52 protein-coding genes and 1 pseudogene (1 of these 53 only partly in view) are annotated in these 56,838 nt (G+C 71.9%); 30 read left to right on the top strand and 23 right to left on the bottom strand.

Annotated elements, in window-relative coordinates; translation table 11 throughout:
• The 3 genes in view from ACRX5S_RS09335 to ACRX5S_RS09325 are tightly spaced (each overlapping or abutting the next) and all read left to right on the top strand, a layout consistent with a single transcriptional unit that may run on beyond the window.
• Positions 1-1,594: the 3' portion of a VWA domain-containing protein gene (locus tag ACRX5S_RS09335; RefSeq protein WP_436772346.1), read on the top strand. It extends 791 nt beyond the left edge of the window; the window shows 1,594 of its 2,385 coding nt (coding positions 792-2,385); its start codon lies beyond the left edge, outside the window; its stop codon occupies positions 1,592-1,594.
• The gene (locus ACRX5S_RS09330; RefSeq protein WP_436772345.1) at positions 1,591-2,292 is read left to right on the top strand and encodes a DUF4255 domain-containing protein; all 702 of its coding nucleotides are present in this window, start codon (positions 1,591-1,593) and stop codon (positions 2,290-2,292) included. The genes ACRX5S_RS09335 and ACRX5S_RS09330 overlap by 4 nt, the downstream gene beginning before the upstream one ends.
• Positions 2,289-4,412, top strand: coding sequence for an ATP-binding protein (locus tag ACRX5S_RS09325; protein ID WP_436772344.1), 2,124 nt, complete (start codon positions 2,289-2,291; stop codon positions 4,410-4,412). The genes ACRX5S_RS09330 and ACRX5S_RS09325 overlap by 4 nt, the downstream gene beginning before the upstream one ends.
• Here the strand turns inward: ACRX5S_RS09325 and ACRX5S_RS09320 are convergent.
• The 4 genes from ACRX5S_RS09320 to ACRX5S_RS09305 all read right to left on the bottom strand — a co-directional run bounded on the left by ACRX5S_RS09320 (position 4,388) and on the right by ACRX5S_RS09305 (position 9,404).
• Positions 4,388-4,582, bottom strand: a complete 195-nt coding sequence (locus ACRX5S_RS09320) for a DUF397 domain-containing protein (RefSeq protein WP_436772343.1) — start codon at positions 4,580-4,582, stop codon at positions 4,388-4,390. The two genes, ACRX5S_RS09325 and ACRX5S_RS09320, sit on opposite strands and share 25 nt — an antisense overlap.
• Positions 4,579-4,950, bottom strand: coding sequence for a Scr1 family TA system antitoxin-like transcriptional regulator (locus tag ACRX5S_RS09315; RefSeq protein WP_436772342.1), 372 nt, complete (start codon positions 4,948-4,950; stop codon positions 4,579-4,581). Before ACRX5S_RS09315 ends, ACRX5S_RS09320 begins: the two co-directional genes overlap by 4 nt.
• 94 nt (positions 4,951-5,044) lie before the next feature.
• Positions 5,045-5,587 carry an SUKH-4 family immunity protein gene (locus ACRX5S_RS09310; protein ID WP_436772341.1) on the bottom strand — a complete coding sequence of 181 codons (543 nt, stop codon included), beginning with the start codon at positions 5,585-5,587 and terminating at the stop codon, positions 5,045-5,047.
• 67 nt (positions 5,588-5,654) lie between these two features.
• Positions 5,655-9,404 (bottom strand): hypothetical protein, encoded by a 3,750-nt coding sequence (locus ACRX5S_RS09305; protein ID WP_436772340.1) that lies wholly within the window; start codon positions 9,402-9,404, stop codon positions 5,655-5,657.
• A gap of 297 nt (positions 9,405-9,701) precedes the next feature.
• Between ACRX5S_RS09305 and ACRX5S_RS09300 the strand changes: the two genes are divergently transcribed.
• The 13 genes from ACRX5S_RS09300 (at position 9,702) to ACRX5S_RS09240 (ending at position 22,490) form a co-directional block, all read left to right on the top strand.
• Positions 9,702-11,255, top strand: a complete 1,554-nt coding sequence (locus tag ACRX5S_RS09300; protein ID WP_436772339.1) for a phage tail sheath family protein — start codon at positions 9,702-9,704, stop codon at positions 11,253-11,255.
• Positions 11,256-11,302: 47 nt separating this feature from the next.
• Positions 11,303-11,746, top strand: a complete 444-nt coding sequence (locus ACRX5S_RS09295) for a phage tail protein (protein ID WP_436772338.1) — start codon at positions 11,303-11,305, stop codon at positions 11,744-11,746.
• Positions 11,746-12,225, top strand: a complete 480-nt coding sequence (locus ACRX5S_RS09290; protein WP_436772337.1) for a hypothetical protein — start codon at positions 11,746-11,748, stop codon at positions 12,223-12,225. Before ACRX5S_RS09295 ends, ACRX5S_RS09290 begins: the two co-directional genes overlap by 1 nt.
• Positions 12,222-12,365 (top strand): DUF6760 family protein, encoded by a 144-nt coding sequence (locus ACRX5S_RS09285; RefSeq protein WP_436772336.1) that lies wholly within the window; start codon positions 12,222-12,224, stop codon positions 12,363-12,365. Before ACRX5S_RS09290 ends, ACRX5S_RS09285 begins: the two co-directional genes overlap by 4 nt.
• A 63-nt stretch (positions 12,366-12,428) precedes the next feature.
• Positions 12,429-14,411 carry a hypothetical protein gene (locus ACRX5S_RS09280; protein WP_436772335.1) on the top strand — a complete coding sequence of 661 codons (1,983 nt, stop codon included), beginning with the start codon at positions 12,429-12,431 and terminating at the stop codon, positions 14,409-14,411.
• Between the two features lie 187 nt (positions 14,412-14,598).
• Positions 14,599-15,030 carry a phage tail protein gene (locus ACRX5S_RS09275; protein ID WP_436772334.1) on the top strand — a complete coding sequence of 144 codons (432 nt, stop codon included), beginning with the start codon at positions 14,599-14,601 and terminating at the stop codon, positions 15,028-15,030.
• Between the two features lie 3 nt (positions 15,031-15,033).
• Positions 15,034-15,837 (top strand): CIS tube protein, encoded by an 804-nt coding sequence (locus ACRX5S_RS09270; protein ID WP_436772333.1) that lies wholly within the window; start codon positions 15,034-15,036, stop codon positions 15,835-15,837.
• Positions 15,838-15,841: 4 nt separating this feature from the next.
• Positions 15,842-17,830 (top strand): VgrG-related protein, encoded by a 1,989-nt coding sequence (locus ACRX5S_RS09265; protein ID WP_436772332.1) that lies wholly within the window; start codon positions 15,842-15,844, stop codon positions 17,828-17,830.
• Between the two features lie 145 nt (positions 17,831-17,975).
• A complete protein-coding gene (locus ACRX5S_RS09260; RefSeq protein ID WP_436772331.1) occupies positions 17,976-18,245 on the top strand; it encodes a PAAR domain-containing protein in 270 nt (89 codons plus the stop codon).
• Positions 18,246-18,248: 3 nt separating this feature from the next.
• Positions 18,249-18,656: a GPW/gp25 family protein gene (locus ACRX5S_RS09255; RefSeq protein ID WP_436772330.1), complete on the top strand. Its 408-nt coding sequence runs from the start codon at positions 18,249-18,251 to the stop codon at positions 18,654-18,656.
• A complete protein-coding gene (locus ACRX5S_RS09250) occupies positions 18,653-20,608 on the top strand; it encodes a putative baseplate assembly protein (RefSeq protein WP_436772329.1) in 1,956 nt (651 codons plus the stop codon). The genes ACRX5S_RS09255 and ACRX5S_RS09250 overlap by 4 nt, the downstream gene beginning before the upstream one ends.
• Positions 20,608-21,147, top strand: coding sequence for a phage tail protein (locus ACRX5S_RS09245; protein WP_436772328.1), 540 nt, complete (start codon positions 20,608-20,610; stop codon positions 21,145-21,147). Before ACRX5S_RS09250 ends, ACRX5S_RS09245 begins: the two co-directional genes overlap by 1 nt.
• Before the next feature lie 467 nt (positions 21,148-21,614).
• Entirely contained in the window at positions 21,615-22,490 is an 876-nt protein-coding gene (locus ACRX5S_RS09240) for an NADase-type glycan-binding domain-containing protein (protein ID WP_436772747.1), read from the top strand.
• Positions 22,491-22,636: 146 nt separating this feature from the next.
• Here ACRX5S_RS09240 and ACRX5S_RS09235 read toward each other — a convergent pair whose 3' ends face one another.
• Positions 22,637-23,458 (bottom strand): AfsR/SARP family transcriptional regulator, encoded by an 822-nt coding sequence (locus ACRX5S_RS09235; RefSeq protein WP_436772327.1) that lies wholly within the window; start codon positions 23,456-23,458, stop codon positions 22,637-22,639.
• A 262-nt stretch (positions 23,459-23,720) separates the two neighbouring features.
• Here ACRX5S_RS09235 and ACRX5S_RS09230 point away from each other — a divergent pair, with 262 nt between their 5' ends.
• A complete protein-coding gene (locus ACRX5S_RS09230) occupies positions 23,721-24,821 on the top strand; it encodes an ABC transporter substrate-binding protein (RefSeq protein WP_436772326.1) in 1,101 nt (366 codons plus the stop codon).
• A 50-nt stretch (positions 24,822-24,871) separates the two neighbouring features.
• On the opposite strand, the gene ACRX5S_RS09225 is transcribed toward ACRX5S_RS09230, so the two are convergent.
• Positions 24,872-25,822, bottom strand: a complete 951-nt coding sequence (locus ACRX5S_RS09225; protein WP_436772325.1) for a hypothetical protein — start codon at positions 25,820-25,822, stop codon at positions 24,872-24,874.
• A gap of 240 nt (positions 25,823-26,062) precedes the next feature.
• Between ACRX5S_RS09225 and ACRX5S_RS09220 the strand changes: the two genes are divergently transcribed.
• Both ACRX5S_RS09220 and ACRX5S_RS09215 read left to right on the top strand, forming a co-directional pair.
• Positions 26,063-26,728 (top strand): SigE family RNA polymerase sigma factor, encoded by a 666-nt coding sequence (locus tag ACRX5S_RS09220; protein WP_436772324.1) that lies wholly within the window; start codon positions 26,063-26,065, stop codon positions 26,726-26,728.
• Complete coding sequence (locus ACRX5S_RS09215; RefSeq protein ID WP_436772323.1) at positions 26,715-27,659, top strand: DUF4232 domain-containing protein; 945 nt, start codon at positions 26,715-26,717, stop codon at positions 27,657-27,659. The genes ACRX5S_RS09220 and ACRX5S_RS09215 overlap by 14 nt, the downstream gene beginning before the upstream one ends.
• 56 nt (positions 27,660-27,715) lie before the next feature.
• Here the strand turns inward: ACRX5S_RS09215 and ACRX5S_RS09210 are convergent, their stop codons facing one another.
• On the bottom strand, positions 27,716-28,921 hold the full coding sequence (locus ACRX5S_RS09210; RefSeq protein ID WP_436772322.1) for an MFS transporter: 1,206 nt from the start codon (positions 28,919-28,921) through the stop codon (positions 27,716-27,718).
• 192 nt (positions 28,922-29,113) lie between these two features.
• On the opposite strand from ACRX5S_RS09210, the gene ACRX5S_RS09205 reads away from it, so the two are divergent.
• On the top strand, positions 29,114-29,863 hold the full coding sequence (locus tag ACRX5S_RS09205; RefSeq protein WP_436772321.1) for an SDR family oxidoreductase: 750 nt from the start codon (positions 29,114-29,116) through the stop codon (positions 29,861-29,863).
• A gap of 57 nt (positions 29,864-29,920) precedes the next feature.
• Here ACRX5S_RS09205 and ACRX5S_RS09200 read toward each other — a convergent pair whose 3' ends face one another.
• Entirely contained in the window at positions 29,921-30,931 is a 1,011-nt protein-coding gene (locus ACRX5S_RS09200; RefSeq protein ID WP_436772320.1) for an alpha/beta fold hydrolase, read from the bottom strand.
• 161 nt (positions 30,932-31,092) lie between these two features.
• Here ACRX5S_RS09200 and ACRX5S_RS09195 point away from each other — a divergent pair, with 161 nt between their 5' ends.
• The 3 genes from ACRX5S_RS09195 to ACRX5S_RS09185 all read left to right on the top strand — a co-directional run bounded on the left by ACRX5S_RS09195 (position 31,093) and on the right by ACRX5S_RS09185 (position 35,425).
• On the top strand, positions 31,093-31,716 hold the full coding sequence (locus ACRX5S_RS09195; RefSeq protein ID WP_436772319.1) for a helix-turn-helix domain-containing protein: 624 nt from the start codon (positions 31,093-31,095) through the stop codon (positions 31,714-31,716).
• A gap of 1,083 nt (positions 31,717-32,799) precedes the next feature.
• A complete protein-coding gene (locus ACRX5S_RS09190; RefSeq protein ID WP_436772318.1) occupies positions 32,800-33,852 on the top strand; it encodes a selina-4(15),7(11)-diene synthase in 1,053 nt (350 codons plus the stop codon).
• Between the two features lie 133 nt (positions 33,853-33,985).
• On the top strand, positions 33,986-35,425 hold the full coding sequence (locus ACRX5S_RS09185; RefSeq protein WP_436772317.1) for a cytochrome P450: 1,440 nt from the start codon (positions 33,986-33,988) through the stop codon (positions 35,423-35,425).
• Between the two features lie 81 nt (positions 35,426-35,506).
• On the opposite strand, the gene ACRX5S_RS09180 is transcribed toward ACRX5S_RS09185, so the two are convergent.
• From ACRX5S_RS09180 to ACRX5S_RS09155, 6 genes are all read right to left on the bottom strand, one after another.
• The gene (locus ACRX5S_RS09180; protein ID WP_436772316.1) at positions 35,507-37,108 is read right to left on the bottom strand and encodes a cytochrome P450; all 1,602 of its coding nucleotides are present in this window, start codon (positions 37,106-37,108) and stop codon (positions 35,507-35,509) included.
• Positions 37,105-37,752: a GTP-binding protein gene (locus ACRX5S_RS09175; protein WP_436772315.1), complete on the bottom strand. Its 648-nt coding sequence runs from the start codon at positions 37,750-37,752 to the stop codon at positions 37,105-37,107. The genes ACRX5S_RS09180 and ACRX5S_RS09175 overlap by 4 nt, the downstream gene beginning before the upstream one ends.
• Complete coding sequence (locus ACRX5S_RS09170) at positions 37,733-38,095, bottom strand: DUF742 domain-containing protein (RefSeq protein ID WP_436772314.1); 363 nt, start codon at positions 38,093-38,095, stop codon at positions 37,733-37,735. Before ACRX5S_RS09170 ends, ACRX5S_RS09175 begins: the two co-directional genes overlap by 20 nt.
• Positions 38,092-38,502 (bottom strand): roadblock/LC7 domain-containing protein, encoded by a 411-nt coding sequence (locus ACRX5S_RS09165; protein ID WP_436772313.1) that lies wholly within the window; start codon positions 38,500-38,502, stop codon positions 38,092-38,094. The genes ACRX5S_RS09170 and ACRX5S_RS09165 overlap by 4 nt, the downstream gene beginning before the upstream one ends.
• Positions 38,502-40,136, bottom strand: a complete 1,635-nt coding sequence (locus tag ACRX5S_RS09160; protein WP_436772746.1) for an ATP-binding protein — start codon at positions 40,134-40,136, stop codon at positions 38,502-38,504. Before ACRX5S_RS09160 ends, ACRX5S_RS09165 begins: the two co-directional genes overlap by 1 nt.
• 448 nt (positions 40,137-40,584) lie before the next feature.
• The gene (locus ACRX5S_RS09155; RefSeq protein ID WP_436772312.1) at positions 40,585-41,316 is read right to left on the bottom strand and encodes an NIPSNAP family protein; all 732 of its coding nucleotides are present in this window, start codon (positions 41,314-41,316) and stop codon (positions 40,585-40,587) included.
• Positions 41,317-41,349: 33 nt separating this feature from the next.
• Here ACRX5S_RS09155 and ACRX5S_RS09150 point away from each other — a divergent pair.
• From ACRX5S_RS09150 to ACRX5S_RS09140, 3 genes and pseudogenes are all read left to right on the top strand, one after another.
• Positions 41,350-41,493, top strand: a pseudogene (locus ACRX5S_RS09150) (HTH domain-containing protein); the annotation flags it as partial.
• 284 nt (positions 41,494-41,777) lie between these two features.
• On the top strand, positions 41,778-41,954 hold the full coding sequence (locus ACRX5S_RS09145) for a WYL domain-containing protein (RefSeq protein ID WP_436772745.1): 177 nt from the start codon (positions 41,778-41,780) through the stop codon (positions 41,952-41,954).
• A gap of 4 nt (positions 41,955-41,958) precedes the next feature.
• The gene (locus ACRX5S_RS09140) at positions 41,959-42,606 is read left to right on the top strand and encodes an SMI1/KNR4 family protein (RefSeq protein ID WP_436772744.1); all 648 of its coding nucleotides are present in this window, start codon (positions 41,959-41,961) and stop codon (positions 42,604-42,606) included.
• A gap of 15 nt (positions 42,607-42,621) precedes the next feature.
• Here ACRX5S_RS09140 and yidC read toward each other — a convergent pair whose 3' ends face one another.
• From yidC to ACRX5S_RS09095, 9 genes are all read right to left on the bottom strand, one after another.
• Entirely contained in the window at positions 42,622-43,383 is a 762-nt protein-coding gene (gene yidC / locus ACRX5S_RS09135) for a membrane protein insertase YidC (protein ID WP_436772311.1), read from the bottom strand.
• 140 nt (positions 43,384-43,523) lie between these two features.
• A complete protein-coding gene (locus tag ACRX5S_RS09130; protein WP_436772310.1) occupies positions 43,524-43,745 on the bottom strand; it encodes a DUF6412 domain-containing protein in 222 nt (73 codons plus the stop codon).
• A 777-nt stretch (positions 43,746-44,522) separates the two neighbouring features.
• On the bottom strand, positions 44,523-45,524 hold the full coding sequence (locus tag ACRX5S_RS09125; RefSeq protein WP_436772309.1) for an SCO2521 family protein: 1,002 nt from the start codon (positions 45,522-45,524) through the stop codon (positions 44,523-44,525).
• The gene (locus tag ACRX5S_RS09120) at positions 45,521-46,594 is read right to left on the bottom strand and encodes an SCO2522 family protein (protein WP_436772308.1); all 1,074 of its coding nucleotides are present in this window, start codon (positions 46,592-46,594) and stop codon (positions 45,521-45,523) included. Before ACRX5S_RS09120 ends, ACRX5S_RS09125 begins: the two co-directional genes overlap by 4 nt.
• The gene (locus ACRX5S_RS09115) at positions 46,591-47,505 is read right to left on the bottom strand and encodes an SCO2523 family variant P-loop protein (RefSeq protein WP_436772307.1); all 915 of its coding nucleotides are present in this window, start codon (positions 47,503-47,505) and stop codon (positions 46,591-46,593) included. Before ACRX5S_RS09115 ends, ACRX5S_RS09120 begins: the two co-directional genes overlap by 4 nt.
• Positions 47,506-47,510: 5 nt before the next feature.
• Positions 47,511-49,319 carry an SCO2524 family protein gene (locus ACRX5S_RS09110; protein WP_436772306.1) on the bottom strand — a complete coding sequence of 603 codons (1,809 nt, stop codon included), beginning with the start codon at positions 49,317-49,319 and terminating at the stop codon, positions 47,511-47,513.
• 225 nt (positions 49,320-49,544) lie between these two features.
• Positions 49,545-50,276: an SCO2525 family SAM-dependent methyltransferase gene (locus ACRX5S_RS09105; RefSeq protein WP_436772305.1), complete on the bottom strand. Its 732-nt coding sequence runs from the start codon at positions 50,274-50,276 to the stop codon at positions 49,545-49,547.
• A 369-nt stretch (positions 50,277-50,645) separates the two neighbouring features.
• Positions 50,646-52,304, bottom strand: a complete 1,659-nt coding sequence (locus ACRX5S_RS09100; RefSeq protein WP_436772304.1) for a type IV secretory system conjugative DNA transfer family protein — start codon at positions 52,302-52,304, stop codon at positions 50,646-50,648.
• A gap of 1 nt (position 52,305) precedes the next feature.
• The gene (locus tag ACRX5S_RS09095; protein ID WP_436772303.1) at positions 52,306-52,461 is read right to left on the bottom strand and encodes a hypothetical protein; all 156 of its coding nucleotides are present in this window, start codon (positions 52,459-52,461) and stop codon (positions 52,306-52,308) included.
• Positions 52,462-52,854: 393 nt separating this feature from the next.
• Between ACRX5S_RS09095 and ACRX5S_RS09090 the strand changes: the two genes are divergently transcribed.
• The 4 genes from ACRX5S_RS09090 to ACRX5S_RS09075 all read left to right on the top strand — a co-directional run bounded on the left by ACRX5S_RS09090 (position 52,855) and on the right by ACRX5S_RS09075 (position 56,697).
• Positions 52,855-53,940 (top strand): helix-turn-helix domain-containing protein, encoded by a 1,086-nt coding sequence (locus ACRX5S_RS09090; RefSeq protein WP_436772302.1) that lies wholly within the window; start codon positions 52,855-52,857, stop codon positions 53,938-53,940.
• 174 nt (positions 53,941-54,114) lie between these two features.
• Positions 54,115-54,570, top strand: a complete 456-nt coding sequence (locus ACRX5S_RS09085) for an LPXTG cell wall anchor domain-containing protein (protein ID WP_436772301.1) — start codon at positions 54,115-54,117, stop codon at positions 54,568-54,570.
• A gap of 163 nt (positions 54,571-54,733) precedes the next feature.
• A complete protein-coding gene (locus ACRX5S_RS09080; protein ID WP_436772300.1) occupies positions 54,734-55,429 on the top strand; it encodes an RNA polymerase sigma factor in 696 nt (231 codons plus the stop codon).
• 704 nt (positions 55,430-56,133) lie between these two features.
• Complete coding sequence (locus ACRX5S_RS09075; protein ID WP_436772299.1) at positions 56,134-56,697, top strand: nuclear transport factor 2 family protein; 564 nt, start codon at positions 56,134-56,136, stop codon at positions 56,695-56,697.
• Positions 56,698-56,838 lie beyond the last annotated feature (141 nt).

The following is a 56,838-nucleotide window of genomic DNA, read 5'->3' as shown; positions in this document are numbered from 1 at the left end:
GGCGGAGGACTGGATCAACGCGGTCTGGCAGATCTCCCAGGGAGCGGGCGGCGGCACGCAGTTCCGCCCCGGGTCGAGCCCGATCATCGTGATCGTCGGGGACGCGTCCAGCCATGACCCCAGCAAGGGCCACACATTGGCCGACGCCACCCGGGCCGCCAAGGAGCGCGGCATCAGGGTCATCGCGGTCGATGTGGCCACCTCGATCGGCGACGGCCTGAACGGCAACGGCGACAACGGCAAGGGCTACCCGGCCGAGGGAGACGAGGAAGGCGAACTGCACGAGCCGAACCAGGCCACCAAGTTGGTCAACGCCACCAACGGGCGGCTGTTCCAGGGCATCGACCCCGACAAGGTGGCCGACACGATCGCGGACGGTCTGGCGAACCTGCCGACCACCGTGGGGTATCGCCTGGTCGACTGCCCGCCCTCGGTGTCCGTTTCGATGGCCCCGCCGACGCGCACCGTGACCAGCGGCGAGGACGCGCTGTTCAAGGAAACCGTCACGGTCTCCGGCGACGCTCCGCAGGGCGCCACGCTCACGTGCCGGGTGCAGTTCATCCTCGGGGCCGAGACCCCCGACCAGCGCGTGGTCGGTCCCGGCGACGACGGCGACGAACGGCTGCGGCAGACGATCACGATCCCGGTGCGGGACGTGACGGCACCTGTCGTGACCGTGGACGACCGCAACGCGCGTGCGCCGTTCGACCAGCCCGGCGCGCGAATCGACTACGTGGCCACGGCAGTCGACTCGGTCGGCGGGGCGCTTCCGGTGGTCTGCGCCCCTCCGTCCGGCACGGTGTTCCCGGTCGGCACGACGACGGTGGTGTGCACGGCGACGGACTCGTCCGGCAACACCGGCAGCGACAGCGCGACGTTCACCGTCACGCAGTTGCCCCCGCCGCCCGCGCCGCCGCCCCCGCCTTCGGCCGACGTCGCGGTCACCGTGACGGCCGCGCCGGTACCGGGCTACACCGGTACTCCGGTCACCGCGCGCTACACCGTGACCAATGCCGGGCCGGACACCGCGACCGGGATCGTGGTGTCGGGCGGCCCGCCGCCGGTGACCGCGCCGGGGCAGCGGGATGTACGCGCGCAGTCGGCGTGCACGAGCCGCAACCCGTGCTCGCTCGCGCCGGGCGGCCGGCTGGAGGTCGTCCAGGAGCTGGTCTACACGGGGCCGGTGCGGGAAGGGACGCTGCGCGCGGGGGTGGCGTCCGCGCTGCCGGACCCGCGTACCGCGAACAACACGGCGACGACGCTCATCACCGTTCTCCAGCCGGTGCTGACGGTCTCGCCCGCGGTGGCGGCGGTCGGCCAGGTCGTGCAGGTGCGCGGCGTCGACTTCCCGCCCGGCACGGTGCTGTCCTTCGGCTGGGACGTCGGCATCACGGCGAACGCGCAGCCGACGGTGGTGCCCACCGCCGGGTCCTTCGACGCGCAGGTGTTGATCCTGCCGAAGGACCGGGTGGGGCCACGGCAGTTGCTGGTGGGTCGGCCGGGCGGCGCGCCTCCGGCTCGGGTGCCGGTCCTGGTGGTTCCGCGCAACGAGCAACCGCCGGAGCTGGGCGGCTCTTTGGTGGCGGGCCCATGATCCACGAGGTCGATGACGTTCTGCGGGCACTGCTGCGCGCCGAGGCACTGGACCGCACTTCGGTGACGGTCGTGTTCGAGGCGCCGACCCGCGACTGGGCGGCGAAGGTCAACGCGCCGACGGTGAACCTGTATCTGTACGACATCCGGGAGGACCTGCGACGGCGCGAGCGCGGTCTCTACAACGAATACGACGACGCGGGTGTGGTGATCGCGCGGCGACGTCCCCCTCGCTACTTCAAGCTGTCGTACCTGCTGACCGCGTGGACGAAGCGGCCGGAGGACGAACACCGGTTGTTGTCGGAGCTGTTGGTCTGCCTGCTGCGGTACGAGGCACTTCCGTCGGAGCGGTTGGGCGGGGAGCTGGGGGAACTCGGGGTGCCCGTCCCCCTGTCGACGGCTCTGCCGCCGCCGGAGGACCGGTCGTTTGCGGACGTGTGGAGTGCGCTGGGCGGCGAACTGAAGCCGTCGCTGGACGTGGTGGTGAGCGTGCCGTTCACCGCGTCGCCGCGCTACGCGGCCGGACCGCCCACCGAGGACGGGCTGCAACTGCACCTCGACGGCTTCGAGCCGCCGCCGCGGCCGGACCCGGCACTTGCGGCTCGATCTGCCGAAAAGCCGGTCTACGGACGACCGGACCGCGAACTCGCACGGCGGGCGATGACGCGGCGTTCCGGGCCGAGGGACGGGGGCGCATGAACGACGCGGACTTCGAGCAGTTCGCCGGCTCCGAACTTCCGCCCGACGTTGATGACTTCGCTGGTGAACCCGGTATCGATTCCGATACCGGGCTCCACCATCTCCTCGCCCGCATCGTCCTGATCGAGGCGCACGTGCGGCGCGAGGTGGAGCGGCGCCAGGCCGACGACCCGGATCCGGACGACGCGTTCCGCGGCCTGTACTTGACGGACGAGGCGGTCCGGCGGCTGCTCGACGCGCGGCGGACGCCCGCGGTGCCGTACGCCGCGGACGCCGAACGCCTGGCCGCCATCGAGGAGTGCGCCTCGGACTCCCGGCTGCGGCGGCTCGTCCGCGACTTCGCGCTCACGCCGCTCGACGTCGAGATCCTGCTCATCAGCCTGCTGCCGGATCTGGACGAGCGCTTCGAGTCGTTCTACGGGTACCTCAACGACGACGTGACCCGGCGACGCCCGTCCATCGGCCTGGCGCTGACGCTGTGCGGCATCTCCGCGGCGGACGCCACCGCGCGGGCGCGTCTTAACGCCCCTGCTCCACTGCGGCATTGCCACCTCCTCACCGTCGAGGATCCGGAACGCCCCTTCCTCACCCGGGCGTTGCGGGTCCCGGACCGGGTGGCCTCGCACCTGCTGGGCGACGATGCCCCCGACCCGCGCCTGATCGGCCTGCTGGCCGACTGGGCGGGACCGGGTGAGGTCGGCGACCCGGCGCCGCTGGCACGCGGGTTCGCGTCCGGTGCGACGCTGGCGTACCTCCGCGAGGACCAGGGCAGCGCGGGTGCCGCGCTCGCCATCCAGTCGCTCACCGCGGCAGGTTTCGGTGCCCTGTGCCTCGACCTGGACGCCCTCGCCCGCGATCCGGACCACCGCGGGGCCATCCACGCGGCCGTACGGGAAGCCCGGCTCACCCACGCGGGCCTCGTCTGCGCGCCCGTCGACGCACTCACCCGCGAACACGCCACGGTACTGCGGCACTTGACGGACGCTCCGGACGTACCTGTCGCACTGATCGGCCGAGTCCCGTGGGATGCCACGTGGTCGGCCCGCCCGCCGCTGCTCCTCTCGGCACCCCGCGTACCCCCCACCGGCCGGGCCGCCCTGTGGCACAGCGCCTATCCATCTCCCGCCCCGCCGACCCTCGACATCGAACAAGCCCTGGCGCCCTTCCTCCTGACACCCGCTCAGGTCGCAGCGGGCGCCCGGGCGGCGGCGCAGCAGTCACTCGTCGACGGCGGAGTTCTCACCCTCGACCACGTACGCCAAGGCGCCCGCGCCCAAAACGCCGCCGGCCTGGACCGCCTCGCGCGGCGTATCTCCCCCGAGGTGACCTGGGACGACCTCGTCCTGCCACGCGGTACGAAGGACCAGCTCCACGAACTCTCCGCGCGCGCCCGACACCGCGACCGCGTGTTGGGGGACTGGAGCATGCGCCCCGGCGGTGGCCGGGGCAGGGGCGTCGCCGCCCTCTTCGCCGGGGACTCAGGGACGGGAAAAACCATGTCCGCCGAGGTCATCGCGGCCGATCTGGGCCTGGACCTCTACACGGTCGACCTGGCGACGGTCATCGACAAGTACGTAGGCGAGACCGAGAAGAACCTCGAACGCATCTTCTCCGAAGCCGCAGGCGTCAACGGCGTCCTGCTGTTCGACGAAGCCGACGCCATCTTCGGCAAGCGCTCAGAGGTCAAGGATGCCCACGACCGATACGCGAACGTGGAAAGCGCGTATCTCCTCCAGCGCATGGAGTCGTTCGACGGCCTGGCGATCCTCGCCACGAACCTGCGCGCCAACCTGGACGACGCCTTCACGCGCCGCCTTGACCTCGTGGTCGACTTCCCCGTCCCGGACGAGGACGGCCGCCGCGACCTGTGGGACCGCTGCCTAGGGCCCGTGCTCCCCCGAGCCACCGACCTCGACCTGGACTTCTGCGCCAAGTCGTTCGAGTTGGCCGGAGGCAACATCCGCGCCATCGCCGTCACGGCGGCCTACCTGGCTGCCGCGGCCAACACCCCGGTCACCATGCCCCACCTGATCCACGCCATCCAGAGGGAGTACCAGAAGCTGGGCCGCCTGACCCTCCCTCACGAATTCGGCCCCTACATCGACCTGTTGGCTGACTGATCCCTCAGTCCCTCCAACAGCCCCACAAACGCCCGGGCCTCAAGCTCCAGACGCCCCCGGCCAGGATCCTTGGAGTCCCGAACCCCGATCCGACCCCCTAGATCAGCGAGTTCCACGCACGCGTCGTCATTGAGTCCGCCGCTGTAGGGGCTCTTACGCCATTCAGTCACTCGTAGCTCCTCATCGTCTGCTCGATCAAGGCTTTGGAATCCATCCGGGACAGTGCCACCGCCCCGATCTCGTCGAACCGGAGGTCCAGAACACCGGATTCGTCACCGGCCTCGATCAAGCGACCGGCAACCTGGGCCACGGCGTACGCGACGTCCCGCCCACTGATCGTCAGCACCTGGAAGTGGCCGTCATGGCCTGGGTACCAGCCCGCGGACCTGGGGACGACGCGAACGCAGACACGCTCCGTTCCCGCGAGTTCGAGCAGGTAGGCGAGCTGCCCGGCCATCACCTCCCGACCGCCGACGACGTTCTCCAAGACCTCCTGGTCCAAGAGCAGCCAGAGATATGGCGGTTCCCGGCGCTTCAAAACCTCCTACCTCGTCACCCTGGCCCGCGTCGCACTCTCGACTTCCGACCTGCGCCCAGCGGCGATCACGATGGCTTGCGCATAGTCCGCTGGGTCAGTCCGCGTCGGGATCCATGACAAGCTCCAGGATCGTGGGCCATGGGGAGAGTTCCCCCATCACCGGCGGGTCCAGCTCGCGGAGGCGCTCGGCTGCGATCCGCAGGTGGGCCTCCATATCCCCGTCCCGCTCGAATCGGCGGCGTTCGAGTTCGATCTCGTACAAGAATTCTACGAATTTATAGAGATCTGAGTTGATGACCGGCGGAATTACCTGCGGCCGCGCAAGGATCGCCAGCTTCACCTCACCGCCAACAGCATCGAAACACGCGCTCCCGGCACCGAACGAACCCAACCTGACAAGGTTTTCATAGTGCTCGGGAACCTCCTTCCCGGAGCGCTCCAGAATATCCGAGAGCCACGGGAATGAAACCACCTCGGAATTGATCAAAACCGTGTTCAAAATTCCCGGAGGCAGGCCGATTTCCGTCATGACACGCCGAGCACTCTCCGAAACCACCCGAGCCGGCACCGCTGAAGGGTCGGCGATCCGGATACGCGTGGTGCCGAAGGTCTGCTTGAGATCTTCGGTGGTGACCATGGTGCACCTGCCCTTTCCGCACTTCTCTGTTGTCCATTGCGTTGTCCGCACCGCCCGGGGGCACGGACTACGTCACCTTGACCGACTTGAGCCAAGCGTTGGCGTCGTTCACCGCCTCATCGACCGCATCCGATCGGTCGCGCATCTCCTGCTTGAAGTCCTCGTCCTGCTTGTTGATGTCCACCATATCCGGATGTGTGAAATCCCCGCCGGGCTTGTCGTATTCGAACCCGCGTACCTCGATTCCCTTGTCCCGCAGGATCGTAAGACCCACCATCCCGGCCTCGCGCCTGGTGGTGACCCGCTTCCACTCACCGTCATTCGGCAGGCTGTCCGAATCGGCCTGTGTATACCCGGAGTGCCGGTCCTTCTCGCCCTTGGTCGTCACCTCCAACGCATCAACGATCTCCGACACCTTGAACGTCCTCGGGTGGCGGTCCTCGATCTCCTTGGGATAGTTGTGCTGCCCCTGGTAGACCTGCTGGGCAACCACAATGAACTCCACATCGACAGCCGATTCTTTGAGCAGGTCATAGTACTGCGCGATGTAGTCGGCACAGTTTGTGCACGGTGTTTTCGAGACGTGCACCTCAACCTTTACGGCCGTTTCCGTCTTCTTCGCATACTTCTCCCAATCCTTGCTGAAGATAGTGATTACATGTTCTTCCGCATGCGCCTCTTCAAAGGTGCCGGTGTTCTTGAGAACCGTCTTCCGTTTTTCGCCGCTGCTCATCTTCCGTGTGAATCTGTCGTCGGTTTCGGCGTCCGTAAAGTAGGTCAGGTAGCCCCGCGACCACGTGACCGGCCTGATGTACTCCTTTTTCTTCTCCTCCTTCTCCTCATCCGTGTCCGTATCCTTGGACTTGTCCTTCCAGCTCTTCAGCTCCTTCGGATCCCAGGGTTTCGGGGCCTCGACCGCCCGGTCGCCGACAACGAAATTCAGGTCCTCTTTGCTCTTGCTCTCAGGGTTGACCTTGGCCTGGACCGCAAATCCGTCGTGGCCGCCGACGATCTCCAGACTCTTGAGGCCTTTCGGCGCCCACTTGTCCTTTACCCGGCGCAGAACGGGTTCGACCTGATCCTTGGACACGCCCTGGGCAAGTTTTGCGCGAGCTTCCCGTGCCGCGCGATCGGCCACCTTCTTGAGGTCCTTGGCCTTCTTTTCGTCGTTTTTCCGGTTTTTGTCCTTCTGACGGTCCTTCCTCTGGCCCTGGTCCTCGTCCTTGTTGTTCTTGTCGCGGCCCCTCCTGTCCTTGCCCTTTTCCTTCCGGTCCTTCCTGTTCTTGTCCTTGCCCTTGAGCTTGGACTTCATCTTGTTCCAGATCTTCTTGCCGGCGGCGGCTATTTTGTCGATTACCTTGTCGATGGCGCGGTTCACCGGCTTCGACAGGGACTGGACGGCGCTTTTCACCTTGTTGGCGAGGCCGCCTACGCCCAGGAGGGCGGCCAGGACGCCGATGAGGACGGGGATGCTCTTGGCCAGGGCGTTCTCGACCAGGCCGGGGACGCCGCCGCCGGCGCCGTCGGCTATGGCTATTACGGCGTCCAGGACGGTGTTGACGAACTCGATGATCTGGGCGCCCTGGGTCACGATGAAGGTGACGATGTCGATGATCGCCTTCACGGCCTTGATGAAGGCGGAGGCCGGGTTGAAGAGGGATATGACCCAGGTGATTCCGGCGATCAGGACGGTGGGGATCAGGAAGGAGGAGATCTTCTCCAGAAGGGTGGCTTTGAGGTCGCCTACGTCGGCGGCTATTTCGTCCACCGCGCCGGCCGGGCCCTCCTTGGCCAGCGCCGCGGCCACCGGAACGGAGGTCTCCACCGCGCTCATCGCCTCGTCGGGGACGCCCTTGCGCATGATGCGGGATTTGAGGTTCTCCCAGGTGAGGCCGAGGAGGGAGGCGATGAGCTGGATGATGCCCTTCAGGTCGAACTTGGCGGGGATCTCGATGCCCGCGCTGGCGGAGACGCCGAGGAGCCAGGAGACGAGGCCCTTCTTGAGGTGGCTCCCGATGTTCTGCATGAACTGCTTGAGGCCGTCGCCGACCGCGGAGACGAGGTTCTTGAGGAAGCCGATCGGGTCCTTGATGATCTTCATGACCGCGCTCGCGGCCTTGGCGAGGACGCCGAGGAGCATGTCCTTGAGTTCGAGGATGGTCTTGATGGCGCCGACGACGGCGTCCTTGACCTTGTCCCAGAGCCCCTTGTTCTCCTCCTGGAGCTTCTTGATCTCCTCGTCGATCTTGTTCAGCGCGTCGGTGTACTTCTGGGCGAGGTCGGTGACGAGCTGCTGGGACTTCTCGTCCACCTGGGTTTCGAGGTCGTCGAACTTCCCGGCGAAGTCCTTGGCGGCCTCCTCGCCGAACTTCTTGAGGTCGGCCGGGAGTTTGTCGACCTCGGCCTTCAGCTCCTGACGCCCCTGGGCGATGCGGTCCTTGGCCTTGCCGAGTTCGACGCCGATGACGTCCGCGACGTCGGAGATGACGCCCTGCATCTTGGAGACGTAGAGCTTGCGTGACTCCGTGAAGATTTCGTTGGCCTCGGCCGGCATGCCGAGGAGTTTGTCCTTGGCCCATTTGAGCTTGCCGGTGAAGCCCGAATAGCGCTTGTCCTTGTACGCCTTCATCCGCTTCTTGTGATCGGCGGTGAACGCGTCGCGGGCCTCCTTCTCGCCCGCGGTGAACTTGTCGTCGACGAGCTTGTCGAGGCCGGAAAGGGTGGATTCGACATCCTTCTTCGCGGCGTCGAAGACCTTCTGGAGTTTCGCGGTGACCTGGGCGCGCTGCTGCTCGTCCTTCGACTTGGTCTCGCCCTTGCCGCCGTCGACCGCCTTTCCGGCCTGCTGCCGGGTCGCGGTCAGCTTCTCCATGGCCTGCGTGCCCGCCACCGCGGCGCCTTCCTTTGCGGCGTCGCGTTCCTTCTCCTCGGCGGTACGCGCCTGACCGGGCGCCTTCGAGGAGTGCTTCTCGCCCTCCTTCTTCGCCGCGACGGCGTCGTCGAACTGCGGTTCGTTGCCCTTCTTGAGCTGGTCCTCGGTGACCTCCGCGTCGGCCATCTCCTGGTCGGTGGCCTTCTTCTCCTCGGAGAAGTCGGTGACCTCCGCGGGCTGCTTGTCCGGGACGGCTCCCGCTGGGTCCGGCGCCCCGGGATTGGCCGGCGCCTGGTCCGGCGCCATCGGGGTGACCTTCTTCTCCTTGGCCTTGGACGTGTCCGGCGCGGCCTTGGTGGTGGTCTCGATGTCCTTGGCGGACTGCTCCTTGCCCTGGCCGACCTGGCCGTCGACCTCGCCCTTGACCTTGTCGGCCTTGTCGGAGTCGGAGAACTTGTCGGCCTCGTCGAGGTTCTTCGGGGCCTGCTTGGCAATCGCCTCGTTGACGGCCTTGACGAACGCCGCCTTGTCGAACTCCCCGGGCTTGGCCGCGTTCATCTTCTCGGCCTGGGCCGCCTTGCCCTGTGCCTCCTTGTCGTCCGGCGGAGCGACCGCCGCGTCCTGGGACGACTTGGACTCTGTCGCCGCCGGGCGGTGCGTCTCGACATGGCGCTTCTTGGCGGCAACTTGCTTCTGTGTCTTGGCGAAGCCGGGGGCGCGCGCGGGCGGCGGCTTGACGACCGACGCGTACCTCTGCGCGACCAGGCCCGCCACCGCCCTGTTCCCCGCGCCGCCGGACGCCAGGCGCTGTACGCTGCGCCGGTCCAGGCGCGGGGCCGCGCGGACCGGCTCGGCGGCCGTGTCGCCGGCGGGTTCGGGGCGGGAGGCGGCAGGCGGGTGTCCGTCCCGGGCGGGCGTCCCCCGGTCCTCGTGCGGTGCCTTCACGCACGTACCCGCTCATCGCCGGCGCACATGGCTCCACGCTGCAAGGCGGCGGCCCGGAGCGGCCAGACCGCATGGGCACACGTACGGGCACTCTTCGCTGCCCGCGCCTCCCACACGACCCGCGCGGCGGCCTGCCCGACTGCTCCGGTTCCCGGCGCGGCCTGCCTGTTCGGGCAGATCACGGTGTCCGGGCGGGCGGTCGCCACGACGTTCCCCGGGCGGCCGCCCGCCGGTGACAATCCAACTCGGCCATGGCCTCGGTGGGGGCAGCGGGAAGGCAGGGAGGGAAGACAGCACATGCCGTCGTATCTGTCACCGGGCGTGTACATCGAGGAGATGGAGTCCGGCTCGCGGCCTATCGAGGGCGTGGGCACCTCGGTCGCGGCGTTCATCGGCTTCGCGGAGCGCGGCCCGGTCAACGAACCGGTGCTGGTCACCAACTGGAGCCAATTCACCGCCGCCTTCGGCGACTTCGTCGAGGGGACGTACCTCGCGTCCGCGGTGTACGGGTTCTTCGCCAACGGCGGCGGCATCTGCTACGTCATCCGAATAGGCGCGCAGTCCGTCACCGACGGCAAGACCCCGGCCGGCGGCGCGGGTTCCGGGGACGCCTCCCCCGAGTCGGCCGCGCAGGCGCAACTCGGCGCGTACCGCGTGCGGGCGTTGCCCGGGGTGACCGGGGCCGTCACCGTCGAGGTGGGCGACGCCGAGGGCGAGAGCCCGCCGCAGGACGCCTTCCGGCTCGTGGTGCGCAGGGACGGCGAGGTCGTCGAAACGTATCCGGCCGTTACCGCGCGCAAGGGCAAGGACAACGTCGCCACCCAGGTCAACGCCCGGTCACAGGTGATCGCGCTGGACGACCCGCGCGGCTCCGGGGTGCAGCGGCCCGCCGCGCAGACCGTCGCCCTCGCGCCGCCGCCCGGCTCCGGCGAACTCGCGCCGCTGTCGGCCGAGGACTACATCGGGGACGCCGACCGCCGCACCGGCTTCGGCGGTCTGGAGGCGGTCGACGAGGTCACCATGGTGGCCGCCCCGGACCTGATGAGCGCGTACGAGAGCGGCGCGATCGACCTGGAGACGGTCACCGCCGTACAGCAAGGTCTCGTCACACACTGCGAGTTGATGGGCGACCGCATCGCGATCCTCGACCCGCCGCCCGCGCTGAGCCCGCAGCAACTCAAGGGCTGGCGCACGGACATCGGCGGCTTCGACTCGAAGTACGCGGCGCTGTACTACCCGTGGATCAAGGTCCTCGACCCCTCGACCGGACGCAACGTCACCGTCCCGCCCAGCGGCCACATGGCGGGCGTCTGGGCACGCAACGACACCACCCGCGGTGTGCACAAGGCGCCCGCGAACGAGGTGGTGCGTGGCGCCGTCGCCCTCGCCACCGGGCTGACCAAGGGCGAGCACGACCTGCTCAACCCGATCGGGGTCAACTGCATCCGGGCGTTCCCGGGCCGCGGCATCCGCGTGTGGGGCGCGCGCACCCTCTCCGGCGACGCCGCATGGCGCTACCTGAACGTGCGCAGGCTCTTCAACTACCTGGAGGAGTCGATCCTCAACGGCACGCAGTGGGTGGTGTTCGAGCCGAACGACGACGCGCTGTGGGCCCGCGTCCGGCGCACGATCTCCGCGTTCCTGGTCAACGAGTGGCGCAAGGGCGCGCTGTTCGGGCTCACCCCGGACGAGGCGTTCTACGTCAAGTGCGACCGCGAGACGAACCCGCCGGAGAGCATCGACGCCGGGCAGGTCGTCTGCGAGATCGGGGTCGCCCCGGTGAAGCCCGCCGAGTTCGTGGTCTTCCGGCTCGCCCAACTGTCCGGCGGCACCGGCGGAATCGACGAGTAGCCCCGGACGGGCCGGCCCGGACACGATAAGCGAAGGAGACGAGCAGGATGCCTCTTCCCGATCTCGACAGCTCTGTGGGCCACGCGTTCGGCCTGGAGTTCGACAGCGTCCTCATCCGGCAGATCACCGAGGTGAGCGGCCTGAAGATGGAGCAGGACGTCATCGAGCTCAAGCAGAACACGGTGGACGGCAAGTACGCGATCAAGAAGCTTCCCGGCCGCCCCAAGGCCGGCGAAGTCACCGTCAGCCGCGGCCTCACCGAGGACACCAGCTTCGAACGCTGGGTCCGGGACTCGCGGTTCGGCCGCATGAACGGCGCCCGCCGCAACGGCACCATCATCGTGTTCGACTACGAGGGTCTCCCGATCAAGCGCTACAAGCTGATCAACGCCTGGCCGAAGTCGCTGGAGATCAGCACGTTGAAGGCGGGCGACACCTCGGTCATCACCGAGAAGCTGGTGATCACGTACGAGAGCATGGAGGTCGAGTAGTGCGGCGCACCATCAGCGCCGCCGCTCGCCCCGACGCCGAGGCGGAGCCGGACGCGCACGCGGTGGCCGGCGCACCCCCCTCTGCCGCTCCGGGCGGCCAACCCCGGTCCCTGCGCACCGAGTTCGACTTCGAGCTGCCGCGCGGGTACGTCGACGACCGCGGCGTCGTGCACCGCACCGGCACGATGCGGCTGGCCACCGCGCGGGACGAGCTGGTGCCGCTGCGGGACGACCGGGTGCGGGAGAACCCGGCGTACCTGTCGGTGGTGCTGATCTCGCGGGTGCTGACCCGGCTCGGCACGATCGACGAGGTGCACCCGGGGATCGTCGAGGACCTGTTCGCCTCGGACCTCGCGTTCCTCCAGGACTTCTACCGGCGCGTCAACGCGGAGGGCCACACCCGGGCCGCGGTCACCTGCCCGTCCTGCCAGGAGGGCTTCGTGGTGGACCTCGCCGGTGGTCGCCTGGGGGAATCGTGACGTACGCGCCCGACCGGATCCACGAGGAGGTCGCGTACCTCGCCTACCACTTCCACTGGTCGTTGGACGACCTGCTGGACCTCGAACACGCCGACCGGCTCACGTACGTCGCCCAGGTCGCTCGGTTGAACTCGCAGTAGCGGAGCCCCTGTCGGGGTGTGGCGACGGAAGTCGAAGGTGAGCCGGACGTCGGGGAGGTGCGTATGGGACTGCTGTCGTGGTGGCGCGAACGCGGGCAGTCCGCGGCCGACGCGGGCGGGTCGGCAGCCGACGCGGGCGGATCAGCGACCGATGCGGGCGGATCGGCCGCCGCGCCCGTCGAGACCACGCCTCCGGTCCGCGAGACGCCCGCCTGGACACGCCTGCCCCCGCTGCAACGCACCCTCGAAACACCCGCCGTGACCATCGATCCAACCGGGTTCCAGGGGTCCTTGACGACGCGTCAGGACACCGCACTGGGCACACCGCTCGGACATCTGGTGGATCCCGAGGCGCCGTCGGGTCTGGGACACGGCATCATCTCGGCCGCCGATCGGGTCCCGAACCCCGATACCGCTTCGACCTCTTCGCCGTCCGACCCGTCGTCATCGGTGCAGCGCAATATCGCCTTCCCGGCACCGCCCGCGACTTCGGACGCCCCGACCGTCACGACGGTCCCCCTGCAACGCGCGACGCCGAGCACGATGATCGAGTCGACGCACCTGGACGCCGGACCGGCGCAGGAGGTGCCGTACGCGCCCGCTCCGGACGGCGGATTCGACCCGGCGCCGCGCGGTGGAGGGGACGCCCCTCCCCCGCCGCCGTCGGTGCAGACCGCACTCCCGGTCCAGGAGAACGCTTCTGAGCCGGCGGCCGACCCCGGCGGCGACGCGGCCCCGGCCGTGAGCCCGGAGGAACCGTCCACCTCCATACCCCCGGCCATGCCGGTGCAGCGGACCCGGCGCGGCGGCGCCACGGATTCGCACCCGAACGTCGACAGTGCCTCGATGACGTTCCGCCCGGGGCAGCATGTAGGCCGCATGCCGCTCGGCTTCGGCGAACCACTCTCCGAGCTCCCGCCCACCGCACAGCGCTCAGCCGCCGCCCGGAGCGGTCCCGACGCTCCCTTGCCCGTCCCCGCATCCACCCCCACGGACGCGGGGACGCCCGACGTCGCGCACGCCGGTGGCAGCGAGCCGGTGCAGCCGTCCGAACCGCTGCCGGTCGCACCGCTGCTGGGCGACAGCCCGGTTTCGGTGGCCTCTACCGGCGGAGAGTCCGCAGTGGATCCACCGAGCACGGACACGGCCGACGTTCAGCGAGCCGTATCCATGCCCGGACGCCCTGACGCGTCGGACTCCGCGTCCGGTACGCGCCCGTCCTCCGACGTGACGCGGTCGATGGCGGTGTCACTGCCGCCGCCGATGCTTCCGCCCGTATCCCCGCTCCCCGTGGCGCCGTTGGTCGCCCAGCGCAGCGTGCCGCTGTACTCGGGGCTGGAGATCCCCTCGGCATCGACGGGGGGTGGGACCAACATGACCGGCAACGGCAGTTCGGCGCGCCAGGACGCCCCTGCCGTGGTCCCGGTGCGCTGGGAGACGGCCCAGGCGAACAAGGCGCCACAGGTTCAGCGTTCGGCCTCGGGGCAGGGCAAGGCAAGTACACCTCAGGCCAGTTGGCCACCGGCGGCCGGCGCAGCCGTCGCACCCACACCGCCTGCCTTCACCACCGTGCAGCGCTCGCTCGGAACCGCCCCATCCCCCGGGGGCTTCACGCACGCCGGAGACGCCGCCATCGCCGCAGGCGTCGGGCGCCGAGCGGCCGACGGGTCGGTGGTGTTCGACCACCTGTCGGTGCAGCGCGAGGAGGAAGGCGAGGTCGGCGTCGATCCCGAACCGCCGGAGGTACCAGTGGTGTTCGATGCCGACGACCCATCCGGCTCCGGCAACACGCAGCCGCCGGCCGGGTCCCCGCCCGAAGGGCCGGGAACACCGGGCGACTCGGGCGCGGCACCGGGGAACCAGGACGACAGCCCCGACGGCACCCGCGGTTCCGAATCCGGCACCGGACCGCCCGGGGACGGCAAACCTCCGGTCGTCACGGACGAGTTGGTCCGCGCCCTCTACCCGCCGCTGAGCCGCATGCTGCGCGCCGACCTCCGCCTGGAGCGCGAACGCGCCGGATTCCTGATCGACACCAGACACTGACCGTCCCTGACCACCCGAGAGCCGGAGCCACACCAGCCGGAACCACCCAAGCCGAGCCACCGCAAGCCCCGGCCCCACAAGCCCCGGCCCCACAAGCTCAGACCCCGCAGGTCCAGCCCCCGCAAGTCCAGCCCCCGCAAACCGAAACCCGAGAAGCCCAGACCTCGCAAGCCCAGAGAGGGACGCCATGTCCGTCACCGATGATCCCGCGGTCAGCGTCTGCTTCGTCGTCACGATCGACGGAATCGAACTGGGGTCGTTCAACACCTGCGAAGGGCTCGGGTGCGAGGTCGTGCTCGAACAGCGCGAGGAGGGCGGGAACAACGGCCACGTCTGGCAGTTGCCCACCCGGCTGAAGTACTCCAAGGTCAAGCTGTCGCGTCCGCTCACCCGGGAGACCGAAAAGGTCGCGCGGTGGTTCGCCAGCATGACGACCGGGTTCAAGCGCCGGACCGCGCACATCGAGGCCCGCACCGGCGACGGCCGAACGGTCGCCCGCTGGGGGCTGTTGGAGGTCATCCCGGTCAAGTGGACCGGCCCGACCTTCAATCCGGAGTCGCCGAAGGTCGCCATCGAGACCATCGAAATCGTGCACCACGGCTACGTGATGGGGGGCTGAACCGTGACGTCGCCGATCGCCTTCAGCGCCGCGGGCACCGGCCCCGCGACCGGTTCCGGTACGGGTGGCGCGCGTCCCAAGCTGGAGCACGCGTTCCTCGAACTGCGCACTCCGCCGACCGGCGGCGGCCTCACCCCCGGACCCCCCTGCGGCCGGGTGGACTTCCAGTTCAACCCGAAGGAACTGACGCTCACCAAGGCCGCGGCGTGGAAGCGTACGCCCGCCAAAGGCGCCAAGAGCGCCGGACCGCCCGAATACCAGGGTCCGCAGCCCAGCAAGCTCAAGATGGAAGTGTTCTTCGACGCCAGCGACACGCAGGACACCAGCGTGGTCGAGGCAGTTGAGCAGTTGTTCGCCTGCTGCGTGCCGACCGGCGAGACGCGGCAGCAGAAGAAGGCGTCGCCGCCCTGGGTGGTGTTCCACTGGGGCGGCCTGACCGGGTTTCCCGCGTACGTGGCCCAAGTCCAGGCCAAGTACACGCTGTTCTCGACCTCGGGTGTGCCGATCCGCGCGATCTGCCAGGTCTCGTTGGAGGAGATCAGCGGCGAAACGCCGGGCCAGAACCCGACGTCGGGCGCTTTGGCCGCGCAGCGCGTGCACCGGCTGCGGTCCGGCGACACGCTCCAGGCGATCGCGTACGCGGAGTACGGCGACCCCGCCGCATGGCGCGCGATCGCCGAACTCAACGGCATGGACGACCCGATGCGGCTGGTCGCGGGGCGCGAGATCATGCTGCCCGACCCCGACCACCTCAAGCCGGCCGACGGCGACCGCGACCACGGCCACGACCTCGCGCGGAGGTGGTGAGCCGGTGCCCGGTGAGAGCGTCGCGAAATCCCTCGTGGTCGAGGTCGCGGGGAGTCCGCTGCCGCCCGACCTGGCGAACAGCCTGGTCGAGGGGTACGTCGACGACAGCCGTACGCTGCCCGACCTCTTCGTGCTGCGCTTCCGCGACCCGTCCCACGTGCTGCTCGACAAGGCCGGGATCCGCATCGGCACCGAGGTCAAGCTGCTGGCCCAGTCCGGCGGCCAGGGCGGACCCAAGCCGCTGCTGGTCGGCGAGGTCACCGCGCTCGAACTGGAGGTCGACGGCAGCGGGACGTTCACCGTGGTCCGTGGACTCGACAAGTCCCACCGGCTGTTCCGCGGGCGCCGCGTGGTCGGCTATCAGAACATGACGGTCGCGGACATCTGCACGCGCGTGGCCACCCGCGCGGGCCTCGCCGCGGGCACCATCGACGTGCCGGGACCGGTGCTTGAGCACGCGGCGCAGGCCAACGTCACCGACTGGGAGTTCCTGAGCACGCTGGCGAACGAGGCGGGCGCGGAGGCGTACGTCGTCGACGGCAAGCTCAACGTCACCCGTCCGACGGCGCCCGACAAGGCCCCGGACGCCGCGGTACGCGCCCGCCAGAACCCCCTGGTCCTGGAACTGGGTGACAACCTGGTGCGGTGCCGGGCCTCGGTCAGCGCGGCGGAGCAGGTGACGTCCGTCGAGGTGCGCGGCTGGGACGCCAAGGCGCAGCAGCCGCTGGTCGGCCGCGCCGAGGCGGGCAAGGCCGCGACGCTCGACCTGGGGATCGACGCGGCGGAGGTCGCCCAGCCCTTCGGCACCGCCGACTACGTCGTCACCGACACGGTGTACGTCGAGCAGGCGCAGGTCGACCAGGCGGCCAAGGCCCTCGCCGAACGCATCGCCGGGTCGTTCGCCGAACTGGAGGCCGTGGTACGCGGTAACCCGGAGATCCGCGCGGGCGGCGCGGTCACGCTGGCCGGGGTGGGCAAGCCGTGGGAGGGCCGCTACACCGTCACGTCCTCGCGGCACGTCTTCGACCCGGTGCGCGGCTACGAGACGTGGATCTCGGTGTCCGGACGCCAGGAGCGCTCCATCTTCGGCCTGGCGGGCGGCGGTTCCGCGAAGGCCGCGCCGCCGGACCGCGTACCGGGGCTGGTGGTCGGCCTGGTGACGGACACCCAGGACCCGGCGGGGCTCAGCCGGGTCAAGGTGCAGTTCCCCTGGCTGTCCGCCGACTACGCGAGCAACTGGGCCCGGACGGCGCAGTCCGCGGGCGGCGAGGCCGCGATGTTCCACCCGGAGGTCGGCGACGAGGTGCTCGTCGGGTTCGAACAGGGGCATCTGGAGCGGCCGTACGTGCTGGGCGCGCTGAAGAACGGGAAGAGCGGCGGCGGTTCGGCGCCGGGTTCGCCGAGAGCGTCCGGTTCCGTGGCCGGGGTTTCCGGGGCGCCCTCGCCGCCCGGCTCGGCCGGTGCACCGGGATCACCCGGCGCGGCCGGTGCGGTTCCCGGCGGCTCGGTCCCCGGCACGCCCTCGGGCGACGCCGCGGTGGACGGCACCAGCGGTGCGGTGAACCGGCGTTCGTTCGGCTCGCCGAGCGGGAACCGCATCGATCTGCTGGACGCCGCGAACGGCCCACAGGGCGTTTCGGTGGTCACCGGCGACGGCAAGCTCAAGATCGACCTGGACCGCAAGGGGACGACCATCACCGTGCACAGCGACGGCGCCGTGGAGATCAGGGCGGAACGGCAGGTCACCATCGGCGCGGGCGACGGCCTCAAGCTCGACGGCGGCAAGGGCGCGATCGAACTCGTGGGCTCCTCGGTGAAGCTGACCGCCGCGTCGGGGCTCGAACTGAACGGAGGCAACGGCCGCCTGGCGATGACGACTTCCGGATCGCTCGATGTGCAGGGCGGGCAACTCGCCCTCAAGGGCACCGACCGCACCGCCATCAGCGGCGGCGCGACCTGCACGATCAACGCCCGCCTCGTGAAGATCAATTGACCGAGGAGCCCCAGCCCGGCGCAGCCACCTCACGAACCGGGCAGCCCCACGAGCCCACGAACTCCCCCGCAAACCACGAAGTCCCCGGAAGCCACGAATTCCCCTGGAAGCCACGAAGTCCCCGCCTCACGAAAGGGTTGAGAAAATGCCACCCGCCGCCCGCGTCGGAGACCCCACCGGACACCCGGGCGTGATCGGCCCGTCCGGCGTGGACTCGGTCCAGATCGGCGGACGTCCCGCCGCCACCGTCGGTACCGGGCACTCGTGTTCGGCGATGCACCCGCCGTCCACGATCGTGCCGCCCGGCTGCGCCACGGTGCTCGTCGGTGGCCGCCCGGCCGCGCGGGTCGGCGACCGTGCGGGCTGCGGCGCGCCGATCGTGTCCGGGTGTCCGTCCGTGCAGATCGGCGGGTGACACGTGGGAAGCCAATTCATCGGTGCGGGCTGGGCGTTCCCCCCGCACACCGACGCCACCGGGCGCATCGCGCTGGTGCGCGGCGAGCGCGAGATCGAGGAGTCGATCCGACTGATCCTCGGCACCGCCCCCGGGGAGCGGCCGATGCGCCCGGAGTTCGGCTGCGCCGTGCACGACTACGTGTTCGCCCCGGCCGACGTCGGGACCGCCGGGCAACTCGCCTACGAGGTACGCCTGTCGCTCGAACGCTGGGAGCCGCGTATCGACGTCGCCGAGGTGTCGGTGCGGTTCGACGCGGTGGACGAGGGCGTCCTCTACATCGACATCCGCTACTCGATCCGCGGCACGAACGACCCGCGCAACCTGGTCTTCCCCTTCTACGTGATCCCGCAGCACGAGGAGGGCTTGTGAACCTGCCCACGCCGAACCTGGACGACCGCCGCTTCCAAGGGCTCGTCGACGACGCCAAGCGGCTCGTGCAGCGCCGCTGCCCGGACTGGACCGACCACAACGTGTCCGACCCCGGGGTCACCCTCATCGAGGCGTTCGCCGGCATGGTCGACGAACTCGTGTACCGGCTCAACCGTGTTCCGGACAAGAACTACCTGGCGTTCCTGGATCTGATAGGCGTACGCCTGCATCCGCCGACCGCCGCGCGCACCCCGGTGACGTTCCGGCTCTCCGCGCCGCAGCCGGAGACCGTGCGCGTGCGGGCCGGTGCCGAGGTGGCGACCGTACGCACCGAGACCGACGAGGCGGTGGTGTTCACCACCGTCGACGACCTCGCCGTGGTGCCGTGCTCGCTCGCGCACCTGGCGACGCGGACGGCGGCGGGCAACGAGGTGGACCGTACCGACGAGCTTGCGCTGGCCCGCGACGTGCCGTGTTTCGGCGCCTCGCCCGCACCCGGTGACGCGCTGTACGTCGGCCTCTCGTCGGCCGTGCCGTCGTGCGTGGTCGCGCTGCGTCTGGACTGCCGTGTCGAGGGCGTCGGCGTGGACCCGCGGCGGCCGCCGTTCGTCTGGGAGGCCTGGGACGGCGCCGCGTGGGCGGAGTGCGAGGTCGAGGCGGACGGCACCGGCGGCTTCAACCGGCCCGGCGAGGTCATCCTGCACCTGCCGTCGGCACACGCGGTCTCGTCGGTTGCGCGCACCGCCGCGGGCTGGTTGCGCTGCCGCCTGGTCGAGGCGGTGCCCGGCCAGCCCGAGTACACCGCTTCGCCGACCGTGCGCGAGTTGGTCGCGTTCACCATCGGCGGCTCCGTCGACGCGGTGCACGCCGAGGTGGTCGAGGACGAGGTCCTCGGCCTCTCCGAGGGCGTGCCCGGGCAGTTCTTCGAGGTCGCTCGTCCGCCGGTGGTCCCGGGGGACGAGCCTTTCGTGGTGGACGTGGGCGACGGGTCGGGCTGGGCGGCCTGGCAGCGGGTCGACGACTTCGCCCATTCGGGACCCGCCGACCGGCACTTCACGCTCACCCCGGGAAACGGCCGCGTCGAGTTCGGGCCCGCGGTGCGGCAGGCGGACGGGCGGATCCGGCACCACGGGGCGGTGCCGCCGAAGGGCAGTCCGATCCGGGTGCGCGGCTACCGCACCGGCGGCGGGCGACGCGGCAACGTGGCGGCCGGGGCGCTGCGGGTGATGCGTACGTCCATCCCCTTCGTGACGCGCGTGGCCAACCGGCGGCCCGCGCTGGGCGGCGTGGACGGCGAGACGATCGAGAACGCGAAGGTGCGCGGGCCGATGACGCTGCGCACCCTGCACCGCGCGGTCGTTCCGCACGACTACGAGGAACTGGCCCGCGAGGCCGCGCCGGACATCGCGCGGGTGAACTGCGTTCCGGCCGGGGACAACGCGGCCCAGGCGGGCGGCGTAAGGCTGTTGGTGATCCCGGCGGCACCGGACGACGGGGCCGGACGGCTGCGGTTCGAGGATCTCGTGCCGCCCGAGCCGACGCTGCGTCAGATCGCCGCGCACCTGGAGGAGCGGCGTCCGATCGGCGCCCGGCTGGTCGTGCAACCGCCGTTCTACCAGGGCGTGACGGTGGTGGCGACGGTGCAGTCCACGCCCGGGGCGGCCGGGGACCGGATGCGCGCGGAGGCGTTGGCCGCGCTGTACCGCTACTTCAACCCGCTGACCGGCGGACCGGCCGGCGACGGCTGGCCGTTCGGGCGGCCGGTGCAGGCGGGCGAGGTGTACGCGGTGCTCCAGAACGTGCCGGGGATCGACCTGGTGCAGGACGTACGCCTGTACGCCGCCGACCCGGTCACCGGCGAGCGCCGGGCCGAGGCCGTGACGCGCATCGAACTCAGCCCGCACGCGCTGGTGTTCTCGTTCGGCCACCAACTCAGGGTCAGGGGGTCCTGATGCGCGGCACCGTCGACGGGCTGCCCACCGCGCACCCGCTGCTGTACCGGCTCCCGGGGATGTACCTGGGCCAGGAGTTCGTCGAGGGCTTCCTGGCGGGATTGGACGAACTCCTCGCGCCGGTGCTGCTCACCCTCGACAACCTCCCGGCACACCTCGACCCGCGGACCGCCCCCGAGGACTTCCTCGCCTGGGTGGCCGGCTGGGTCGCGGTCGAGGCGGACGCGGACCGGCCCGTGGCGCAGCGCCGGGCCATGGTCGCTGACGCCGTCTCCCGCCACCAACGCCGGGGCACCGCTCGGACGTTGGCCGAAGCGATTCATCTGGAGACCGGAGCCGTACCGGAGTTGAGCGAGACGGGCGGGACCAAGTGGTCCACCGCGCCGGACGAGTCGCTGCCCGGCGAGTCCCGGCCCTGGGTCCGGATCGAACTGCGGGTCCCCGACCCGGCGTCCGTCGACCGCGGGCGCCTGGAACGGCTCATCGCCGCCGAGATCCCGGCGCACGTGGGCTTCACGTTGGAGATCGATCCGGCATGAGGACGTGTCCCGACTGCGGACGGGCGAATTCGTCGGACGCCCAGTTCTGTGTCCAGTGCGGCGAGTTCCTGGCCTGGGACGACACCCTGCCGCCGCCGACGCATCTGCCGGACACTCCTCCTCCGCCGACGCGGTCGGAGCCGAGGGAGACACCGCAACCGGAGCGTCCGGACGGGCCGGGCGCGGTCGGCCCGCCCGAACCACGCGACGCATCCACCTCGCGTTTGACGCCGGGGACTTCGGGTTCTCCACGTCCGCCGGACACCCCGAACCTGCCCGGCCCCGCCCCCGACGAGACCCCCGTCCCGGGTCCCCCGCCGACGCCACGACCGCCGACACCGCGCCCGCCCGAGCAGCCCTCACCGGAGCAGCGCCCGTCGACGCCGCGCCCGCCGACGCCACGGCCGCCGAGCAGCCCGGCGTACGACCCGTCCGTCCCCGGGCGTCCCATCGCACCGCCCGTCGTGATGCCCTCCGACGCCGACACCACATCCGCCGGTCGGGCCGGGGCCCCGCTGCGACGGCCCGGGGACCGTGAGGCGGAACGCTACGTCGCCCCGGCCGCCGAGCCGGGGCGGGCTGTGGACGCGGCGGTGCCCGGCGGATCCCGCTGCCGGTTCTGCGAGGCCGACAACGCACGCGAACGCACCCTGTGCGTGCGCTGCGGCCGTCCGCTGCGATCCGGCCCGCCCCCGCGCCCCACCGCACCCCCGCCCGTCCGACTGCCGTGGTGGAAGCGGGCGTTCCGGCGCACGCCGGAATCGCCGCGGCTGGCCGGGGAGCGCCCGGCCGTGCGGTCGCGGCGGCCGCGCAGGCTGATCGTCCCCATCCTGGTGCTCGCGCTGTTGGCCGGGGCGTGGTTCGGACGGCCCTTCTACGACGGCGTGTTCGACTTCGTCCGGGACAACACCACGGACCCCGAGGCCGCGCCGCCCGCGGACAAGCGTGCGTCGAGCGAGGCCCCGGGCATGCCCGCCGCCGCCGCGTTCGACGGGGTGAGCAACAAGGCGTGGGCACCCTCCGGTCCGGGACCGGGGGCCGAACTGGTCGCGACGTTCGACCCGCCGGTCCGCCTGCTCAAGGTCATCGTGCTGTCCGGCTACTCCACCAAGCCCGAGGAGTTCCTCGCGTACGGCAGGCCGGAGAAGCTCGTCTTCCGCGTTGTCGGCACGGACGGCGAGGAGCACACGGTCGAGATCCGCCTGCGCGACCAGCCGGGGCAGCAGACATTCGACCTGCGCGCCTCGGACGTCCGTGAGGTGCACATCGGGATCGTGAGCGTGTACGGCCCGGCCGACCGGCCCCCGGCGATCGCGGAAGTGGAGTTCTTCCGCGGCCGGTGACCCCGGGCCGCCACGCGATAGGGCGAGATCGCGCCCTGGTCGTGTCGGCCAATTCCCGCGGGCTATCCGACGGTGATGTGAAGACACTCCCTGATAGGACTTCCGCCGCGTTCGAAGCCCTTGCGACGGTGGTGCGTCGGTCCTTCCTACGCGGAACTGCGCTGCGCCGCCGGGTCGATGCCGAGCGAGGCCAGCATGTCCGCGTACCGCCGCCGGGCTCTCGCCCCGGCCGCGCTCTGTCCGGACCGGTCGTGGGCGCGGATCAGGGTGTCCCACGCCGAGTCACGGAACGGGTCGATCTCCAGGCAGCGTTCGGCCGTCTCCACGGCGTCGCCGAGCCGCCCCTGCCGGAGCCGGAGTTCGGCGAGGGTTGCGGTGGCCCACGCCGCGCCCTGGCCGAGGCGTTCGCGCTCGCCGACGACCCACTCGGACGCGCCCTCCTCCGGCAGCAGCGGCCCGGCGTACGCGTCCCGCGCACCGCACAGCGCGTCGGCTGCCTCGCGCCATCTGCCCAGCCGCCGGGCCAACCGCGCGTCCATGACCGCGCGTTCGAACTCGGCGACGTCGCAACTGCCGCCGTGCGGCAGCCGCAGCCGGTACGACATGCCCTGCCGCACCACGACGTGGCCCTCGCCCCGCCCCCGGTCCGGCTCCAGCAGGCCGCGCAGACTCGACACCGCCACCTGGAGGTTGTGCACCGCCGCCGGGGCCGCCAGCTTGGGCCAGAACATCTCCACCAGGCGGTCGCGGTGCAGCCACTGCCCGGTGCGTACGGACAGCAGCCGCAGGACCGCGCGCGCCTTGGGCCGGACCGAGGTCCAGTCCGGTTCGCGGCCGTCGACGGTCATCGTGAAGCCGCCGAAGCAGCGGATGTGCAGTACCGGCGGAGCGCCGTCCCCCGGCGGTTCCGCCTCCTGTCCGTGCACGCCCGCCAGGCGCGCGGATGTCAGGTTTTTGCTTTTGGTCATGCGTGTCCTCCCCGTGTACCCGCGATCACGGCCCCCGGGCCGTCGCACCTGGGGGGCAGGCTCGCGAGCGCCGACTGAACGGCACCGGATCACGGCGTCGGAGGGCACCTGTACGCAGCGTCGTGTTGCCCGAACTTCACCCTGCGCAATCATTCGGCGCCGGAGGGCGGACGCTTCGACGCGTCTCCGCAGCGTACGGCCACGCTCGCGCACACCGCGTAATCGCTTGCCCGACACGGGCGGTGGGAGTGCAATGTGCCCCATGATCACGTCGCCCGTGCGCCTCGGAGCCCTCGTCCCCCTGTCACCGCCCGGCTGGGTCGAGGCGGGGCGGCACCTGCTCGCCGGACTCGAACTCGGCGTGCGCGACGCCAACGACGCCGGGGGCATCGGCGGACGGCCGGTCGAACTGATCGTCCGCGACACGGCGGCCGACCCACGGCGGGCCGCGGACGCGATGGACGAACTCGCACGCCTCGGGGTGGCCGCGATCGCGGGCGAGTACCACAGCGTCGTCGCGCGTACGGCCGCTTCCCGCGCGGAAGCTCTCGGCCTGCCGTTCGTGTGCTCCTCGGCGGTCCTCGACACCCTCACCGAGCAACCTTCGCAGTGGGTCGCGAGGTTGGCCCCCGCACAGTCGCACGGCTGGCGGATCTACGGGGACTTCCTGCTCGACGCGGGCCACCGCCGCATCGCCGTGGCCACGCAGCCGAGCGTGTACTGGGCGTCGGGCACCGGCATTTTGCGCGACCACCTCGCACCGCACGGGGGCGGCGTCGTGGAGTTGGACACGGGCGGCTTCGCCGCCCCCGATGCTCTGTGCGACGCGCTCGCCGACTCCGGCGCCACCGCCCTGTTGCTCCTGGTCGGCCACCCCGAACCGGCGGTGCCCATCGTCGAGGCGGTACGCCGCGACCCGCGCCTCGGCGGCGTGCTGGTCGGCGCCCCGGCCGGGCAGCCGGAGTTCGCCTCGTGGGCGGGCCTGCCGGACGGCGGCGGTGCCGGCGTCCCGTTCCTGCGCTACCTGCCCGAACGCCTGGGCCCGCTCGGCCTCCGGGTCGAGGCGGCGCTGCGGGAGCGGTTGGCGGAGGCCCCGTCCTTCGTGGCGTTCGAAGGGTACGACGCCGTCGCCGTGCTGGCCGCCCTGGCCACGCACGTGCACGCCCGCGGCGCGGATCCGGCACGGCCGCCGGCCGATGTCGCGGAGATCTGGCCGCGGTTGGCCGTCGAAGGCACGCGCGGGACCGTCCGATTCTCCCGGGTCCCGGGCATCACCGTGTGGCAGTGGGCGTGGGCGCCGGTGCACGTCGCCGAGCGGGATCCGGCGCGACCCGATCGTGTGCGGGTCCGGCACGCCGGGTGACCGCGGGGGGCGGTCGTCCGGCGTGCCGGGCGTGCGGTGGTGCGGGGTTGTCAGGGGTTCGAGCCGACCGTCGGGGCGCCGGGGGTGTCGGTGCTGTCCGGGGAGGACGGGCCGATGTCCTGGACTCCGGGGTCCTGGACCCCGGGGTCCTCGTCGATGTCCGGGGCCGAGTCCCCGAAGTCGAAGACCTTGCCTTCGAGTTTGTCCAGCTTCTCCTGGTCCGCGAGTTGGTCCGCCGGGGGCGCCTTGACGCCGCAGGAGCCACCGCCGGTCTTGACCTTGAAGTCGGCCTTGTCGGGGGTGCCGGGGGTCTCGTACGTGATGCGGACCGGGATCTGGTTGCCCTTTTCCGGCACGTACACCGTGGTGACCTCGTCGGTGTCCTCGTCGGTCGCGCTCAGCGGGATGACGCTCTTGCCGTCGTACTCGACCGGCTCGCCCTTGACGACCTTGTCGTAGTTTTCGCCGAACAGGTCCTCGACGTCGGTGAGTTCCGCGAACGCGTTCCCGCTGTCGTCCTCCTCGTCCGCGGCGTCCGATTCATCCTCTTCCAGCGTCCAGCGATTGTCGAGGAGCTTCAGCATCTCCTCGTACAGCGTGGCGTCGAACTTCACGTCGCCGCTGTCGAGGTCGAACAGAAGCGAGAACCACTCGTCCCAGGACTCGCGCGAGGCCCGCACGTAGGTCTTGCGGTCGATCCCGAGCATCTCCAGTTCGACCTTGTCGCCGTACGAGATCGTGCTCTTCATCGTCTTGTCGGAGGCGACGCACATCTCGCCCCGGATCTCCATGGTCTCGCCGTCGCCCATGTCGGCGGTGCCCCCGCCGGTGATGCGCACGGTCTCGGCTTCCTTGACCTTCTGCTGTGTCTGCTGCGCCAGGGTCTTGGCGTCGACGGCCAGGTTGCTGGGCCCGTCCGCCTTCTCCGTGCCGCAGGCGGACATGGCGAGCATGGCCATGCCTGCCGCGGTGGCGACGGCGGCTATTCGCGCAGGGCGCACAAGTACTCCAATTCCGGGAGGGGCGGCTCCGGACGACACCCGCCGGGACGGCCGGTGCGCGCCGGAATCAACGCAAGAAGTGAACCAAGAGGAAGTTATCGCAACGGAAAAACACGCCACACGCGAATTCCCGTACGACGCCTGCCTGTAGACCGTCCCCGGCGCGCTCCGCGGAGAACTCGGGCCGCCGTGCAACCCGAACGGCCCGGATGCGGGTTTGAGGGGGTAGGGAGGTGCGGGGTGAGACCTGAGGATGCAGCGTCGTTCCACGAGTTCGTGCGGGCGCAGTGGCCGCGGCTGGTGCGCACGGCGTACCTGATGACCGGCGACCACGCGGAAGCCGAGGACGTGGCGCAGACCGCGCTGGCACGGGCGGGCGCCGCATGGCGGCGGATCCAGGCGAGCGAGCGGCCGGACGCGTACGTGCGCCGGATCCTCGTCAACTGCAACAACAACCGCTTCCGCCGCAAACGGCCGGCAATGGTGTACGGGGACCAGCCCCCGGAGGTGGCGGGGCCGGATCCGACGCACCGCGTCGACCAACGGGAGGCACTGCGTGGCGCGCTGCTCAGGCTTCCGCCGCGGCAACGCGCGGCGGTCGTCCTGCGCTATTGGGAGGACCTTCCTGAGGCCGAGGTCGCCCTGGTCATGGGCTGCTCGGTGGGGACGGTCAAGAGCCAGGCGGCACGCGGACTGGAGAAGCTGCGCGCCGACCCGGCACTGGCGGACGGCGGGCCTGCGGAGGGTGCACCTGGGGAGGGCAGGACCGCAGACGGCGCGACCGGAACAGGCGGGTTCTCGCACGGCGGACCTGTGGACGGCAGACCTCTGGATGGCGCGCCCACCCCCGCGCCGCACGCCACCGGACCTCGGACACGAAAGGAGAAGCATCATGGACGGGTCTGAGCACCGCTCCGGCGGCGGCATCGGCACCGCGGCGGAGGACTGGCTGCACGCGCGGCTCAGCGCCCACGCCGACGAGCTCGTCGTCCGGCCGCCGGACTTCGGGCGCATCGACGCCCGCCGCCGCGGCATCCGGCGCCGGCGGACCGCGCTGGTCGCGTGCGCCGTCTCGGCGGTGACGGTCTCCGCCGTGGCGGCCGCGCTCGCGCTGACCGGCGGCGACGGCGAGGCCGAAGTGGCAACACCGCCCACGCTGTTCGTCTCGACGCCGTCGATCGTCGGCACCCCGCCCACGGCGTCCGCGAGCCCGCCGCCCAGCACCGCCCCCGCGCCGCCCGCGCCCACCGACGGCGGCGGTACGGGTACGACCGCCGCTCCCCCGTCCGGCACCCCACACCCGGGCGGCGGCACGGCTCCCGGCGGCGGCCCCGCGACGACCGGAGCCCCGGCGCCGCCCGGTGGAGCGTCCGGCAGTCCGGGTTCGACCGGTACCGGCGGCACCGCGGCGTGCACCGACAAGAACGTCCGGATCACGATGTCCACCACCCCGGACTCCTCGAACCACGTGCTCCTGACCGCCACCAACACCGGTTCGACGACCTGCACCCTCTACCACCACCCGCAGGTCGTGCTCGGCGACCGGCACCCGACCCCGCCCATGGAGTCGCCCGCCGAGGCGCTCGCGACCATCGCCCCGGGCAAGAAGGCGTACGCCGGGGTGCGGCTGTGGAACGACGGGGACACCCCGCCCGAGCACCCGGTGAAATCGTTCGCGGTGAACCTCCAGGGGCGCGTCGCGAACACTCCGGCGGGCAATCCGGTCGACGTCCGGGTCCCGCCCGAGATCATCGCGCTGGACGTCGGTACGAATCCGCTGAGCACGCTGTGGAACACCGACCTGGAGGCGGTGAACCGGTACCTCTACGCCCGCTGACCGGCGGGCGCGAACTCCGGGGCGGGGCCGTCGGGTTCGGCCCGCCCCGGGGCCCGCTAGCGGTGCTGGGCCCCGGCGGCCCGCACGGGGTGCCGGAGCAGGTAGAGAGCCGCGGCCAGCACCAGGGCGGCCATGCAGGCGATGAACACCAGCCCCGCGCCCTCCAGGCCGATCGGCTCCACCAGCAGGCCGACCCCGATGACCGGCACCGAGATGCCGAAGTACGCGACCACGAACAGCGTGGAGATCACCGCCGCGCGCCGCTCCGGGTCGGCCGCGTCGGCCACCGCGGACATCGCCGCGCGGAACGACAGCCCCTGCCCGGCCCCGCCGACGACCGCGCTCAGCACGACGAGGGTGAACAGGTTCCATTCCAACGCACCTGCGAGCAGGGCCAGTCCGGCCAGCAGCGCGGCGCAGCCGAGCGGCAGCGACCGGGTCACGCCGACCGGTCCGACGGCCAGTTGTCCGGCGGTCGAGGCGAAGAACGCGAGGGCGACGACGAGCCCGGTGACCGCGTGGTTCCGCACGTCCAGCGACTCGGCCAGGAAGGCGGGGCTGACCGCGGTGAACACGCCGAAGAGGGCGAACCCGACGAAGGAGGCGAGCGCCGCCGGGCCGAAGACCGTGCGCACGGACGCGGGCACCCCTGGCCGCCGCGGGCGCACGGTGCGCAGCGGCCGCCGGTCGCGCACGGTCTCGGGGAGCCACCGAAGGACGAGCGCGGAGCAGACCGCCACCAGGCCGAGGTGCACGATGTACGGCAGGTAGAGCGGCCGGTCGGCGTACTCGGCGAGCACTCCGGCGAGCAGCGGGCCGCAGCCCAGGCCGCCCATGTTGGCGGCGGTGGCCACGAAGGTGGCCCGTGAGCCGCCGTCCCGCGGGGCCAGCTCGATCACGTACGCGGTGGCCGCGCCGGTGAAGAGCCCGGCGGAGAGACCGGACAGGAGGCGTCCCGCGTACAGCAGGCCCAGCGCGGTCGCGGCCAGGAAGCAGGCGGCGCTCAGGGCGGCGAAGACCAGGCCGGCCAGGAGGACGGGACGGCGGCCGACCGCGTCCGAGGCGTTGCCGGCGAGGAGGAGCGTGCCGATGACCCCGGCGGCGTAGACCGCGTAGACGACCGTGACGGTGAGCTCGGAGAACCCGAACTTGTCCTGGTAGAGCGGGTAGAGCGGGGTCGGCAGCGTCGTACCGGCCATGCACACGGCGAACACCAGGCCCGCGGCCAGACACGCGGGCCAACCTCGGAGATGACGGCGCATGGGTCCGACGCTATATGCGTAAATCACCGCAAATAGTCCGCCGCGCCGTCGCCCGCGGTCGGCATGTTCGCGCGGCCGCGCGACGGGGAATCCGCTCCCGCGAAGAAATTCCGACAAAGTGTCACATCCGGCAACGGCTGCCCCGTCCTTGTTGCGGACCGGCGGCCACGCCGGAGATCAGGAGGACCAGGCATGAAGATCGTCGTCATCGGCGGAACCGGGCTCATCGGTTCCAAACTCGTCGCGAAGCTCGGCGAGCACGGCCACGAGGCCGTGGCGGCAGCCCCGAAAACCGGCGTGAACACGCTCACCGGCGAGGGGCTGGCCGAGGTCCTGGAGAACGCGGACGTCGTCGTGGACGTCTCGAACTCCCCGTCCTTCGAGGACGCGGCGGTGCTGGACTTCTTCACGACGTCCACGCGCAACCTGCTCGCGGCCGAGAAGGCGGCGGGGGTCGGCCACCACGTCGTGCTGTCGGTGGTCGGCAGCGACCGGCGTCCCGACATCGGCTACTTCCGGGCCAAGACCGCCCAGGAGGCGCTGGTCAAGGAATCGTCCGTGCCGTACTCGCTCGTCCACGCGACGCAGTTCTTCGAGTTCGGCCCGAGCATCGCGGACGGGGCCACGTCCGACGGCAAGGTGCACATGCCGCCGGTCGCCTACCAGCCCGTCGCGGGCGACGAGGTCGCGCGGACCGTCGGCCGCACCGCGGTCGCCGCACCGCTCAACGGGCTCGTCGAGATCGCGGGCCCGACCCGCTACCGGATGGACGAGTTCTTCCGCGACGCCCTGAAGGCGTGGGGCGACCCGCGCGAGGTGGTCACCGACCCGAAGGCGCAGTACTTCGGCGCGGTGCCGGACGAGACGACGCTCGTCCCCGGCGACGGGGCCGTCCTGGGCGAGACGACGTACGAGGACTGGCTGCGACGGTCCGGGGGCTGACACCCGGGCGGGCGCGCCTCCTCCCGCGGCCGGGGCGCGGGAGGAGGCGGTGATCCGTCAGGCGAGAGCGCCCAGCCACGCGGTGAGCAGGGCGTTGACCTCGTCGGGGCGCTCCTGCTGGACCCAGTGGCCGCAGCCGTCCAGGAGATGCGCGGCGGCGAGACCCGGCAGGGTGGACGGGAAGGCGTCGATCGCGTCGGACATCCAGGTCGTCGAGGCGTCCAGCGAGCCGCCGATGAACAAGGACGGCTGCTTGACGGGCGCGCCGTTGTGCGCGGCCAGGTCCGCCCAGTCGCGGTCCATGTTGCGGTAGCGGTTCAGTGCTCCGGTGACGCCGGTGCGCTCGAACTCCCCGGTGTAGAAGTCGAGATCGTCCTCGCTCAGCCAGGCGGGCAGGCGGCCGGTCGGGAAGCGGTCGCGCAGGCGCCCGCCGCCGCGGGCCACGAAGTGCGGGTCGGGGTCGTCCGGCCCCGGCATGGTGTCGGCGGACAAGGCCGCGAAGAAGCCCGCGAGCCAGCCGCGCACGTCCGGTTCCACCTCGGCCTCGGCGCGGCCGGGCTCCTGGAAGTACGAGACGTAGAACTCCTGGTCGCCGCCCATCGCGTCGAACACGGAGGTGGGCCGCGGGCCGCCGGGCGGGGCGTACGGGACGCTCAGCAGCCCGACCGCGCGGAAGACCTCGGCGTGCAGCAGCGCCGACGCGGCCGCGATGTTCGCGCCCCAGTCGTGCCCGACGACCACCGCGGTGTCCGCGCCCAGCGCGCGCACGAGGGCGACGTTGTCCTCGACCAGCGCGAGCATCCGGTAGTCCTCGGTCGCGGTCGGCTTGGAGGAACGCCCGTATCCGCGGACGTCGAGCGCGACCGCGCGGTATCCCGCCGCGGCGAGGACCGGCAGTTGGTGGCGCCACGAGTACCAGGACTCGGGGAAGCCGTGCACGAGCAGGACCAGCGGCCCGGTGCCCTGTTCGACCAGGTGCAGTCGGCCCGCGGGCGCCTCGATGACGCGGTGGCGCGGGGCGGCGGCCGGGTCGGTCACCCGGCGGGTGGCCGGTGCGGGCTGGTCCATGGCTTCTCCTCCGGATTTCCGGTACTCCGACGCCGCTTCCTCGGCGACCCGTCGATCATGCGCCGCACCGGACGCACGACGCGACGTACCGTTGCCAGTTTGGCAAACTTGCAGGACAGAGTCGTGGACATGGAGCTGTTGATGGGAAGGGCGGGACACGGATGGCGGAGGACGGCATCGCCGACGCGCTCGCGGGGCTGGGTCCGCGGCTGCGGAGCGCGCGCGAGGACCGCGGCGCGTCGCTCACCGACGCGAGCCGCGAGATCGGCGTCGCGCCGAGCGCGCTGTCGCGCTTCGAGAACGGTCGGCGCACGCCGGGCCTGGAGGTGTTGCTGCGCCTTGCGCGGGCGTACGGCGTCTCGCTCGACGAACTGGCCGGCGCGGGAGCCGGGACACCCCCGGAGGCGGCTCCACCGCGGGCGCCGCGCGGCGGCACCCGAGACCGCGGCCACACCGGCGAGAAGACCAGGGTGCCGCTGACCCCGTACGTCGGCGGCCTCCACGCCCACAAACACGTCCTGCCCGCATCGGACGACCCGCCCACCAGACCGCGGCAGGTGTCCCACGAAGGCTACGAGTGGCTGTGTGTGCTGTACGGGCGGCTCTGGCTCGCGCTCGGCGCCGACGACCTGGTCCTCGCCCCCGGCGAGGTCGCCGAGTTCGACACCCGGACCCCGCACGGCCTGGCGAACGCCGCGGCCGACGGCCCGGTGGAGTACCTGATCATGTTCGGCCCCCAGGGCGAACGGCTCCGCCCGCGCACACGGCCGGGCGACCGGCGTTAGGACGTGTCCGAGGGGTGTCGGCGCGGTCCGCCGACGCGGGGACCCGGGCGGCCGAACTCCCCGCGCCCCTGCCACCGATGGGCGGCGGCTCCCAAGGCCGGCGGTCCCTTGGGCGACCCCTCGGGCTCGGCCTGAGGTAACGGCCTGACAGGCGGCCTGACGAACGACCAGACGGACGACCTGCCAGACGGACGACCTGCCAGACGGACGACCTGCCAGACGGACGACCTGTCAGACGGCCAGATCTCACGGGCGACCAACCGGTGTTGGTCAAGTGGTCGCCGGGCGGCACTACACACGTCTCCCATGACCCATGAGGACAAAACGTTCGACCGTAGGACCTTGTTGCGTACCGGCACCGCCGTCGGGACGGGGCCGGCCATCACGCCCATCGTCGGTGCCGCCTCCACCGGTGCGACCGCCTCCGCCCCGGCACCCGGCTTCGTGGTGTCCGGGCGGCCCCTGCTCAGTCACGGCGTGCAGAGCGGCGACGCGACCGCCGACTCCGCCGTCGTATGGGCCGCGCCGACCGGCCGGGCCGCCTGGTCGTGGAGTACTCGACGCGGCCCGACCCGCGCAAGGCCGCCCGCGTGCGCGGCCGAGTCGGGGCGTCGGGGCCGGGAGCCGACGCGCGGCAGGTGCGGAAGGTACGAAGGCGCGGGACCGTCGGCGGGTCCCGCGCCTTCGTTCGTACCGACACGGTCGCTCCGGCTCGGGTGCGGCGTTCCTTCCCGGCCAAATGAGCGGCGCGTACGGGGGGCCGCCGACGGAGAGTTCGCACGGCGGACGGCTCCTCGGGGCGTCCCGCCGCGCTGGCCGGTTTCCGACGGCCCATCGGGTACGGACGGCAACAACCTTGTGATGTTTGGGAGTTGCTCGCGTGGCGGGAGGACGGCAGAGGTGCGTAAGCTACCCGAGGGTTCTGGCAGACCGTCACTGCCAGTGACTCAGCGTTGATATCGATCTTCCGAATCTGACCGAAAAGGTACGCGGGTTTCCGCAAAAGTTGATCACGGCACCAAGATCAACAACGCTAGTGTCGCCTTCGTCCTCAGCCACGCGGCTACCCAAGGTGATCCACACATGTCGCAAAGACTGACCGTTCCTCCGATCTACTCGCCGTTTGAGCCCGCCATCCACCCGAGCCACGCCGACATCGACAAGCGGACCAGCGACTGGGCCGCGAGGTTCGACATCGGCTCAGAGGATCTCCGCACCAGGCTCGTCACGCACGAGATCGGCACGTTCGCGGCCCGCATCCTTCCGGATGGGCGCGAGGAAGTCGTCGGCATCCTGTCCGACTTCGTCATGTGGCTGTTCGGCGTCGACGACGGCTGCTGCGAGGAAGGCATCGCCGGTGCCGACCCGCACGAACTCGTCGCGGTCCTGTCGCGGCTGATCCGCGTCGCGCAGAACCCCGAGACCCCCATGCTCCCCGACGACCCGCTGGCCGAGGGCATGCGGGACCTGCGCGCCCGCATCGCGGTGCACGCCACCGCGGCCCAGGCGACCCGGTGGGTCGACGGCCTGCGCGAGTACTTCCTGTCGCTGGTGTGGGAGGCGGCGCACCGCAGCCGCGGCACCATCCCCTCGCTCGCCGACTACACGATGATGCGGCTGTACGATGGCGCCGCGTCGATCATCTCGCCGGTGCTGGAGTTCGCGTACGGCTACGAGTTGGCGCAGAACGACCGCGACGCGCACGCCGTCCGGGCGCTGGCGGAGATGGCGTACTTCGTCATCTCGTGGGACAACGACATCTTCTCGTTCCACAAGGAGAGCCGGGCCGACCGGTACGTCCTCAACGTCATCAAGGTCCTGGAGCACGAGTACGGCCTGACGACGCAGCAGGCGATGTCCACCGCGATATCGCAACGCGACCGCGTGCTCTGGCTGTTCCTGCGGCTGCGCGAGCGCCTGCTGCCGTCGGCGAGCCCGGAGCTGCGGACGTACCTGCTCAGCCTGGGCACGTTCATCCGGGCCACCCAGGACTGGAGCATCTCGTCGCGGCGCTACACCACGCCCGACGATCCCGCGGACCTGCCCACCGACTTCGCCGACACCCCGACCGACAGCAGCGGCGAACCGCTGCCGATCTCGCCGATCGCGTGGTGGTGGGGGCTCGTCCCGAACTGACCGGCCGGGCCGGACCGGTGCACCCCCCGGGGCACGCGCGGACCAGCCGTGCCGCCGGTCCGGCGCCGCCCGATCCGGGGCGCGTTCCCCCGCCACCACCGTGCAGACCACCTCGTGACAAAGGAGTTCCGCGATGACGACCGAGCTTCGGTCGGTTCCGCGCGCACCGGGGCGTCTTCCTCTCCTCGGCCACATCATCCCGCTGGCCCGCCGCCCGTTCGGCTTCCTGGGCGGCCTCCGGGACGTCGGCGAGATCGTGCGCGTCGACCTGGGCACGTCCCCCACCTACTTCTTGACCACGTCCGACGTGATCCACGAGCTCATCGTGCTCAAGCCCCGATCCTTCGAGAAGGGCCGACTGATCGACCGGGCACGGGAGTTCACCGGCAACGGGCTGCTCAACTCGGACAACGCCACCAACATGCGGCGCCGACGGCTCGTCCAGCCGATGCTGCACCGGGCCCGCGTCCGGGAGTACTCGGCCGCGATGGTCCGGCACGCCGAGGAGCTCGCCGACTCGTTCGAGGCGGGCGGCGAGGTGGACATGCACCTGGCGATGTACGAGTACACCATCAACACCGTCACCACCTCGCTGTTCTCCAGCCACGCCGACACCGCGTCGATCGACGTGATCCGCCACCAAGTGCCGTTCCTGCTCAAGGGGGTCATGGCCCGCGCGGCGCTGCCGGCGCTGCTCGGACGCATACCCGTGCGCTTCAACCGCGAGTTCGACCGGGCCGTCACCGACCTGCGCGAGGTCATCGACCACCTCGTCGCCGGGGCACGCAAGGACCCGGACGACAGCCCGGACATCCTGTCGACGCTCATCGCCGCGCGCGACGCCGAGACCGGCGAGGCGCTGAGCGACGAGGAGGTGCGCGACGAACTGGTCACGATCCTCATCGGCGGTACGGACACGACGGCGTCGACGCTCGCCTGGACGTTCCACGAACTCGCCCACTCCCCCGAGACGGAGGCGCGCGTCCTGGCCGAGGTGGACGCGGTGCTCGGGGACGGGCCGATCGGCTTCGAGAACATCCCGCATCTGACGTACATCAACAACGTGGTGACCGAGGTGGCGCGCCTGCACGCGATCCCCGTGCTGATGCGGCGTTCCGTCGAGGATGTCGAGCTGGGCGGCGTGCGGATCCCGGCCGGCACCGAACTGGCCTTCAGCCCGTACTCCATCCACCGCGACCCGCGGCTCTACGCCGAGCCGGACCGCTTCCTTCCGGAGCGCTGGGAGTCGGGCGGCAGCCGGGCCCACACCGGGACCGAGTTCATCGCGTTCAGCACGGGCCTGCGCAAGTGCCCCGGCGAGGCCTATGCCCGCATGGAGATGCCGATCGCCATCGCGACGATCCTGTCCCGGTGGCGCCTCCGGCCCGCGTCGGACCGGCCGGTCGGCGAGGTTCTGGCCGCGGTCCCGCGGCCGAGCGGCCTGGTGATGACACCGGTGCGGCGGGAACGGGCCGGGGTCGGCAGGGACGGCGGGGCCAAGGCCGAGTCGGAGACCCGGGTCGAGACGGAGACCGGCGACCTGCTGCCCGAGGCCGGACGGCGTTCGGGTTAGGCGGCCGTCAAGCTGTGCCTACGGCAAGTGCCCGGCCCCCGACTACGCGTCGGGGCCGGGCACTCGTTGTCCGTCGCCGGGTCAGCGGGACGATCGGCCGCGGCCGAACAGGCGCCGCCACAGGGACGGGCGCCGCTGTGGCGGTGCGGGTGCCTGGACGGGGGCCGCGGTCCCCGGGTACTCGGCGGGGGCCGCAGGCGGCGGTCCAGCCAAGGTGCCGACGGGCGGGGCGGCGTGGTTGGCCGACGGATTGACCGGGTATGCGGTCCGGCCGTCGGGGACCGCGGACGGTGCGGGCTCCGCGCTCCTGGCCGACGGCGGCTGCGGGGTGAACTCCACCGGCAGGGCGGTGAGATGCCGCGACAGCCAGGTGGACACCGACACCAGTTCGTCCTCCGGCACCGCAACCTGGATGTCCGGCAGCCGGGTCAGCAGGACGTCCACGGCGGCCTCCGTGATGGCCCGGCCGATGTCCTGTCCCGGGCATTCGTGCGGTCCGCCGCTGAACGCCAGGTGCGACCGGTTGCCGAGCATCGGCGCGCTCAGGTCGGGCCGGATCTCCGGGTCGACGTTGCCGGCCGCGAGGCCGAGCAGGAGCATGTCACCGGCGCGGATGTTCGCGTCCCCGAGCTGGGTGTCCCCGACGGCCCAGCGTGCCGGGCAGACCATGGTGGACGGCTCGTCCCACAGCACCTGCTCCACCGCGTCCGGGAGCGTCATGCGCGCCCCGGCCAGCGACGCGCGGAACCGCGGGTCGCTCAGGACCAGGCGCAGGGTGTTGCTGATGCACACCGTGGTGTTCTCGTTCGCCGCGGCCAGCAGCACGCGCAGGTGCTGCACGACCTCTTCGTCGCTCAGCTCGGCCGGGTGCTCCATCAGCCACGAGCCGATGTCGAAGCCCGGCTCCCGGCGCTTGCGCGGGACGAGCTGCCGGAGCGTCTCGACGACGAACTCGTTGCTCTCGAACGCCGTGTCCGTGCCGCGGACGAGATCCAGCACGGCCGCGGTCAGCCGCGGCCCGTACTCGTCCGGCATGCCGAACAACTGCGTCATCACGAGCATCGGCAGTTGCTCGGCGAACTGCCCGACGAGGTCCGCCTCGCCCTTGGCGCAGAACTCGTCGATGAGCTGGTTGGCGAACCGCGTCACGTGGCGCCGGACACCGCGCCGGTCCAGCTGGTTGAGGCTGTCCGTGACCGCCTTGCGCAGCCGCTGGTGCTCCTCGCCGTCCAGGAAGACCACCAGCGGCTGCCAGCCGAGCATCGGCAACAGCGGTGAGTCCTCCGGGACTTCGCCGCGCTGGACGGAACCCCAGTTGCGCGAGTCGCGGGAGAACCGGTTGGGGGTGCGCGCCACTTCGAGGTTCTCGCGGTAGCCGAGCACCAGCCACGCGGGCAGGTCGCCCTCGACCAGCACCGGGGCCACCGGGCCGTAACGGGTCCGCAGGCGCTCGTACACGCCCATCGGATCCGACTGGTGCTCCAGGCTGTTGAGCCGGACGACGTCCCCGGGCCCGACGAACGCGACGCTCGCGGCGGGCCCGGAGGCCGCGGCCGCGGGCGACCCCGCAGACGCGTCGGCCCCCGCGTGCGCCGGGCAGCCCGGCGGCGGCACCAGCGCGTCGGTCACCGCGCCATCGAACCCGGGCCCGTGCCCGGCTTCGTCCGTACGACTGCTGCTCATGGTGTCTCCGTGTGTGCGAGCGTCATCGCGTGCAAGTAGCGCGTCAGTTCGAGCAGGACGTCGCGGCTGGACGCCCGCTTGCGCGCATCGCAGTCGACCATCGGAACCCAGTCCGGGAGGTCCAACGCCTCGCGTAGTTCCGCCAGTTCGTACTGCGGGGCGTCCGGGAAGGCGTTGACCGCGACGACGAACGGCATGCGGCGGTCCTCAAGGCGGCTGATGATGTCGAAGCTGACTTCCAAGCGCCGGGTGTCGACCAGGACGACCGCGCCGAGCGCCCCGTCGAAGAGTCCGTTCCACAGGAACCAGAACCGCTCCTGGCCCGGCGTGCCGAACAGGTAGAGGACCAGGCGCTCGTTGAGGCTGATACGCCCGAAGTCCATCGCGACCGTGGTCTCGGTCTTGTCCTCGATGCCGGTGACGTGGTCGACGCCCTCGCCGGCCCGCGTCATCGTCTCCTCGGTGGTCAGCGGCCGGATCTCGCTGACCGCGCGCACCATGGTGGTCTTGCCGACCCCGAAGCCGCCGACGATCACGATCTTCACGGCCGTGGTGACCGTCTCCGGCAGCGCGTCCTGGGGACGCGGGCCGACGGGCTCGCCGACGGATGCGTCCGGGACGAGGTCAGAGGTTCTGTAGTCCATGCATCACCGCCTCAAGGAGTTCGGCGTCGGGCAGCGACGCGGCCGGGATCGGCGGCCGGGCCTCCACCCGGCCGTCGGCGAGCAGGTCGGCGAGCAGCACCATGACCACGCTCGCGGGTAAGGACAGGTACGCGGAGATCTCCGCGACGGACAGCGGATACCCGCACATCCGCACGATGGCGGTCTGTTCGGGCTGGAGGCCCGGATCGGGCGCCGACCGCGACACGATCAGCGTGACGAGGTCCAGTTGGTCGCGCGCGGCGGAACCGCTGCGGCCGCCGGTCAGGACGTACAGCCGCTCGGGCGACCCCTCTTCCCAGTCGAGTCGGCGCGGTCCGCTCATGTGCCCCGCCCGGCGGCGGTGGCCCGCGGCGGGGCGCTGAGGTGCTCGCCGATCCGTGCCACCAGGTCGCGCATGCGCTGGCCCATCAGGCCCGCGTCCACGCCTTCGTCGGCGAGCACCGCGAGGTACGCGCCGGTTCCGGCGGCCATCAGGTAGAAGAAGCCGCCGTTCATCTCGATGACGACGAGCCGCATCTGCCCGTCGCCGTTGGGAAGTTCCAGCGCGATGGCGGCGGACAGGCTCTGGAGCCCGGCGCAGGCGGCCGCGACGCGGTCGGCGGTGTCGACGTCGCAGCCGTGCTGGGCGATGCACAAGCCGTCCGCGGACAGCACGACCACGTGCCGGGTCTGCGGGACACCGTCGGCCAGGTCCTTGAGGATCCAGTCCAGATCGGCTCTCTTCTGCATCACCGCTCACCTTCACTCTTGGGCGTGCCGTCGAGCGCGTCCGCGGACCCGGTGCCGCCTTCGGCGGTCGGGGCGGCGGAGTCGCCGGTGACGGCACCATGGAACGCAGCGAGCCACAGCCCGGGTTCGGGAGCCGAGTCGATCGACGGGGACGCGGAGTCGGCCTGGGCCGACGCCGGCGGGCGCGCTCCGGCGCCCGGGGCGGGACGGCCGGCGCCGCCTCCCGGGGCCGCGTCGGACGCACCCGGCGTCCGCACCGGCGGAACCAGGCGCGGCGGACTCGCCGGAGACCGGCGCTGGCGCTGTGGCAGGCCGTTGGCGGTACGCCCGCGCGGCGCGCTCTCCACCACGGGCGGGGCCGTGCTGCGGGCCGGGCCGCTGGAGACCGTGCGGGCGGCGGGCAGCGCCTCCAGCCCCGGGGCGGCACCGGCGACCATCGACACCGGTGCGGTGGTGAGGAGTTCCTTGGGGATGACGAGGATCGCCCGGACCCCGCCGTACGCCGAAGGCCGCAGCGCGACGCGGAAGTTGTGCTCCTGCGCGAGCCGTCCGACCACCGCGAGACCGAGGCGCGGCGACTCGCCGAGGTCGGCGAGGTCGAGTCCGGCGGACGCCTCCTCAAGGAGGCGTTCGACGCGGCGCCGGGCCTCTTCCGAGAGGCCGATGCCGCCGTCCTCGATCTCGACCGCGACGCCGGACTGCACCTCGCTGGCGCTCACGCGCACGAAGGTCTTGGGCGGCGAGTAGCGCGTGGCGTTGTCGAGGAGTTCGGCCAGCGCGTGGATCAGCGGCTCCACGGAGGAGCCGACGACCGCGACTTCGGTGACCGCGGTCAGTTCGACGCGCGGGTAGTCGGTGATGCGGGAGACCGCGCCACGCAGCACGCTGTACAGCGGCACGTTGTTCTGCCACTGACGCCCCGGACGCGCACCGCCCAGCACCGCGATGCTGTCCGCCAGACGCCCGATCAGCGCCGTCCCGTGGTCAAGACGCAACAGATCACCGAACACATCCGGCTGCGCACCGTGCCGCTCCTCCATCTCCCGCAGATCAGTGGCCTGTTGGTGGACGATCGCCTGCACACGCCGCGCAATGTTCACGAACGCCCGCTGCGCCGAGTCGCGCAAGTCCTCCTCGGCCTCGACGGCTTCCGCCACGAGCCGCAGGACGGTGCGCTGCGAGGCCGCGAATTCGGCGGTGACGCCTGGGAAGTGATCGTCGGTTCTGGCCAGTTCGTGGATGATCTCGCGCGCCGACTCGCCCTGCTTGAGGCGCAGGATCGTCTTGGGCAGCATCTCGTCGGTGAGGCGCTGCTGTGCGGCGCCCTGGGCGACCAGGTATCCCCGCAGGGTCTCCGACTCGCCCTGGTGGCGGTGGTGTTGGGCGGCAGCCTCGGTGTCGAGCTGCCGGGTGAGCTGCCTTATTCGTGCGCCGCGGCGTCCCGCCACCGCGGTGGCCGCGGCGATCGCGCCGGTGGCCACGGCCAGGCACACGCCCAGGACCAGACGCGCGTCGGCGTCGGCGAGGGCGACAACTGCCGCGGAGGCCGCGGCTGATAACACGGTCGGCAGCAGCCAGGCGGTGCCGACGGGAACGGGACGTGACGGTTCGGGTGGCGACCCGACTCGGACCATGGACATCCTCGGATTCGTGCGGAGGGGCACGGAGACACGGAGAGTCGCGCAGGCACCGGCCGGACGGGCGGACACCCGGCGACGCTTGTGGCCTCGCCGACTGAACCGGCCCCGCGTACCCTCAAGGGGCTCCGGCCAGTTGGGCCGCGCGGACCTGCCTGGACCGCTTTCGCCAGGCCGTCCGCGAGGGACCGTGCGCGTCTCGCCGCCGCCGACACCACCGGCCGGCGCGCGGAAGCCCACCCTCGTCGCGTACGCCCGGCCACAGCGTGGCAGCCTGCAACAACCCCGTCATTGCGGTCGTTTGGACCCGGCCGGCACACGACCAATGGCGGTAGTCGCTGCACGTCTCGGGGCCTCCCGGAGCATAGCCCTTCCGGGTGGGCAGCGACGACTCCGCGCCAACGGTCTCGTACGCCGCCGCGAGCACATCGGCGGCGGTCGGAGGTCAGGCGGTACGCACCGGGGAAAGCCGCAGGACCTGCGGTGTATGCAGCAGATCCGCGTCCGAGAGGCCGATCTCGGACGCCCCGTGGACGGCGTCGACCTCCGGATCGACGACGGATTCCGGATGTGCGATGCACCACACGAAAACGTCCTCGCCTTCGCGAACCGGCAGGCGGGGGTACGTATTCGGGGCATGCTCGGTGCGCAGCACGGCGAGCGGCGCGGCCCCACGCGCGGTCAGCGCGGGGCGCACGCGGGTCTCGAACACCCCCGGGAAGGCGGCCGGATCGCGCGGATGGCACACGACGACCGTGACCAGCGCGGCGTGTTCGGGGACGCGTACCTCCGGACCGCGCAGCAGGAGCACGTCGTCGGAGTCGAGCATCGTGGCGTTGGCCGCTTCCCGATGCCGGGCCCAGACCGGGCCGTCGTAGAAGGCGGCCAGTTGGCGCGCCCGCGCATCCATGTCCGGGAACGACCGCAGCCACACGAACCGGTCCGGCGCGCCGAGGTCGCGGAAGCGGCCGCCGAGCCGCATGCCGACGGCTTCCTGGCCGGTCACGAACTCGCGCTCGAACAACGTGATGAGCGTCTCACGCGCACCCGGGCGCAGCGTGTACTGCCGGAGTTCCACGATGGGGTCGGCGGGCGGGTGTTCGTGGCGGGAGTCTCCCGGGTCCCCCAGCGGCGCGGGACCGCCACATTGTCCGCGCGGGCCGTCGAGTTCGTGCATGCGACGACGCTAAGGCGGGTCCACTGACACCTCATGTCAGTGGAGTGCCGCACAATATCCGGAATGCGCGCCGCCCGCCTCGTCTCGCTGCTCCTGCTCCTCCAGGACCGGGGGCGCCTGACCGCGAGTCAGATCGCGTCGGAGTTGGGCGTGTCGGTGCATACCGTCTACCGGGATGCCGAGCACCTGGCTGCGGCCGGCATCCCGCTGTACGGCGCGGCCGGGCACGCGGGCGGCTTCCGGCTGGTGGACGGCTACCGCACGCGCCTCACCGGCCTCACCGCCGACGAGGCGCGGGCGGTGTTCCTCGCCGGGCTGCCCGGCCCCGCCGCCGAACTCGGCCTCGGCGAGGTGCTGGCCGCCGCCCAGCTCAAGCTGCGGGCGGCGCTTCCACCCCAAATGCGGCCGTACGCCTCTCTCATGCAGCGGCGCTTCCTCCTCGACGCGCCGGGCGCGCCCGCGTGCCGATCGAGTCGATCGATCACGCGCACGGCGAGTTCCTGCGGCTCGGCGCCAACGTCGAGGTGCTGGCGCCCGCCGAGCTCCGCGACCGCGTCGCCGCCACCGTCCGAACGCTCGCACGGCGGTACGCGGCGACCGCGAAATCGCGTGGCGGCGGCGCGGGGTCGGCACAATGACCGCATGGTCGAGAGCAATCCCGAGTTGGTCACCGCGTCGTGGTCGCGCATCGACGCGTGGCTGAGCGCCCACGCACCGGCGAGCCTGGCCCGGCTGGGCCCGCCGGCGGATCCCGCGGCCGTGGCCGCCGCCGAAGAAGTGCTGGGCAGTGCGCTGCCCGCCGAGTTGGCCGCCTCGCTGGCGTGCCACGACGGCATCGAGCCGGAGCGCCACATCTTTCCGGAGATGGACCTCCTGTCGGTCGCCGGGGTGGTCGACCAGTGGGAACTGCGGCTCCAGGTCGAGGCGGAGCTGTTCGGCGACGACGATGACGACGACCTTCCGCCGGAGGACGGCGACCCGTTCTGGCACCGCCTGTGGATCCCGGTCGGCCACTTCCAGGGCGACCTGGAGGTGATCGACATGCGTCCGGGCCCGGGGCGCGGTCGCCTGGGCTGGGTCTCGCACGACGGCTCCAGTTCCTTCGACGGGGCCGAGACCCTGGGCGCGTTCTTGCGGGCACTCGCCGACACGCTGATGACCGGCCGCCAGCCGGACCCCGGCCGCTGGGACGATCCGCTGGTCAGCCCCGACGGTGAACTGCACTGGTGGGGCATGCCGCGCGACGCCGAAGGCTGGTCGCCCGCACCGGCCGGGATCCCCGGGACGTAGCCGGACCGCGCCCGGTCAGGCCGGACGCACCTTCATCCGCGCGCGGTGCTCGGCGAGGCGGCGCAGGAGGGGGCGTTCGGCGGCGGTCCAGGCGGAGCCGGTCAGGACGTACATGCCGGCCGCGAGCGGGGCCAGCGCCACGGTGGCGACGGTCGCGAACGGCAGGTACCGCAGGAGGCCCGCGGCGGGCGGCGCAGGCTGCCCGGCGGTCGCGGCGCGGCGGACGGCGGCCCCGGCCTGGCGGAAGTGCGCGTACGCGACGCCGACGGCCAGCACCAGCATGACCGCCGGGACGATGCCGTGCGGTCCGCCGAGTGCGGCGACGGGGTGCGCGGAGAGCGGGATCCCGGCGAAGGCGTGGCCGAGCAGTTCGTCGCCGGTGATCAGGTGGTACAGCAGGAACAGCACGGGAACCTGGGCGATTGCGGGCAGGCACCCGGCGAACGGGGAGACGCCCTCGGCGCGGTGCAGGGCGAGGATGTCGCGCTGCAGGGCCGCGGGGTCCTGGCGACGGCGGCGCTCGTGACGCCGCCGCAGCTCGCGCACCTGCGGCGCGAGGCGGGCCCGGCCGGCCTGGGCGCGGGCCTGGGCGTACGAGAACGGTACGAGGGTGATGCGCACGCATACCGTCACCATGACCACGGCGGCGGCCACGGCACCGGTGCCGAACATCGGCGCGAGGAAGTCGACGAAAACGGAGAAGATCGATCCGGCAAGATCGAGCGGGCCGTCGAGCATGCCGGATGCGAAACGGTAATCGGTGGAGCCAGTGGACATAGCGGGGCCTTCCGGGCGTCAAGGGTTATAGGACGCAGCGGACGACCGCAGGATTCCGAAAGCGGCAAGGCGCGGCTGGGCGTGCACCGGCGCGCGGTACATGGATAACGCGGGTGCGCCGCGGGGACAGGCTTCCGGCTCTACGCGGACGTCAGGGCCGCACGGCCCGGAGCCCGCGGACGTCGGCGCCCCTTGGCGTCGGGGTCCCGCAGAGGCAGGAACGCCAGGCGGACCGCGAGCGCGCGGAAGACACCCGCGCGCACTCGTGCGAGTCCGCGACGGGCGTCGGTGGCGCCCCCGCGTCCGGCCACAACCGTCGAAAGCGCGGCGAAAACCGCCGTGAACGCGATGATGATCGCCATGAGCCCAGGCACCTGCGCCTCGGCCCCCGGAGCACCCCCGGCAACCAGATCCTGCGCAAGCCCGGGAAGCAACACGACCCGAACAACCTCAGCCACCAGCGCGGCCCACCACTCCTGCACTGGGCCTCCCTCCGGCACGGTCGCAGGTCTCCACGGACCGCATCAGCATCGCATACGCAGCTGTCCGCCACGTGTCGCCGCACGAACGGGGAAGGACCCCGCCCGGCTCTGCGCCACAGGGGGTGTCCGGCGGTCCCCCGGCACCCGACGCGACCCGACCGCGCGGAAGTGACGTGGCGGAACGGCGACGGAACGACGAGGCGCAACGGCAGACCGCTGCACCGAAGGTCCCACTCACTCGCCACCCGCCCCACCAACCACACCGAGCTCTCCCCGACCCGGGCGATCGCTTCGCCGAGGTCACGCATGGAGGACGCCACCCCGTGCAGTTCGGCACCACACCCGTCACGGCCGAACCGGCCCGCCCGGTCGAATCCGCTCCACCGCGCCGTCACGCTGACGTCGCGGCAGGGCGGTACGAGGTGGCAGCGCCGCGACACGACACCGCCCCCAACCCGGCCGTCGGGCGCCCGGCTCGCCCGGCTCGCCCGGCGGGACGTCCCCGGCCACCGCGCCGTGACGGCGATGGCACCGTCGCGTCCACGACCGCCACCGCCACGCGCGCCCCACCTGCCCGCCCGCTCGGCGTTCGCGCCGAAGCCGCCTGCCTGGCACGCGCACGTGCGCCGACTCCCGCACTGGGCGGAGCGCGGTGGGCTATCGGTGGTGGGTGCCGTTCGTTATCGTTTGGGGGATTGCGGGCGCTTGGGGGCGTGTGGGGGGTGGGCGGCGGGTCAGGCCTTCGAGGATGTTGAGCGACATCGAGTCTCGGATGCGGTCTACGCACGTCTGCCACTGGCGGGTGAAGCCGGGGCGTTCCTCCAGGTCCTCCCATACCGCCAGGAGCTCCGCGCGGATGTCGGTGCCGGGCGACCACAGGTGGATCAGGTGGTGGACGGCAGGCCGGATGCGGTGGAGGGAGGCGGTGTCCGCCTGGCCGCCCGCGCGGTCCGCGGCTTCGGCGAGGACGCTCAGCAGCCAGTCGTGCAGCGCCAAGTCCTCGCACAGGGCCGCGATTTCCGCCGCGTCGGGGAACCCGTCCGCGGGGAGCCGGAGTTCGAGGGTGCGCTCGGTGGTGCCGAAGAGGGTGAAGGTTCCGCCCGGCCGACTGCCGGGCACGGCGACGGCGGACCACCGCAGTTGGGTGCGTCGGGCGCGAAACGTCGGCTGGTGGTCCAGGGCCGCGGACCGCTGCACCTGGGCCAGCAGGCGGTCGGAGACGGCACCGGGGGCGAGTTCGGCGTCCGGAGGGCGGGTTCCCGGGAAGCCCTTGGCGAGGTCGTCGGTGCGGGCGCGCCCGATCACCTCGACGGTGCCGAGCCGTTCGAGGTAGTGCGCCCACGGGAGGCGCCGCGTGCCGCCCGGCACCAGCGTGCCGCGGGTGGAGGCCTGGAGCACGCGTCCGCCCGTCACCTTGGCCCGCGCCAGGAGCGTGCCGACGCCGCGCGACTTCGCGGCGGAGCCGGTGCGCACCGGGCTGTCGACCGCCTCCACCACGTCCGCCGACACCGCGCGCGGCACCGGACGTTCGGCCGTGCGCACGTGAGCCCCGTGCGCGAGTCGCGCCAGCATCGCCTCGACCCCGGTTCGGCCCAGCGGCCGGGAGTTCATGAGCAGCGCGGTGCGCACCTCGCCGACGACGAGCAGCGGCGGGGTCACGTGCGGCCCCCGCGGAAGGCGCTGTCCCCGTCGGCAGGGTCGCCGCCGACGAAGGTGTACGCGATCCTGCCGGTGGGGTCCCTCGGGAGGAACACCCCCTCGGCGGCCGCCCGTCCGACGGCCTGGTCGCCGACGACGGGGTCGACGGCGGTGTGCCCGAGGATGAGCCGCACCGCGTGCTCGATCGGCAGGAAGCGCGTGCCCAGCACCGAGAACGTCCGGTACGCGGCGAACGGCGCGGCGGCCGGGTCGAGCCGGACCACCGCCGGGAGGTCGTCCCAGTCGCGCGGGAACTCCGGTGCGGTCCAGGGCACCGGCGGCAGGACCGGGGCGCCGCGGTCGCGGAGCAGTCCCAGGCGCAGCAGTTGCCACACTGCCGCGAGGAACGGGCAGGACCATAGGCGCAGTTCCCCGTCACCGCCGGGTCCGGGCTTTTTGCCTCCCCAGAGTTCGACATCCAGGAACACCGAGTGGTTGCGGGCGCCGATCTCGCGGGGCGGGCGCCAGCCCTCGCGCGGCGCCATGGCCTCGGTGTCGCTCCCGGACGGCGTCCGTAGGCCGTTGCACAGCCATCCGGTCTCGTGCGCGGGCGGACGCCTGCCGTTGGTCCCCTCCAACGGCGCCGGTACCAGCCGGGCTTCGAGGAGGGACGCGGGTCCGGGGTCGGAGCCGGAGTCCGCGCATCCCGATTCGCGGGCGAGGTAGTCGATGCGCAGCCCCGACTCCTCCGCGGCGCGCAGGAGTTCGGGGATCACCTCGGCGGGCGTGGAGAAGCGGGTGAAGTAGTCGTCGATCAGGAAGCACGTGCTCACACGCGGCCGGGTGCCCGGCGGCGCGGCCGTCGCGCGTGCGGCGGCGACCCACGGCGCGACGGCCGCGAAGTGCGCGCGCAGGCGCTCGGCTCCGCGGGCGAAGTCCTCCATGTAGAGGTGTCCGAGCTCGATCGACAGGTGGGCGTACGGGATCGACTCGGTCGGTGCCTCGGCCGACCACTCACGGAACACCGTCTCTTCCGGTGCCTTGTCAGGGAGTTCGGCGCCGCGGACGCCGCCGCGCCGGGTGCCGCTCACAGGACCTCCCAGGATTCCGCGTCGGACAGGGCCAGCGCGAGGTCGCGCAAGGCGTCCACCGTCTCGCGGTTGGCGACCCGGCTGACCATCGCGTCGGCATCGGTGAGGAGTTGCTCGCGCCACTGGAGCACCGGGTCGAGCGGGATCGAGCCGAGCAGGTTCGTGCGGCCGAGCCGGTGGCCGGCCGCGAGGTCGTGCAGTTCGCGGTCGCAGGCCACGAGCCATTCCGCCTGGGCTGGGCGGACGGCCGCGCCGAGTGCCGGGCCGGACTTCGGAACCGCGGCGCGGACGTACCGGATGCGGTCGGCCAGCGCGGCGTGCTCGTGGCCCATGGCGGCCCCGGCGGCGAGGATGCCGCGTTCGCCGTGCACCAGGTCCGCGGTGGCGACGATGTGCTGCCGCGTCCAGCGGTGGAAGACCAGCCACCGCACGTGCGTGTCCCGGAACTCCGGCCGCGCGATGGTGCGCAGGGCGAGGTCGATCGCGTACGACCGGCCCGCGCTCAGGTCCACGAACGTGACGTCGAACTCCTCCTCCAGGCGCAGGAACAGCTCGGCGCATGGGCCCACCGAGGCGTCCTCGGCGGCGAATTCGCCCCCGCCGACGTCGCCGGGAAACAGTTCCAGGCGGCCGCACGACGGCGGTCGCATGCGCAGCTCCTGCCGCCGGGTGTGCGCCCACACGTCGATCTGGCGCGGCTCGCCGCCGCGTCCGCGCAGGTACGTGTGCAGGCCCGAGCCGCCCGCGCGGTCCGAGACGTCCAACTCGAAGACGGCTTTCGCGGTCGGGGACCCGAAGTCGAAGTCGACGTAAGCGACGTCGTCGCCGAGCAGCGCCCGGCGGTAGGCGATGTTGGCGCACGTGACCGTGCGGCCGGTGCCGCCCTTGTCCGAAGTGGCGAAGACCAGCATGCCGTTCAGCCCCTCCCCGCCTGCTCGCGTGCGGCGCTCAGTTCGTCCAGTCGGCGCAGCGCGTCGGCGGCCAGCGAGACGGCCACACCGGGGCGGCGTGCGGCCTGGTCTCGGGATCGGGCCAACACGGCGGCTACCAGGTGGAGTTCTGCATCGGTGGAAGTGGTGGGTGTGGCACGGGTCAGCATCTCGCGCGCGAACAGGTGGTCTGCCTCGCGGATCATGTCGGCCGCGAGTTCGGCGAGGCGCCGACTCGGTGCGAGGTCGGCGGCGATGCCCGCGGCCGCGACGACAAGCACCTCGACGACACGTTCGGTCATGCGCCAGGAGAGTTCGGCCGGCCGGGCGGCGGCCGCGGGGTAGATGCGGCCGGGGTCGTCCCACAGGCCCGCGGCGGGGCCCGCGTCCAGGCGGCGTCCCCATACGTGGTCGCCGAGCGTGTCGGCGAGGGCGAGCATGGTGTCGCGGTGCTCGACGTTGCGGGTCAGCGCGGCGACTTGCAGGGTGCGCTTGAGCAGCGCGGGGGCGAAGTCGGTGAAGGTCCAGCCCAGGGGCGGGCCGAGGCGGTCGGTTCCGGGAAGGGGGGTGACCAGGCCGGGGCTGTGCAGGGCGATCGCAGGGTCGCCGGGAAGGGCACGACGTGTGAGTCGGGCCCTCCCCGCGAGCTCACCCAACACGAGGACGAGGGGCGCGAGTTCGTGCGAGGGCGGGGGTTCCTCCGGGTCGCCCTGGCGCATCAGGTTGTGGATGACGATGGACGCGACGTGCAGGGTGCGGTAGTCGGAGTCGTCGCCACCGCGCCACGGGATGTCCTGGAGCGGCCACGCGGAACCGCCGAAGCGGGCCAGGGCGCTCCAGTAGCGCTGCGCCAACTCCCAGCGGAGCATGAGCTGTTGGGCGAGGGCGAGCTGTTCCCGATTGAGCAGTCCGGGCAGGAGTGTCTGCCGCGAGGAGAACAGGTCGACGATGCCGTCCATGGCGGCGACGGTGAAGTGCAGGGACGGCTCCGGCTCGGCGTGGCTGCCGGGGCGCCCGGCGGTGCGGACGCGGCCCCAGGCCCAGCCGCAGGAGAACAGCGTGGTCTCGTCGTCCAGCGCGGGCGGGCCGTCGCCGGTGGCGCCCAGGCCGCCGAGCCCGGTGCGGACGGGGCGCAGTTGCGCAAGCAGCTCGCGAACGCGGCGCGAGTCCGGCGGGCCGTCGCGGAGCACGGCGCCGAGCAGTGTGCGGCCCTTCGCCGAGTCGGGGCGGAAGGCGTCCGCGACAAAGGACTCGCACAGCGCGTTCATGGCATGGGTGAGCCGGGTCGACGCCGCGCCGCGAAGTGCCGCCAGGCGTTCGAGGGTCGGCGCCGCCCGTACGCGTGACTCCCGTTCGCGCACGAAGGCCAGCACCGAGAGCGACAGCGTGACCGCGATCGAGAACGACTCGACGGTCTCCAGCGCCTGCTGGTCCGGGGTCGGGGTCTCCGCCGGGTCGAGGGCGCGCAGCGGCCCGCCGGCGAAGAGCGGTCGGCCGTCCTTGTCCGTGTAGGCCGCGAAGTACTCGGTGCACACCTCGGTCACGGTGTGCGGAATCCCCTTGTGGTCGCCGAGCGTTGCCAGGGCCGCGAGGACGTCGGGACCGGTGGTGTCCGGGTCCGCGAAGCCGAGGCCGGGCATGCGCATCGCCGGGTAGAGCAGGCACACCAACTGCTCGGCGTCGCGCAGGGAGTCACCGGAGGGCCAGGCGTCCGCGTCGGGGTCGAAGCGCGCGGCTATACGGGCGGCGAGGACCTTCCACAGGTCGAGCAGCCGCCGCCGGGGCAGATTGGTCACGTACGCAAATCCTCGTTCCGAGTTACTTCCACGGCACTTCCCGCATCATGTCCCGACGCGCGCAGCGCGGGCCTCACACAAGCCACTTCACGCGGACCAGTGCGGGACGTGGCCAATTCGCGCGGCCGGGGGCCCGCGAGCCGGTCGGTACCGGCGTCGCGGGAGTCGGTCACTTCACGGGGTGCCCGTCACACGGCGTGCCCGTCGCACTGCACGGCTCGCCGGTCACTTCACGCGGCCGAGTGCCAGCAGCATGCCGGTGTAGCCGTCGCGCAGCGGGGCGTCGCCTGACTCGATGCGGGCCACGTCCAACTCCGTGGTCAAGTGGCCGAGGGCAGCGGAGACTTCGGCGGCGTCCACGGCAACAGCCGGGTAGTTGCGGCCACCGACGGCGTAGCCCCGCGAGTTCTCCATGAACGCGACGGCGAACGGCGCGCCGGGCCGCAGCAGTTCGCAGAACCGGCGGAGCGCGAGCCGGAATTCGGCGACGGACGTGGAGAACGACTCCGCGACGAAGAACATCGTGCCGATGTCGTACGGCGCCCCGGTGTCCGCTCCGGCCAGCAGGTCCGCCTGCCGCACCGCTGCCCGCTCCGCCAGTGCGGCGCGCGGGTCCGCGAGGCGGCGGTACTGGGCGTGGACCGCGAGGACGTCCCAATAGGCGTCCCAGATCGGCGAGTACCCAGCGGTCTGTCGCTTGAGCCAGTCCAGATTCGAGGAAGAGTGTTCGAGGAAGGTGATCTGCTCGCAGAACGGCAGCATGCCCAGCGCCGGATAGAGGTTCGCGCCGGCGCCTACGTCGACGCCGCGCATTCCGGGGCGGGGCTCGGTGCGGCGGAAGAACTCGCCCATTTGTTCCAGGATTTGCCGGTCGGCCGGGGAGAGCCGGGCGTAGTTGCGGGCGACGTAGTCGTCGGAGTCGAACACGTCCCAGTCATAGGCGGCGTTGTCGGACATGTGTCTCTCCAGGGGCGTTCGGGCGCGGCATCGGACCGCGCGGCGGGTGGTGGGCGTGTGGCTTGGTCGGGTGGCCCGGGAAGCGGGTTTGTGAACCGTCATTCGCAAACCGTCGTTCATGAACCAACATTCATGAACCGTCATTCGCGAAACGTCATTCATGAACTCTCATTCATGAACTGTCATTCATGAACCCGCAATCCTGAACCGGCAAGCATGAACCCGAGTTTGCGAACGGGCGTTCGCGAACCAGGGTTTGCGCAATCGAGGTTTGTGAACCCGAATTCGGAAACCCGGATTTGCAAACGGCTGTTCGTAAACCGGAGGCCGAAGCCCCGGACCGACACGGCAGGCGCAATCGGACGGCGATCAGCCTCCAGGCGGCGGCGACCCACCCCCTGGGCGGGGCGCGTACCGGGCGATCGAGTCGCGAATCCGGCCCGCGTACGGGCCCTCCCACCACGGGATCGTCCGCAGCAGAACGGGTTCCCCGCCGCTGAGTTGCGCCCACGCGCGGCCTCGCGGCATGGCGCCGAGCACGGCTTCGTCGAGCACTTCCTCGCTCCGCGAGGCACGGGTGACCGACCGCGTGAACAGGTCGAAGCCCGACCACGACACCCGGTGCGTCGGGGCCTCGAAGCGCGGTGAGATCTTCGAAAGGTCGCCGAGGAAGCCCATGTCGGCCGAGCCGCCCCCGTACACCCGTACGTTGGCCGCGCCCCACATCGCCGCCATGCCCGTCTGCCCCCACACCCCGACGCCCTGCGCCCACGACTGGAGGATCGTCATCATCACGATCCCCCGGGACCCGTAGTGCGTGTAGAGCGAGGGGAGTTCGGGCCACGGGCAGACGTTGGCGGCCTCGTCGAGCACGAACACCGCCGGAACGGCCAGCCGTCCACCACGCGACTCGATCGCCCGTCCCTCGAACGCGTAGGCGAGCGCCGAGGTGAGGGTCAGGACGAGCGGCGCCGCGAGCCGGTTCGTCTCCTCGGACAACAGGTAGATCGTGCCGTTGTCGTGCTCGCTGAACTCGGTGTGCCGGAACTGCGGGCGTGCCGGACCCTCACCTGGCGTCACCCACCGCGCGATCTCGGGTGCGGCGAGCGGCGAGGCGATCTGCGCGGCGACCCCGTACACGCCCGCGCGCTGCTCGGCGGGCGTGTGCAGCACCGCCTGGACGGAATCGGCGACCAGGTCGTGCCCGGCGTCCCGCAAGATGCGGGCCGGGGTGTCGTCGCCGGGGCGCCGCAGCCACGTCAGGACGTCGGTGATCGGGAGCTCCGCCGCGGACGCGGCGAGCAGCAGGGCGGCGAACAGATCCTGGCCCGCGGGCTCGAAGTACCCGTCACTGCGCAGGTGTGCGGGGCGCGTCGCGCTCGCGAAGAGAGACGCGGTGATCATCGCGCGCGGCACCGAATTGTCCACGAAGGTCAGCGGGTCCCACCACCAGCGCGGCGGTTCACCCGCCTGGTTCTGCGGGTCGAACACCCAGACGGGACCGTTGCGTTCGCGCACCCCGCGCGTGGCGTCGACGACGTCGCGCTTGTTGGACGTCACGACGACCGCGCCGGGCGCCGCCACCACCGAAGGAATCGCCCGGGTCGCGGTCTTGCCGGTACGCGGCCCCCAGATGTCCATGTGCATGTCCTCCCACGATCCCCACACATCGCGGCCGCCGCGCACCGAGCGCCCGATCTTGACCCCCGGCGTCGCAGACTCCACACCGAGGCGGGCGGCGGACGCACGGACCCCGCGCGTCGTGGACACGGGCAGGTCCCGGGGCTGGGCGAGGAAGCGCGCGGTGCGGTCGATCGCGGGGCGGTTCCGGGAACGGCGTACGAACAGCGCCGCCACCACCACGACCGGTGCGGCGATCGCGGCGACCACGCCCAGCGCGGCCCACACGCCGATCCGGACGGTGAGCGCGGCGATCATGCCGCCGAGCGCGGCCAGGATCAGGACAAGAGCCAGAACCGTGGGCAGCCCGTTCTCCGACGGCCCCCGCCGCCTCAACGTGGCCGGCACGTCAGACCTCGCCTTGGGCGCCCCCACCCCGGCTGCCGCCTCGGACCCAGCCGCCGTAGGCGAGACCGCCATAGGCGAGAGCACCCCGGCCGCCGCAGTGCGGGCGAGCGGCCTCCGTTCCGGTGCCGGGGCCGAGGTCGACCGTGGTCGTGCGCATGCGCGTCCCTTCATCTGTCGCGGGACGCGTGATCGCGCACGCCATGACGCACACCGCCTCCGCGTCCCGCGACGGACGAAGGAAGGCGCGTGCGCCCGTGGAGTGTTCGGGAGGCTGCGCCCGGACCACGGCGGATGCGCCGGGCGTCACGCGGCGCATTCGCCGAAGCAGGTGCGCACCGGCCGAATCCCGCCGCCCATGCTCGATTCGCGCCACCGCACGAATTGGCCGTACACGCACCGCCTCTGTTCATTTCGCGCACGGAACGCGGGAAGTCCGCGGCGAAAGGACACAGTTGGCGCTCACTGGCCTTCCCGCGGCACGGTGTCGCGCCGGTCCCTACCATCACCGGTCGTCAACGCCCGTCCTCTGCACGACAGAAGGGCCGAAACGGTGATCCGTCCCCTGATCCCGGTCACCGCCGCGTCGCCGCGGCCCCTCACCGGCCGGACCGCGCACGGTGTCAGGCGCCACACCATCGGCAGGACCCTCTACAGACCCGTGCTGCGCCCGGGGCCGCACCGGCTCGGGGCCGCGGTGACGGACTTCGACGTCTGGCGTACGTCGCTCCGCGAGAGCATGGTCGCCGTCGACGCCACCCCGGTCGGCGACACCGGCCGGACCGAGTACTCCGGCTGGGTCTACACGCTCAACCTCGGCGCGGTCCGGATCGCGGACGCCGCCTCCTCCCCGGTGCGGGTGTCGCGGACGCCGCGCCTCATCGCCGCGGACGCGGCCGACACCTACCAGTTGTCGATCGCGCGGCGGCCGAGCGAGGCCGAGCAGGCCGGTCACCGGGTCCGCCTGCGGACCGGGGACGCGGTGTTCCTCGACGCCACGCAGCCGTCGACCGTGGTCACCGACGCCGTCTTCGGCCACCAGGTGATCGTGAACCTCCCGCGCGCCGAACTGCGGCGGTCCGTGGCAGTGGACACCGGCATGCTCGGCCGGGCGATCCGCGGCGACCACCCGGGCCTGCGGGTGCTGAGCGCGTTGATCCACCGCCTGGGCCACGAATCGCCGCGGATGACACCGGAGTTCATGGCCGAGATGGGGCACACGGCGACCGAACTGGTGGCCTCGCTGCTGCGGGCGACGGCGGAAGGGCGCGCGGGTCTCGCCGACTCGCACCTGTCCCGCGCCGCGCAACTGCTGCGCATGCGGGACTTCGTCGAACGCAACCTCGCGGACCCGGAGCTGTCCCCGCACACCCTGGCCGACGCCTTCGGCGTCTCACTCCGCTACGTCGAGACGGTCTTCCACGAAACCGGTGACTCCCCCGCCCGCTTCATCCGCGAGACCCGCCTCGACGCCGCCCGCCGCATGCTGGCCGACCCACGGCAACGCCACCGCTCGATCGCCGCGGTGGGAAGATCGGTAGGCCTGGTCAACGCCAGCGCCTTCTCCCGCACGTTCAAGGGCCGGTACGACATCTCCCCAAGGGGCTACCGAAACCTGAGCACCCCGCCGACGGCGTAGCGGGACCGGCCACAAGCGCGGTCGCCGGGCGGTCGGACGCGATACCCCGGGTCGCCCGCGAGGGCTGGGCCGGGGAAAAAATGCTCCTCTCAAAGGGAACCTGTGCGGGACTCGCGCGTCTGGACCTCCGTACCGCGTGTCCCGCGCGGTACGGAATCTGTGAGGAGCCCGGACTTGTCCCTTCCCCTTCGCCGTCGCCCCGGCCGCCGTTCGCGCGTGCGTGTCGGTGCGGTGACCGTTCTCCTGTCGGCGTGCACGCTGCTCACCGCGGGCGCGGGTGCCGCGTACGCGACCGGCACGCCCAGCCCGGTCCCCAGCCCGTCCGTCCCCCCGAAGGCGCCGCCGACCGATCTCTCCGCCTCTCCCAGCGCGCCTCCCACCTCGGCGCCGAAGCCCGCCACGCCGCCGGCGTCCCCGAGCGTCTCGGCCCCCGTCCCGGCTCCGGCGACCCCGCAGCCCTCGGCTCCGGCTGTCGCAACCCCGACCCCGAGCCCGACGCTGCCCACCGAGCTGCCGCGCACCGGCTCCGGCACGTCGCCGGTGGTGTACGGCGGAGCGGGTGCCGCGTTCCTCGCCGTCGGCGCCGGGGGCGTCTTCCTGGCCACCCGCCGCCAGTCGGCCGGCGCCTGACACCCGGTCACGGCACCGCGGGATGCGCGCCGACGCGTGCGCGTCCCGCGGTGCAACCGTGGGCACGGCCCCGCACGTACGACATATACGGCAGGCCCGGGAACGGGCCTTTCGGGACGCCGCCATCGGCGTCCCCGCCCCCTTCCGGTCCATCGAGGAGCGCATGAGCACGGAGAACACGCTGTCGCGGGCATTCGGGACGCCGAGCCGGGCGTTCCTCCGACGGCCTCCCCGTACGCCCGCCCATGACATGGCCGGCGTTCTGCTGCGCATCGGCCGCGAACTCGCCGAGCACCACGAGGGCCTTCGTCCCCCCGTCGCCGAACTGCCGACCGCCGACGTCCTCTCAGCCGTCGCCGTCGCACCGCCCGGCGGGCTCACCATCGCCGACCTCTACCACGCTCACCGCGTCGAACTCGTACGCCTGGCCGCGCTGCTCGTGGACGACGTCGACGCCGCGCAGGACATCGTCCAGGACACGTTCGCGGCGACATACCGGCGCTACGGCGTGCGGCTGACCGGTATCGACGACCCGCTGCGGTACCTCCGCCGCGGCGTGGTGAACGGCAGCCGCTCCCTGCTGCGCCGACGCCGGACCGCCCGGGCCTGGGTGCCGCCCCACCTGCCTCCCGCACCCTCTCCCGAGGAGGACGCGATGCGCGCCGAGTCGGACCGCGAACTCCGCGACGCCCTCGACCGGTTGCGGCCCCGGCAGCGCGAAGTGCTGGTGCTGCGCTACTTCGCGGGGCTGAGCGAGGCGGACATCGCGCGTACGCTCCGCGTCCCGCAGGGCACCGTCAAGTCCACCGCGAACCGCGCCCTCAAAGCGCTGCACCGGATGTTGGAGCCGACCCGATGACGTCGAACCGTGAACTGGGCACGCTGGAAGACCGGGTGCGCACGCACCTGCGGCACCGGGCCGCGGGCATCACCGCGGACACCCTGCGTCCGGCGCAACCGCCGGTACCGCCGCCGGGTGCGGCGCCGAGGTTCCGGGGTTGGCGAAGGCCCGTGCTGCGCTGGGCGGTTCCGCTGGCCGCCGGGATGTCGACGGCGCTGGCGGCGTTCGCGTGGGCGGTGCTTGCGCCCGCCCCGGGCACCGCGACCGACCCAATTCCCTTGCCCCCGGCGCAAATCGGTCCGGGACCGACGGGAAGCCCGCTACCGTCGCCCGCACCTTCGTCTTCGCCGTCGTCCTCGCCCTCGCCCTCGCCGATGACCCCGTCCACGCCGGCACTACCGGCCAAGCCCTCGGCCCCGCAGTCGACGGCGCCCACGCCGGAAGGCGCGGGCATCCTGTCGCCCTCCCCCTCATCGCCCGGCTCCGCGGCCACCGTCGCGCCCGGCAACGTACCCCGCGACGTGCCCACCAACGCGCCCGCCACCGCCCCCGGCACGGCACCCGCCGTCCCGCCGCCGAACCCGGCGTACCCCGACACTCGCCCGTCGGCCACGCCCAGCCCGTCGGCGCCCCCGTCCGACCAGAACCGATCTTGAACCCGTCGGCCGTCCCCGCCAACATGCTGACGAACCATCAGATCAGTTCGCCGCGGAGGCCGACCCATGCTCATCGACCCGACCATCACCTGGCGCCTGGCCGAGGAGCGGATGGCCGCCGAGACCGATCCACGGCGCCGCGCCGTGCTGGCCACGATGATCGCCCACATGCGCGCCGAGGCCGCCGCGGACGTCGACGCCATCATGGCCACCGTCTCGCCGCACGCCTGCTACCACAACCTCGGCGCCAGCCCCGTCGACCGCGCACCTAAGGACCCCGCCGAGATCCGGGCGTTCTACCAGCGCCTGGCCGACGGCGACTGCTTCCGCCAGGCCCTGGACGTGGAGACGATCACGCTCGACTGCGACACGGCCTTCATCCAGGGCCGGATGCGCATGGCCTACCCGGGACGCATCGTGGCCGCGATGGGCCGCGACGTCGACGACCCGGCGGCGTACTACCTGTACGAATCGCGCATGGCCATCTTCTGGGCCTTCGACACCGACGGCTTGGTCAGCGCCGAGGACACCTACCCCACGGGCGACGGCTTCGCGGGGCTGCGCAAGCTCGCCGCCGAGGAGGTCCCGCCCGCGCCGTCCGCCGCCTATCTGGACGCGCCGCCGCGCTGACCCGCGCAGTCCGAACCAACCGCCCGATGCCGGACCGGACGGACGGCGAGAGCGACCGGTTCGTCCGAACCGAGCGCGCCGGACCGACCGCGCCCGGCACACGGACAGGCAAGGGGAGCCGGGTCCGACCGGACGGGACCC

Source organism: Yinghuangia sp. YIM S09857 (assembly GCF_051388915.1).
Taxonomy (GTDB): domain Bacteria; phylum Actinomycetota; class Actinomycetes; order Streptomycetales; family Streptomycetaceae; genus Yinghuangia.
Note: the sequence above shows the minus strand (reverse complement) of the source record. Positions and strands in the feature narration are given on the sequence as shown.

Excerpts from the sequence above, each read along its gene's own strand:
- ACRX5S_RS09330 (WP_436772345.1), top strand. The coding sequence starts at position 1,591 with ATGATCCACGAGGTCGATGACGTTCTGCGGGCACTGCTGCGCGCCGAG.
- ACRX5S_RS09325 (WP_436772344.1), top strand. The coding sequence starts at position 2,289 with ATGAACGACGCGGACTTCGAGCAGTTCGCCGGCTCCGAACTTCCGCCC.
- ACRX5S_RS09310 (WP_436772341.1), bottom strand. The coding sequence starts at position 5,587 with ATGGTCACCACCGAAGATCTCAAGCAGACCTTCGGCACCACGCGTATC.
- ACRX5S_RS09300 (WP_436772339.1), top strand. The coding sequence starts at position 9,702 with ATGCCGTCGTATCTGTCACCGGGCGTGTACATCGAGGAGATGGAGTCC.
- ACRX5S_RS09295 (WP_436772338.1), top strand. The coding sequence starts at position 11,303 with ATGCCTCTTCCCGATCTCGACAGCTCTGTGGGCCACGCGTTCGGCCTG.
- ACRX5S_RS09280 (WP_436772335.1), top strand. The coding sequence starts at position 12,429 with ATGGGACTGCTGTCGTGGTGGCGCGAACGCGGGCAGTCCGCGGCCGAC.
- ACRX5S_RS09275 (WP_436772334.1), top strand. The coding sequence starts at position 14,599 with ATGTCCGTCACCGATGATCCCGCGGTCAGCGTCTGCTTCGTCGTCACG.
- ACRX5S_RS09260 (WP_436772331.1), top strand. The coding sequence starts at position 17,976 with ATGCCACCCGCCGCCCGCGTCGGAGACCCCACCGGACACCCGGGCGTG.
- ACRX5S_RS09245 (WP_436772328.1), top strand. The coding sequence starts at position 20,608 with ATGCGCGGCACCGTCGACGGGCTGCCCACCGCGCACCCGCTGCTGTAC.
- ACRX5S_RS09240 (WP_436772747.1), top strand. The coding sequence starts at position 21,615 with ATGCCCTCCGACGCCGACACCACATCCGCCGGTCGGGCCGGGGCCCCG.
- ACRX5S_RS09235 (WP_436772327.1), bottom strand. The coding sequence starts at position 23,458 with ATGACCAAAAGCAAAAACCTGACATCCGCGCGCCTGGCGGGCGTGCAC.
- ACRX5S_RS09230 (WP_436772326.1), top strand. The coding sequence starts at position 23,721 with ATGATCACGTCGCCCGTGCGCCTCGGAGCCCTCGTCCCCCTGTCACCG.
- ACRX5S_RS09215 (WP_436772323.1), top strand. The coding sequence starts at position 26,715 with ATGGACGGGTCTGAGCACCGCTCCGGCGGCGGCATCGGCACCGCGGCG.
- ACRX5S_RS09210 (WP_436772322.1), bottom strand. The coding sequence starts at position 28,921 with ATGCGCCGTCATCTCCGAGGTTGGCCCGCGTGTCTGGCCGCGGGCCTG.
- ACRX5S_RS09205 (WP_436772321.1), top strand. The coding sequence starts at position 29,114 with ATGAAGATCGTCGTCATCGGCGGAACCGGGCTCATCGGTTCCAAACTC.
- ACRX5S_RS09200 (WP_436772320.1), bottom strand. The coding sequence starts at position 30,931 with ATGGACCAGCCCGCACCGGCCACCCGCCGGGTGACCGACCCGGCCGCC.
- ACRX5S_RS09195 (WP_436772319.1), top strand. The coding sequence starts at position 31,093 with ATGGCGGAGGACGGCATCGCCGACGCGCTCGCGGGGCTGGGTCCGCGG.
- ACRX5S_RS09190 (WP_436772318.1), top strand. The coding sequence starts at position 32,800 with ATGTCGCAAAGACTGACCGTTCCTCCGATCTACTCGCCGTTTGAGCCC.
- ACRX5S_RS09185 (WP_436772317.1), top strand. The coding sequence starts at position 33,986 with ATGACGACCGAGCTTCGGTCGGTTCCGCGCGCACCGGGGCGTCTTCCT.
- ACRX5S_RS09180 (WP_436772316.1), bottom strand. The coding sequence starts at position 37,108 with ATGAGCAGCAGTCGTACGGACGAAGCCGGGCACGGGCCCGGGTTCGAT.
- ACRX5S_RS09175 (WP_436772315.1), bottom strand. The coding sequence starts at position 37,752 with ATGGACTACAGAACCTCTGACCTCGTCCCGGACGCATCCGTCGGCGAG.
- ACRX5S_RS09170 (WP_436772314.1), bottom strand. The coding sequence starts at position 38,095 with ATGAGCGGACCGCGCCGACTCGACTGGGAAGAGGGGTCGCCCGAGCGG.
- ACRX5S_RS09165 (WP_436772313.1), bottom strand. The coding sequence starts at position 38,502 with ATGCAGAAGAGAGCCGATCTGGACTGGATCCTCAAGGACCTGGCCGAC.
- ACRX5S_RS09160 (WP_436772746.1), bottom strand. The coding sequence starts at position 40,136 with ATGGTCCGAGTCGGGTCGCCACCCGAACCGTCACGTCCCGTTCCCGTC.
- ACRX5S_RS09155 (WP_436772312.1), bottom strand. The coding sequence starts at position 41,316 with ATGCACGAACTCGACGGCCCGCGCGGACAATGTGGCGGTCCCGCGCCG.
- ACRX5S_RS09140 (WP_436772744.1), top strand. The coding sequence starts at position 41,959 with ATGGTCGAGAGCAATCCCGAGTTGGTCACCGCGTCGTGGTCGCGCATC.
- yidC (WP_436772311.1), bottom strand. The coding sequence starts at position 43,383 with ATGTCCACTGGCTCCACCGATTACCGTTTCGCATCCGGCATGCTCGAC.
- ACRX5S_RS09130 (WP_436772310.1), bottom strand. The coding sequence starts at position 43,745 with ATGGCGATCATCATCGCGTTCACGGCGGTTTTCGCCGCGCTTTCGACG.
- ACRX5S_RS09115 (WP_436772307.1), bottom strand. The coding sequence starts at position 47,505 with ATGCTGGTCTTCGCCACTTCGGACAAGGGCGGCACCGGCCGCACGGTC.
- ACRX5S_RS09105 (WP_436772305.1), bottom strand. The coding sequence starts at position 50,276 with ATGTCCGACAACGCCGCCTATGACTGGGACGTGTTCGACTCCGACGAC.
- ACRX5S_RS09095 (WP_436772303.1), bottom strand. The coding sequence starts at position 52,461 with ATGCGCACGACCACGGTCGACCTCGGCCCCGGCACCGGAACGGAGGCC.
- ACRX5S_RS09080 (WP_436772300.1), top strand. The coding sequence starts at position 54,734 with ATGAGCACGGAGAACACGCTGTCGCGGGCATTCGGGACGCCGAGCCGG.
- ACRX5S_RS09075 (WP_436772299.1), top strand. The coding sequence starts at position 56,134 with ATGCTCATCGACCCGACCATCACCTGGCGCCTGGCCGAGGAGCGGATG.